Origin of the sequence: Caviibacter abscessus (assembly GCF_001517835.1) — a bacterium.
In the GTDB taxonomy this organism is placed as follows: domain Bacteria; phylum Fusobacteriota; class Fusobacteriia; order Fusobacteriales; family Leptotrichiaceae; genus Caviibacter; species Caviibacter abscessus.
Window position 1 is genome coordinate 1 of the sequence record NZ_LOQG01000036.1, and the last position, 57,671, is coordinate 57,671.

Sequence of the window (57,671 nt, forward strand, 5' to 3'; positions counted from 1 at the left end):
TAAATCTATATTTGGATCTAAATTCTTTCCGTATAAGCTTAGTTTGGCTACTGATAGATCTGCAAATATATCATAATTTGCATATACTCCGTTTCTTTCTACTAGCTCTATCCCTGCATCTACTTTCCCTTTTGTTCTTAAATTAAAGGCTTTGTTCATATCTGTAAATATATCAAAATCTGAACTTCCTAGTAAATATTTAAATTCCGTTTTATACATTATATTTACACCTGAAAATTCATTCTTATTAAATGCTACTGGTAATTGAAACTCATTTCTTATTTCAAAACTCTTATATGGTCTATATGTTACTCCTATTTTTGGTGATAGTATGTTATATATACTTCTCCATGAATTTTCTAAAGGTTTCTTTTCTTTCTTCAAAGCATCATCTGCATTGAATTTTCTCTTTGATTTTTCATCTTTCTTATCAGTTTGGCTTCTCTTCTCAAACGCCTTATCTACAAGTATTTTTTCTGTTGTTTCTCCAACATTAATAGTAGTTCCATCTAAATCTTTAGGATTTCCTTTTTCATCTCTTTTAACAACATCAAGTTTGTATTCAGTTCCACCTATTGTAAACTTCTCAGGCATTATATATCCATATTCACCATAATGTGATAACCCTAAATCTATATCCCATTTCGAGCCTGCTTTTATTCTGTAGCCTAAATATGTTTGTGTTACTAAATTAATATCTTTATATTTTAATACTGTTTCTTCCGCATTTTTATCTTTTCCATTTTTAGTATATTTTAAACTAACATCAGTATAAGTTGTATCTAAGCTTGTTTGAGCTACGAAACCTTTGTACATTCCTTGTACATTTATTCCTGCTGTGTGTTGGATTTTTGTGAAATTTAAATTTTTACTTTCAGATGTAATATTTGTTCTATCATTGATTCTAGAATGTAAGTCTATTCTATATCCATTTCCAACATAACCTGCATTTAATTTGGCTGATATATTATTTACTTGTTTTGCATCATCTAAATTTGCTAAATCCAATTTAATTTTTGCAAGTGTTTCTTCTACTTTAAATATATTTTTTTCTTTTTCACTTGCATGAAAATACATTGCTCTTGTTAGGTCTATTCCCCTCATCTCATATGGATTTTGCAATAATTCTGTTGCTTTTCCTAATACACCTGGTACACTAAATATACTTGTAAATTTAGTCCACCAATTTCCTTCTGTAAATTTTTTCGCTAAAGTTTGAAAACCATAATAATTTTCAAAATCTTGAAGTGAATAATTAAATATATCTTCTCCAATGTAATGCCAACGATTTGTTAATTCATAATCTGTTTTAGATACAGTCAATGCTTGGGGTATTTCTGAGTTTGGTTCTTCACTTGTCAAACTAAGAGATGTTGGTTTAATTGAACTATTCGGTATTTTTGGATCATTATATGTAAATCCATTAAAATATAGGTAAGTTGGATCTAATATTCCCATATTTATTCCAAATAAATCAAAGTTAGGCAATAAGCCTGGAAATAACTGTTTAAAATCATTAGGTACTTGTTTTATTAGTCCTAAATGTGAAGTTTTTCTTCCATATCCTATCCCTGCTCTATCTAGCAATTTTTTTGTTACATTTGTTGCTATTAAGTTTATTGTAGCTTTATCTTTGGCTTCATCAACTATTTTTTGGTAATCAAACCCATAATGCAAACCTAAAGAAATTAAATTTGTATTTCCATTTTCAATATCTTTTAATAATTTTGAAAGAGTTTCTGTCTTTTTATTATTATGAACTTCATCTAATAAAGTATTTACAGCTAACTTTACAGGGCTATCTCCAAATAATGAGCCTGAGTAATATCCTAATAATCTATATGTTCCCTTATATCCTGATACTTCTGCTTTTGATAAGTCTGCATGTTCATCTTTATATTTTTGCTCAGTACTTAAATCTACATCTTTTTTCTTTTCCCACTTTTTAAAATACTCTATCTTATCGTATCCTGGTGCTGCATATGATATATTTTCTATCTCTTCATTTACATCTAATTTTTCTCTATTGATTGCAAACATTGGTCCTACATTAAAATAAAATCCTTTATATGCTCCTCCAAAGCTTGGATTTATCTCTACTATTTTACCTTGACCTCTTACATTTACAAAGGCTTGAACTGGATGATCTGCTAATGGGTTAAATGTTACATTGTAATCTACTTCTTTGTTTCCTATTTTTTCTTTTTCTTCTTCTATTTTATCTATTCCATATTTTTTCTTTTCTTCTCCTATTACATAATACTTTAATGTTCCATTTAAGTACTTGTTCTCTGATGTTAACGTTAATTTTAACTTATCTATTTCATTTTTCTCAATAAAATTTTCGTAATCATTATCTTTTCCTATTATATCTAGTCCTAATCTTAAACCAAAGTAATCTTCGCTTAATTTTATTCCTAACCTTTTTCTAAACTTGTATTCTTTTGATATATATCTTATTGCTAAATCTAAGTCTCTATTTTCTGGATATTTTGGTAAATAGTAACTCCTCGCTGTTTGTTGTGCAGGTTCTCCTACACTTTGACTTGTTGGATTTTTCTTTTTGTCGTAATCTTGTACTTTTTTGGCAAATATTAGATCCATTGCCGGAAGTGCCATTCTTGATGCTTTTTCTGCCCCATCTGCCCCAAAATGTGTATCAACTCCAAAGGTTACTTCTGCTTTTACCTTATCTTCCACTTTTGTATATGTCATAGTAGATGCACTTAGTGCTGCTAATGACAGTAGTAATTTTCTATTTTTTTTCATGTTTTTTCTCTTTTCATTTTAGTTTTTTTCAATCGCGTTATTATATCATAATTAAAAAAATTTGTATAAAAATTTACCTGTCAGTAATTTTACCAATACATAAATTTGTAAAAAAAGGATTTAATATTTAAATTAGTACAACATTGTACTCTCTACTTAAATATATAAAATAAGGGCTTTTAAATAACTAGTCATAGTAGTTGAGCACATATGCAAAAATCTAAAATAAGTTAATTTATTATCAATCTAATAACTGACAAATAAAAAAAATTAATTGATAATTTAACACTACTATAATTAAAAAAGAGGTAGATAATTGCCTAACCTCTTATTTTTCATTACCATTTAAACTCAAATCCTGTTTTAATATTTACGTCTGTTCTCTTGTATTTAGCATTTTCAAAACTTACCGGTACATTTATACTTGATGTCCATGATATTCCTTTTATTATATTGTATTTTGCCGATACCTCTGGTGATAACACATTTTTTACTTTTAACACATTACTTCCAAATAATTGTAAATCATCCAATAATATGTTATCCATAATTACATACTTAAGATCTAATTTATGATTTACTCCAATACCCATAAAGAATTTATCTATAACTTTAAAGTTATATCCTAAATGAATATCACTATTAACATTTAGGCTTCTATATTGTAGATTTTCATTTACTACCCTTGTTGTTACTTTATCTACAAGTACTTTCTGACTTTTTTCTACGGCTGAGATAACAGTATCTTTACTAAATTTATCAAGCTTTCCGTGTCTTTCTTCAATTATTTTCTTTATTCTTTCCTTTTTTTGTTTTTCAGGTTCATTTTGATAAAAAAGCACTTCGTTTTTTTCTGTAAATTGATCTTTTAATTTAATATATTCTTGATTTTTTTCTTTAGATTGTATCGCATAAACTTTTTCTACTGTTGTTTCAGTATTTTTTTCAGTATATTGTGAAACATGCTTAACATTATTGTATTCTAAATCAAGATTTGTTCTTACATTAAATCCAACTTCATTGTTATAGTCTAAATTAAAATATACTCTATATTTTTTATCAAATAATGTACTTAATCCTTTTGTTTCTTTACGATTAAAATAATTATTAAGTTTTACAAAATATACTCCTTTATCTCCGTTGTGTTTAAAAAGCAAATGAAACTCATACCACTTTGGATTATAGTCTTTATCATAAGCCCACGTTATCTCTTTACCTGAGTTTGTACTACCTAACGCCTTTATATCTTCGTCTTTTGTTTTAAGAGGAATATCAGTTTTATTATTTATCTCAACTACAGCTTTTCCACTCTTTGATGAAAATCCTGCTCTTAACGTCAAGTTGTTTGTTATCTTTTCTATACTTACAAACGGTGTCAATGCATAATTTAAACTATTTTCAAACTTAAAGTCTTTTAATTTATTATCAAATGCTTTTACTTCATCTCCTGTATTTCTATAGGCCAATACTTCTCTTACTGTACTTTGTAGGTCATTTTTAAAGATTTGTTTATCTTTACTTATTTGCTTTTGTACCCCTGCTACTATACTTGTCTCTTTATTTGGACTTAATTCTATTCCATATTTTAAGTATATCTCTTTATTCTCTTTTGATATTATTACTCTTGGTTTTAGTGGTAGGTTTACTACTAATGGATTTATTGATAAATCTATATTGGGATCTAGATTTTTTCCGTATAAGCTTACTTTTGCCGCTGATAAATCTGCAAATATATCGTAATTTGCATATACTCCGTTTCTTTCTACTAATTCTACTCCTGCGTCTACTTTTCCTTTTGTTCTTAAATTAAAGGCTTTATTCATGTCTGTAAATATATCAAAGTCTGAACTTCCCAACAGATATTTAAACTCTGTCTTGTACATTATATTTACACCTGAAAACTCATTCTTATTAAACGCTACCGGTAGTTGAAATTCATTTCTTATCTCAAAACTCTTATACGGTCTATATGTTACTCCTATTTTTGGTGATAGTATGTTGTATATACTTCTCCATGAGTTTTCTAACGGTTTCTTTTCTTTCTTCAAAGCATCGTCTGCATTGAATTTTCTTTTTGAGTTTTCATTTTTTTTATCATCAATTTTATTTTTATTATTAAATGCTTTATCTACAAGTTTTTTTTCTGTTTCTTTACTTATATCTACAGAATTTCCATCTAGATCTTTTGGATTTCCTTTTCCATCTCTTTCTACAACATCAAGTGTGTACTCTTTTCCATCTACTTTAAATGTTTCAGGCATTATATACCCATATTCACCATAATGCGATAATCCTAAATCTATATCCCACTTTGATCCTGCTTTTATTCTGTAGCCTAAATATGTTTGTGTTACTAAATTAATATCTTTATACTTTAATACTGTTTCTTTTGCCTTATTATCTTTTTCATTTTTAGTATATTTTAAATTAATATCAGTATAAGTTGTATCTAAGCTTGTTTGAGCTATGAAGCCTTTATACATTCCTTGTACATTTATTCCTGCTGTGTGTTGGATTTTTGTGAAGTCTAATTTTTTGTCATCTGATGATTTAATATCTGTTCTATCATTTATTCTTGAATGTAAATCAATTCTATATCCGTTGCCAACATAACCTGCATTTAATTTTGCTGATATATTATTTGTTTGCTTTATATCTTTAACATCTTTTAAATCTGCTTTTATTGTTTTAAGTGTTTCCTCTACCTTAAATATATTCTTTTCCTTTTCACTTGCATGAAAATACATCGCTCTTGTTAAATCTATTCCTCTCATTTCATAAGGATTTTTTAACAGTTCCCTTGCTTTATATAATGTACTTGGTATACTAAATACACTTTTGATTTTAGTCCACCAATTTCCTTCTGTAAAATTTTTCGCTAAAGTTTGAAAACCATAATAATTTTCAAAATCTTGAAGTGAGTAATCAAATATATCTTCTCCAAGATAATGCCAACGATTTGTTAATTCATAATCTTTATTAGCTACAGTTAATGCTTGCGGCATTTCTGCTTTCGGTCCTTCACTTGTTAAACTAACTGATGTTGGTTTAATTAAACTATTTGGTATTTTAGGATCATTATACGTAAATCCATTAAAATACAGATAAGTTGGATCTAGGATTCTCATATTTATTCCAAATAAATCAAAATTTGGCAATAAGCCTGGAAATAGCTGTTTGAAATCATTTGGAACTTGTTTTATTAGTCCTAAATGTGAAGTTTTTCTCCCATATCCTATTCCTGCTCTATCTAGCATTTTTTGTGTTACTTTTGTTGCTATTAAGTTTATTGTAGCTTTATCTTTTGCTTCATTAATTAATTTTTGATATTGAAATCCATACTTAACACCTAAAACTAAAATATTTGTTCCATTTTCAATATCTTTTAATAATCCTGAAATATGTTTAGTTTTATCATTACTATGTATCTCATCTAAAAAAGTATTTACAGCTAACTTTACAGGGCTATCTCCAAACAGTGAGCCTGAGTAATATCCTAGTAATCTGTATGTTCCTTTGTATCCTGATACTTTTGCATTTTCTAAATCTGCATGTTCTTTTTCATAATTCTCTTTTTTACTTAAATCTACATTTTCTTTCTTTTCCCATTTTTTGAAATACTCTATTTTATCGTATCCCGGTGCTGCATATGATACATTTTCTATTTCTTCATTTATATCTAACTTCTCTCTATTCGTCGCAAACACCGGTCCTGCGTTAAAGTAAAAACCTTTGTATGCTCCTCCAAAACTTGGATTTATCTCTGCTCTTTTACCTTGACCTCTTACATTTACAAAAGCTTGTATCGGATAATCTGCTAATGGATTAAATGTTACATTGTAGTCTACTTCTTTGTTACCTATCTTATCTCTTTCTTGCTCTATTTTATCTATTCCATATTTTTTCTTTTCTTCTCCTATTACATAATACTTTAATGTTCCGCTTAAATATTTATTTTCTGATGTTAATGTTAATCTTAACTTATCTATTTCATTTTTTTCAATAAAATTTTCATAATCATTATCTTTTCCTATTACATCAAGACCTAATCTTAATCCAAAATAGTCCTCACTTAATTTTATTCCTAACCTTTTTCTAAATTTATATTCTTTTGATATATATCTTATTGCTAAGTCTAAATCTCTATTTGCTGGATATTTTGGTATATAGTAATTCCTAACCGTTTGTTTTGCAGGTTCTCCTACACTTTGATTTTTTGGTTCTTTCTTTTTATCATAGTCTTGTACTTTTTTTGCAAATATTAGATCCATTGCTGGAAGTGCCATTCTTGATGCTTTTTCTGCCCCATCTGCTCCAAAATGCGTGTCAATTCCAAATGTCACTTCTGCTTTTATCTTATCTTCTACCTTTGCATATGTCATCGTCGATGCACTTAATGCCGCTAATGACAATAATATTTTTCTATTTCTCTTCATATTTTTTTCTCTTTTCATTTTAAATTTTTTTCAATCGCATTTATTATATCACAATAAAAAAAATTTTATAAAATTATATGAAGTCAATTTTTAACTGAATCTTTACATCAAATTGTATTGATTTTATCTAACACTTAAAAAAAAGTATAAAAGATGACTAATAATATTTTAAATAATTTAATAACAAATATATAACATTAAATATAAGTATAATAAAAAAATGGGACTGTTTTAAATTAAACATCCCCATAATTTTTCTTATTTTCAAATTCAAATTTACCCATTACCATTGTTTTATTGATAGTATAGTCATCTTCAATAACTACTAAATCAGCATCATAATTTGCTTTTATTTGACCTTTTCTATCATCAATTCTAAGTAATTTTGCTGGATTTAAAGTACAAGCATTTATTGCATACTCAAATGGTACCATAGCTTTTTCAACTGTTATTCTTAAAGCATCTATAATTTTTAAAATTGAACCTGCAAGAGCTCCGCTTTTTCTTCTTGCACTTCCATCTTCAGAAACTATAACTGTTTCTCCACCTAATAAAAATTCACCTGTTCCTACTGCCTTAGCACACATTGAATCGCTTACAATCACTGAATAATTTGGACCTTTAGACATAAAGAAAATATTTATTATATCAGGTGTACTATGTATACCATCACAAATTATTTCTGCATATGTATCCCTAACCCTAAGAGCTGCTCCAACTTGACCTGGTTCTCTATGATGAAGAGGTGTCATTGCATTAAAAGTATGAGTCATTGATCTTGCACCATTAGAAAAAGCCATTACAGCTTCATCATAAGTTGCTCCACTGTGACCAACACTTACTATAACTCCATTTTTAGATAGTTCTCTAGTCATTTCATAATCTTTATCTTTTTCAACCGCAAGTGTCATTATTAATATCATATTATCACAAGATGCTTGAAATCTTTTAAATTCTTCTATATCAGGTTTTACAATACAAGGAACAGGCTGAGCTCCACAATGATTTACATCTAAAAATGGTCCTTCAAAATTTATTCCTAGTATTCTAGCTCCTTTATAGTCCATTTTTGATACTTTAAGTACATTATTTGCAGCTTTTGTTAAAACTTCTTCTGTTTGTGTTACAGTTGTAGGACAAAATGATGTTACTCCCTCACTTGGCAAATACTCACACCATTTTTTAAGACCTTCTACATGTCCATCGTTTGTATCAAACCCAACAGCACCATGAGTATGGACATCAATAAAGCCTGGAACTATTCTTTTATTTCCAAAATCATAATCAACTTTAATATTTTCATCATACTTCATAAGTCTTACAATTTTATCCCCGATAACCTCAATAATACAAGGTATAAATTGATTTGAAGTCCATACTCTTTTACTTCTAATTAACATCTTAATATCTCCTTTTATCTTTTACCTATTAATTGTATAACATAGTATGTAATTCCACTTGCTATTATTGGACCTGATGCAGATCCTTTAAAAAATACTATCCCAAGAATTATTCCTCCAGTTAAAGCAACAACTAATTCCGGTTCTTGTATCTGTAAATATATACCTTTTGTTGCAAAAACAGAAACTATTGCTCCAACAATTATAGCCGCTATTCCTTCTGTACTTTTTACTGTGTTTATAAATTCATTCATTCCTATTTTATCCATTGCTATTGGAACTAATATAGCTAAAGTAAGCATATATATTCCAAAATTAGAACCTTTATTTTTTATTAATTCCAATATATTCTTATTAGACGGTATTAATTTTAAAATAATAAGAGTTAATGAGGCATAAAGCAATAATCTATTTTTACTAAAAATTGCAAGTAATCCAATTATTGCTAGTATTGCATAGCTACTCATATTTTTATTACCTCCATTATTATCGGTAAAAATAGTGCTAATATCATATTAAATATTTTTATTTTTGTATTAAATATTGTATTTATTCCCAATAAAATTAAAAATATTCCACCAACAGTTGTTATATCACTAATTGCAATCGCCGTTAAATATGGTTTTATATTTAATGCAAATAAATAGAAAAAACCTTGATAAATTAATATAAATATAGATGTAAATGCTACTCCTATTCCATATACTGAACCAGCAATAACTGCCATTACAGAATCCAATAAACTTTTAGCATAAACAATACTTCTATCGTTATATAACGCTTCACTAAATGAACCAAGTATAGCCATTGCTCCTATACAAGTAAGCATAGTCGTAAAAACAAGACCTTTAGCAAATTTTTCTCCAGTTTTATGTGATAATAAAAGTTCTAATTTATTACTGAATTTTACTAAATTATCATCAAGTTTTAAAACAGTACCTAATAAAAATGAAATTATTATGTATATTATTGCTCTTTTATAATTATCAATATGTATTAAAGTTTTAAATCCAAATATTACAATTACAATTCCTAAAATTTTAATTAAAATTTTTTTTATTCTTTCACTTATTTTTTCTCCAAGAAATATTCCAATTAGTGCCGCAATCAAAACAGTAAAAGCATTTACTAAAACTCCCATTTTCTCCCCTATATAATTTATGTATATTTAATTATACATTAAAACATATGTAAACTCAATAAAAAAGCTACATAAATTTAAATTATGTAGCCTATATTTTTATTCAGGTTTTATCATTATCAATTCTCTTGGAGATTTTGTTAATTGTTCATATCCGTCTTCAGTTACTAATAGATCATCTTCAATTCTAACTCCGTATTTACCTTCAAGGTATAATCCAGGTTCAACAGTCATAACCATAGTTGGTTTTAAAGCTTCATTTCCAATTTGAGAGCAGTATGGAGGTTCATGAACTTCAAGTCCGAAGCTATGTCCTAAACTATGGCCAAAATATTTTGCCATTTCTCCATTAGCATCAAAATAATCTCTAACTGCTTGATCTACATCTTTGCCTATAACTCCAGGTTTTATCATTTCAATACCAAGTGATTGACCTGCATAAACTAAATCATATAATTTCTTTTGTTCTTCTGGTATTTCATCTCCAAAAAAGACTGTTCTTGTCATATCAGAAGCATACCCCTTATAATAGCAACCAAAATCCATAGTTATTAACTCATTTTTCTTGATTTTTTTATCACTTGCTACACCATGTGGCATTGATGATCTGTATCCACTTGCAACTATTGTTTCAAATGATTTATCATCAGCACCATTTATTCTTTGAATATATTCAAGATATGCTGCAATTTCTCTTTCAGTCATACCTTCTTTTATTATTTTTATTGTTTCTTTGAAAGCAATATCAGTGATTTGTGCTGCTTTTCTTAAACATTCTATTTCTTCTTTAGATTTATATTTTCTAAGTTCTAACATGGTATCTGATGCGGGAACAAATTCAATATCTCCAAATGCTTTTTTTAATGACTTATATTGTGCATAAGACATAGAAGCATCATCAAAACCTAGTCTTTTTACATTATTTTCCTTAATGTGTTCTGCTATTTTTTCTATACCGTTTTTTGATATTTTAACAAACTCAAATCCATAAGGAGCTGTTTGTTCTGTTGCTTGTTCTACATATCTAAAATCTGAATAGAAGTATTTTTTGTTTTTTAATATAAGACCTTGTCCTGTTGTACCTGTAAATCCTGAAAAATATCTTTTATTAAAATAGTCTGTTAAAATTAATCCATCTATATCTAGTTCTATTAATAAATTTTGAACTTTTTTTAACCATTCTTCCATTTTAATCCTCCTTTAATTATACATTGTAATTTAATTTTTTATTTATTTCTTTATAATTTTTAAAATATATATCTATGTAATTATAGAAATCTTTACTATGATTTGGATATCTTAAATGTGATAATTCATGGACTATTACACTATCAATTTCCATAATACTTTTTTTCATTAACTCTAAATTTAATGCAATTTCTCTTTTCTTTGGAATGCAAAAACCCCATTTACCTTTTATTAGTTTTATAATTAATCTAATATCTTCATATTCTTTCATTATGTTTTTATAATATTCAAATCTTTCATTAAATATTTTTACTGCGTTTTTATAGTACCAACTGTATACTATATCTTTAAGCATTTTCTCATCTTCATACAAAGTATAAATTTTTATAATATTCTCTTCTAACTTTATTCTATTTAAATTAGAACTAATAATTTCCATTTTATATTTTTTTCCTAAAAAAGAAATATATGAATGCGGTTTATATGTATCTAAGTTTCCCATAACCAAAATATATTTTTTTATTCTTGTTACATGTTTTTCTATAAATTCTTTTTTTGAATTTATAAACTGCTCTATATAGTATTTATCTAAATTAAGTGGTGCTGATATATAGATAGTTCCGTTAGTTTTTATTCTAAGATTTATATTTTTAACTTTTTTTCTTTCAATGATATATCCAGCTATTTCTTCTTGATGTTTTATATCCTTCATTAACTTAACTCTTTCTCAATAGTATCAATTATTACCTTAGGATAAACAGATAAGAATATTTTATATAATTTATTATTATATGTTTTTATTTTAACTAATATATTTTTACAATCATTGAAATTTTTAATAGTTAAAGTCTTTTCTTCATCATAATTTAAAATTAATTCTAACGCTACTATACCGGCTTGTTTACCATCTGTTGCTATTTTTATGTTTTTTATAACCGGTGCTATCATCTTATTTATATCAAAAACATATTTATCATTTACAATAAACATATTTTTGGAAAATATAATTTTTTGCTTTTTAGTCAATTTTAATAAAATAAATATAACAAATAGTATGAAAAATATTAAAATATAGTATTTCACTTCATAACTCCAATGCTATTTAATAAAAATATTGTTTTTAAATCGTTAGATTTTTCAAGTGCTTCATTTATTGTCATTTTTATAACCTCAATATCTTCACCTTCATCTAAAGACTGCTCTGATGCTATTGCATTTTTCTTTAATTTTGCCATATAAAAATACAGTTTTTCTGTTGTATATCCAGGACTTACATATAAAGGATTACCTATAATCTTAAATTGTTCAATACTATTTTTATCAAATCCTGTTTCTTCAAGTAATTCTCTATATGCAGCAAAAGTAGGTTCTTCTCCTTCATCTATTAAACCAGCAACAACCTCTAAAGTATAATCATCTGAACCTGCTCTATATTGTTTTACTAAATATACATGTTCTAAAGTATTATCAAAGACTGCTACACAAACAGCATCTTGCTTTTTTAAATATTCCAAATTTACATTTTTTGTAGGGTGTATTTTTATATCACCTTTTAAAAATTTAAATCCTTCATCTATAGGTTTCACATTTACTCCTTGTTAGAAAAGCTATTGCCGTGCAATAGCTTAATCAAAATGTTTTTCTTTTTTTAATGTTGGGAATAAGATTACATCTCTTATTGATTGTGAGTTTGTAAGTAACATACAAAGTCTATCAAGTCCTATTCCAAGTCCACCAGCAGGCGGCATAGCATATTCTAATGCACGTATATAGTCATAATCCATATCGCAAGCTTCGTCATCTCCTGATTTTTTCTTATTAACTTGATCTTCAAATCTTGCTTTTTGTTCTCTAGGATCATTTAATTCAGAATACGCATTTCCATATTCTCTTCCAGTAATAAATAATTCAAATCTATCTACCCAATCTTCACTTCCCTTTGTATTTTTTGAAAGAGGTGATATTTCTTTTGGATATTTAGTTATAAATGTTGGATTTACTATTGTGTGTTCTACTTTTTCTTCAAATAATAAATTTAAAATACCATATTTTGTATAGTTCTTATTGCTTTCTAACTCAACACCTAATTTTTTAGCAAATTCAACAGCGTCTTCATCAGTTTTAATTTCATCAATATTAAATCCTGTTTTTTCCATAACTATTTCTTGCATAGTTACTCTTCTCCATGGTTTAGCCATATTTATCATTTGACCATCATATTCTATTTCATATTTATTATGTATATGCATACATAAACTTGAAATTAAATCTTCCGTAATATCCATCATCACGTTATAATCTGCATATGCTTGATATAATTCCATCATTGTAAACTCAGGATTATGTTTAATTGAAATACCTTCATTTCTAAAACTTCTATTTATTTCAAAAACCTTTTCAAACCCACCAACTAATAATCTTTTTAGATATAGCTCAGGTGCTATTCTTAAATACATTTCTTGATCTAAAGCATTATGAAACGTTACAAAAGGTTTTGCAGCAGCTCCTCCTGCAACAGGATGCAACATTGGTGTTTCAACTTCAATAAAGTTTTTATTTTCTAAGTATCTTCTAATATATCTGATAATTTCAAATCTTGTTTTCATTGTGTTCATAACATTTTCATTCATTACAAGATCTACATATCTTTGTCTATATCTCATTTCAACATCTGTCAAACCATGAAATTTTTCAGGTAATGGACGTATATTTTTAGATAATACTGTATATTTATGTGCTCTTAATGTTAATTCTCCTGTTTGTGTTAAAAATAAGTGCCCTTCTATACCAATGAAATCACCAACACTTAAGTTTTTAAATATCTCGTATTCTTGTTCTCCAACTTCTGTTTTTTGTACATAAAATTGTATTTTACCAGTTTCATCTTTTAAATGAGCAAAACCATTTTTACCCATTCTTCTATATGATACTATACGACCTGCTGTAACAAATACTTTATCTGAAGCTTTTCCATAATTTAAAATATCAATAACATTATCTTTTTTATCAAAATATCTACCGTATGGCTCAATATCCATAGCTTTTAGTTCTTCAACTTTTTTTATTTTTTCCGACATTATATAACTTGTATTTTGTGTTGTTTCCACATCTTTAGGCATTATTTAATTTCTCCTTCATTATTTATATATTATTAATAAATAATACACTTTTACGGCTTTTTTGTCAATAAATTAAAAATAGTGCAATTGATATTTTAAACTATCATAATGCACTATTAACGTTATTTTTCAACTACATTACCTTCAGGTTTTTATATTTTTTCTATTACTTCCACTTTTTCTATTATTTGAGGCTTAGTTTTATTACCATTTATACTATTAGGAAATATCCCAAAATTTGTATCTGCTCTTAAAAAATCATATCCGATTTTTAAATTAGCTTCAAACTCATATGACATCGTAATAATACAACCTAATGTCATTAACCCTAAAATAATTTTTCTCATTTTACCTCCAATTTTTAAAAATACCCGTCATTCTATCACTACTAACTATCAAAAATCAAGTAAAACAAAAGCCCTAGTTTTCACTAGGGCATCTATTACCATTCATATTTAATTCCAGCTTTTAGCATTGCTACAAAATACTTAAATGTAAAGTCATCTTCTGCTTTATTAAACTTATTACCTGAACCAACTGATAATGCATTTTTTCCAAAAATAACAGGAATTTCTACTTTACCAAATAATTTTAAATTATTTTGGAAAGTGTATTCTGCTTTAACATATGGTTTTAAATCTATTTCAGCACCCATAACCCATTTATTAGCTTCTGCCATATTTTCATCTTGCACATATCTTGGTTTTGCTTTTCTAAGTTGAATTTTTGATTGAGCTTCTAAACCAACTTTAAGCTTTAAACCGTCATATGAGAAGTATTCACTTACATCAACACCAAATTTAATTATATTATAATGAAGTCCTAAACCTTGACTATCAAATAATGGTGCATATAAATGACCAACAAATGGTTTTGCTCTTAAACCATAAGCTAATTTTTTGTCGTAACTGAATTTAGATTCATTATAAATAACTGTTCTTTCTCCATTTAAATCTTTTTGAAGTTCAAACTTATTATTAAACTCATATTCTTTATATTTATATTTCGTTTTATTTTCAAGACTTAATTCATTTCTAACTATTTCTACATTTTGATATTGTGTAGGGTTAGTACTTGTTCCACTTTCAATTACAAGATATTTTTTACCATCTTTACCAGTGTAATAATAGTAATCTTCGTATTTACTCTTATCTTCATTTTGATGTCTTAAACTTGATTTATTTGGTTTTGAAAAATCAATGATAGAACTTAAATTATTTTTATCAACATCCATTTTTTGACCATTTTCTGAATATAAAGCAGATTTTACGTTATATTTTCTACCACTTGTTTGTGTAGTGTCAATGTAGCTATTAATTCTTAATTCATTTGTAAATTCTGAACCTTTTAATCCTACATTTGGTTTTTTGTATATTAATTTAAATTGTGATTCATAACTATTATCTAATTGGTCATATCTTAATTTTGCATCTTTTAATGGATTTAATAAATATGATCCATTGTGAGATACTCTTAAATCAAATTTTAATTGTTCTAACTTTTCGTGTTCATGATCTAAAATTTCCCAAAATTCATGATATCTTCTTTTTTCTTTATTGTAATCATAAGTAAATTGTAAACTATTTTTAAAGTTATGTTTTTCTGTTATTGCTTTAAACTGCAACGCATTATACATGCTTCCACTTATTACTGTATTTTCATCATACTTATATCTAATGTCTGTTCTAAGTTCTGCAAGTTGTGGTTTATATAAATCAAAAGTACTAAATTTAGGTCTAAATGTTAAAGATAAATTATCTTTTAATAAAATATTATGTTCATAATCTACTAAAATACTTTTATGATATCTTCTTTCATCTCCATTATATGATAAAGGAAAATATGTAAATTTTGCTTTTATATATTTAGTAGGATTATATCCAACACCAAGTTTAACTTGCATATCATTATCTTCTCTTACAGGTTTAGTTGTAACATAATTTTCTAAGTTTAAAATATTTGGGTCATGTTCGTGTTCATGTTCTTCATCATTTACACCATCGTGATCATGGTCTGAATCTTGGCTATCATGTTCATGTGGACTATGATAGTGATCTTTGTTAAGACCTCCTAAAATATCAAAATTAGATTCTGAATCGTTACCTTTTAGTTTTTCTGTATATTCCTTTTTTATTTCTTCTGGAGAAATTATTGGATTTGGTATTAATTTATCATGTCTATAAACTTCATCTCTTTTAGTTATATCATCTCTTTGACCTCTTATTTTAACAAAAAAATTAACTTTATTGTTAAGTGTATATACTTTAAGGTCTACGGGTCTATACATTATTCCTACATATTGTCCATTTTGAATAGTGGTTTCTAAATCAGACTTAAATTTAATCCTATAATCTTTTGAATAAGATAAGGCTGATATAAGTAATAAAAATATAAGTGTTTTTTTCATGTCGTTCTCCTGATATCAAATTATTTTTTCAAGTATAACAAAATAATTTTAGGCATTCAAGCTAACAACATCAGTTATTTTTTAGTTTGCTTGTTATTTATTTCTCTTATACACTATGTTTTACGTACTATACAGCTTCAAAAGATTTTTAGATATTTTTTAGTTAAAAAAAGCACATACTTATTGTATGTACTAATTTGTTATAACTAATTCAATATTTACTTCACTTAAAAATTCATTTTTTTCAGTATATTCTCTAGCTACTATCTTAATTTTGTTATTAATGTTTTCAAAAAAGATTGTCTCTATTTTTGTTAAAAATATGCAATTATTTAATTCTAATTTTGATGTAGTTTCTTCATTTAAAATATACTGTTTTATATATTTCATACCATTATTATTAGAATTTACCAATAATTTGTTCTCATATAACTCAAATGAATAATTATCACATTTATATACATTTCCATTAACAGAACAATTTTTAAGTATTACATTGTTTTCATCTTTTTTGTCATTATAGTATAAATAGATACTTTTAATATCAATAGTCATATTATTTCTCATCATCTTCATCTTCAAAAAAGTCATCTATGAAATCATCCATATCTTCAAAAACTTCTTCTTCATCATCTTCATAATTTTCTTCATGAATTTTTTCAGATTCAAAGTCTTGTTCATCTTCATCAATTATTACGCTAAGACCATCGTTTTCTGAATCGTATGTATCAATATCATCTTCGTCATCATCTAAACCATAATTAATATTTGGCTGATCTCTTTCAAATATATTCCTTTCATATATATCAAGGATTGTATCTTCCTCTTCTTCATCAACCATATATATTTCTTCTTCATCTTCATCACATTCAAAAACTTTTTTTATCCCATATTCGTTTTCAGCAATGATATATTCTTTATCGTCGTATTCAATAGTATTTAAACAAGTAAAATATTCTAAATTGTCATCAATTGAGTAAGTAAATTCTTCTCCAAATGAATACATAAAACCCTCCGTTATTTATGATATTTTATATTATTTATTATGCAAATACTTCTATAAATCTGCTCTACCAGCATTAATCTAAATAACTGATGTGGAAAAGTCATATTGGAAAAACTCAATAAATAGTCACATTTTTTTCTAACTTCATCATTAGCACCTCGAGAACCTCCAATGATAAAGTTAATTGTACTATAACTCATAGTAAGTTTATCAATTTTACTTGCTAATTGTTCTGAACTTAGATTATTTGATTTAATATCTAATAATATATTATATGCTCTTTTATTAGTTATTTCTTCAATTATCCTAGTTGATTCTTTTTGTATAGCAGTTACATTATCCTCTTCTTCGTTAAGTTCAATAATTTTTAAATTCACATATTTTTCAATTCTTTTTTGATATTCTTTTATTCCATCAGAAATATATTTTTCCTTTATTTTACCAATAGAAATAATATTTATTTTAAGCATTTACGTTTCCTTATCTATTATACATATTTACGTAAAAATTACAAGCAAAATTTACACTTTTCTCTTAGATAGTTTATCAAGGTATTCTTTCTTTATTTGTGATATTACAGGTCTTCCATGAGGGCAATTAAACTTGTTTATTTTATGTAATTCTTCTACCAGTGCTTGCATTTCTTCCATCTTAAGTTTTTGTCCTGCCATAATTGCTGTTCTACAAGACATTGAAACTATTATTTTTTCTCTTATATCTTTAATTTCTCCATCTTCGCTTATACTATCTATCATAGCCTTTATTATATTCTTAGGCGTATTTCTAAGTTCAAAATCCGGAACTTCTCTTAATATTATTTCTGTTTCTGATATTTGTTCTATATCAAATCCAAATTCTTTAAAAATTTCCAAATTATTAACTACAGTATTTACATCATAACTTGTAAATTCAATCACTTCTGGTATCAAAAGTTGTTTACTTGTCATTTTTTTGTTTGCATATTCTTCTTTTAACTTCTCGTATCTTATTCTTTCATGCATAGCATGTTGATCATAAAAATCAATACTATCTTCATTCTTTACCATTATATATGTATTAAAAACTTGAGCTATAATTTCAAAATTTGAAACATTATTTTCTTCATTAACATCAAATATACTTTGAATATACGTAGTTTTTTTATCTTCGTCGTTTACATAGTGTATTTCTTTTTTTATTTCTATTTCTTTATTAGTGTATGTAGTAGGAGTCCAAGTTTTTCTATCATCTTCATAAAAAAAGTCCTCTATTGCACTTTTTATTACTCTATAAACTATCTTATCATCAGAAAATTTCACTATTTTTTTTGAAGGATGTACATTTACATCAACTTCTGAAGAGTTTATGTTGTAAAAAATAATAGCAAAAGGATATTTATTTTTCATTAATTTTGTATAATATCCATCTATCACAGCTCTTTCAATTAAATTTGATTTGCAATATCTATTATTTACATATGTATATATATAGTTTTTTGAGCCCCTAAAAATTTCACTATTTCCTAAATATCCATATTTGAATTTTTTTAAATTTTTAAAAATATTTTTGCCAAAAAGTTCAAATAATGTGTTGTCTATTCCATTACCATTAGTTGATATACTTTGTTTTCCATCAATTTCAAGTTTTATTGACACGTTATAATTTGCAAGTGCAATTTTCATAACTATGTCTTTTATATTACTATTTTCGGTTTGTTCTTTTTTTAAAAATTTTTTTCTTGCAGGTGTATTGTAAAATAAATCTCTAATTTCTATTACAGTTCCTGTTTTACTTGCAACATCATCAGATTTCACAATATTTCCACCTATAACCATTATTCTATGTCCTAATTTCATATCAGAAGTTTTAGAAGTCATAGTAAACTTTGAAACAGCACAAATAGAAGCTAGTGCCTCTCCCCTAAATCCAAAAGTACTAAGATTAAAAATATCTTCTTTTGTTCTTAATTTTGAAGTTGCATGTCTTTCAATTGATAAATAAAGGTCCATAATTTCCATACCTACACCATCATCTACAATTTTCACATACTTTCCACCATCTTCTACACTTATATATATGTTATTAGCTCCAGCATCAAGTGAATTTTCAAGTAATTCTTTTATCATTGATGCAGGATTTTCAACAACTTCTCCAGCTGCAATTATATTTGAAACATTTTCATCAAGTATTTTAATTTTACCCATAAATATTTTCTCCTAAAAAAACTAGAGTATCCAGCACAAATTTTTGGTCGCCTGTTACAAAAAAACAGGTGGTAGTTATTTACAAAATACGTACAGAATCCGTTTAAGCACTTACGTCTTTCGTGATTAGCCTGAGGCATAGTTTGTAGGGACAACCCCATTAAGATTGAGTAAAGCCCAAAAATTTGAAGTACTCTTGATACTCTAGTATAAATTCATTATATCATTAATTTGTCTGTATTTCAAATGAATAATAATGGTTTACTTAAATGTTTTTTTCATTTAATATATTTAACATTAAATCTTCTTTTAATTGTTTTTCATCAATATCAGCAGGTGCTCCGGTCATTAAATCTTGTCCTTTATTTGTTTTAGGGAAAGGTATAACTTCTTTAATAGATACTTCATTTAACATTACCATAAGCCATCTATCAAACCCAAATGCTAATCCTCCATGTGGTGGAACTCCATATTTTAATGCTTCTAATAAAAATCCAAATTTTTCTTCCTGCTCTTCTTTTGAAATTAATAATCTATCAAATACAAGACTTTGTAATTTTGCATCATGTATTCTTATACTTCCTCCACCTATTTCAAATCCATTTAAAACTAAGTCATATGAATCTGTTTTAATATTTTCTAAATCATTACTTTCAAGTAAATGTCTGTCTTCTGCTTTTACATTTGTAAATGGATGATGTTGTGATTTATATCTTCCTTCTTCTTCACTATATTCAAACATAGGAAAATCTACAACCCATAAGAAATTAAATTTATTATTGTCAATTATTTCTAATTCATTTGCTAATTTTAATCTTAAAGCACCCATTGCATTTAAAACTATATTTTTTTCATCTGCGATTATAAAGCAAGTTTGACCATTTTGTATGTTTAATTTTTCATCAAGTTGCTTTATAGTAGTTTCATCAAAGAATTTTATTATTGATGAATTTAATACATCATTTTCCTTTTTAATATATGCAAGTCCTTTAGCTTTAAAGTATATTTTTACATAATCTTCAAGTTCTTTTATATTTTTTCTTGAAAAATCTTTATCAGCAACTATTGCTTTTATATATTGTGCATTATCAAATACACTAAAACCTTTTCCTTTTACTATATCTTTTATATCAATTAGCTTCATTTCAAATCTAGTATCAGGTTTATCACTACCATAGTTTTCCATTGCATAATCATATGTTATACGTGGAAACTCATAATTAGCATCTTTTCCTGTTACATCTTTAAATACTTTTTTAGCAAGTTTCTCAACTAAAGTTATGATATCTTCTTGTTCTATAAAAGACATTTCCATATCAATTTGCGTAAATTCAAGCTGCCTATCAGCTCTTAAATCCTCATCTCTAAAACATTTTGCGACTTGGTAATATTTATCAAGCCCTGCTATCATAAGAGTTTGTTTAAAAAGTTGTGGTGATTGAGGTAGTGCATAAAAATTACCTTTTTGTATTCTACTTGGTACAACAAAATCTCTTGCACCCTCCGGAGTAGCTTTAGCAAGTATAGGCGTATCTATATCTAAAAATCCCTCTTTATTCATAAATTCTCTAATTGAAAATAGCATTTCATTTCTTTTTACTATATTTTTTTTCATTCTTTCACGTCTTAAATCAATATATCTATATGTTAAACGTAAATTTTCATTTTGAATGTTTTCATCATCAACTTCAAAAGGTAACGGTTTTGAATAACTTAAAATTTCAACATTATTTGCTATTACTTCAATTTCTCCAGTTTCTATTTTACTGTTAATTGAACTTCTTTTAGCAACTGTTCCCTCTACTTTTATTACAGATTCTGGTTTAATTATCTTTACATTTTCCATTAAATCATCTTTTAAAACTATTTGAGTAATACCGTATCTATCTCTTAAATCAATAAAAGCAAAAGCTCCTAAATTTCTAATTTTAGAAACCCAACCTGACAATATTACATTTTCATTACAATTTGTTATTCTTAATTCATTTAATTTATGAGTTCTATACATATTACTTTATCTCCTCAGCTATGTTTTCTATATTTACAATTTTTTGCTCACCTGTAATATAGTTTTTAATAGATACCTGATTGTTTTTAATTTCTTCTGTACCTAATATTATTACTTTATTTGCACCAAGTTTATTTGCTTTTTTCATTTGAGAATTAAAACTTTTAATTTCATATTCATATTCAACGTAAACATCATTTTTTCTTAAAACATCTAATATTTTAAATAAGTTTTCTTTTGTTTCTTCAAAGTAAACGATATAAACTAACTCTTTTTTATTTGGAAGTAAGTTTTCGTCAAGCAATAAAGATATTCTTTCTATTCCAGCTGCAAAACCTATTGCAGGCGTTAAGGTATTTGATAATATTTGCGTTAATTTATCGTATCTTCCACCACCTAAAACCGTTGATTGTGCCCCAAGTTTTGATGATTTAATTTCAAATACAGTATCAGAATAGTAGTCTAAACCACGAACCAACTTATCATTAATTACATAATTTACATTAAATTTTTCAAGATAGTAGCATAATTTTTCAAAAAATTCTTTACTTTCACAATCAAAATAATCATGTAACTTAGGAGCATTTTCCACAATTTCACTATCTTCTTTTGAATCTAAAACTCTAAGTGGATTTTTATAACATCTTATTTTTGAATTTTCAGATAATTTATCATAATTATCTATTAAATATTTTTTTAATACTTCTAAGTATTTTGCTCTACTTTCAGTATTACCTAAACTATTTAATTCTACTACTAAATCACTTATTCCTAATTTTTCTAAAAATTCACAAGCCATACTGATTATTTGTGCATCTTGCATAGGATTTCTTGTTCCAAAACATTCAATACCAACTTGATTAAACTCTCTATATCTTCCTTTTTGCGGTGCTTCATATCTATACATAGGACCATAATAATACCACTTAATGTTAGGATTTGATTTATATAGTTTTGATTCTAAATAAGCTCTTACAACTCCTGCTGTCCCCTCAGGTCTTAACGCTATATGTCTTCCACCTTTATCTTCAAAATCGTACATTTCTTTTGAAACTACATCTGTTTCATCTCCTACACTTCTTTTGAATAAATCAAGTTCTTCAACATTAGGTGTTATTATTCTTTCATATCCATATTTACTAAATACTTTTTTTGCTGTATCAACTATGTACTCAAATTTTTCAATGTCTTTAAAGTATATATCTTTCATTCCTTTTAGTACTTGTATCATAGTATCTCCTTAACTACCGCTAAAATTTCATCTTGTATCTCTTCTACTGTTTTAAGTTTACCATCTTTTATACAGGTTATAACTTTAGCACCATAAATATCAACGACTTTTTTTGCAGTATTGTATGCTCTTAATTTTTGATTTTCATCAGATTCCAATATATCTTTTTTATCTTCTCCAGTTATTTTATTAGGTCTTTTATAAATAAGTTTATTTGAAAATTCATAAGGCATATCAAGAAAGATTATTAAATCTGGTTTAGGTAAACCGAATTTATTCCATTCTAGCTCTGTAAGCCACTCGTTATAGTATGCAAATTCTTTTTCGTTATATATTCTGTTTCCCTGATGAATTATGTTTGAAATTGTATATCTATCACTTATTACTATTCCACCTGAATTGTAAAAAGATTCCCAATCTTTTTTAAATGATGCGTATCTATCTATACTAAAAAAAATTGATGATGCAAACACACTTATATCATCATTTTTCCCAAATTCTCCTGCTAAATACATTTTAACAGGATATGAAGCATTACTCTCATAATTAGGAAATGATATTTTTTTTATATCATAATCTTTTTTTAAATTTTCATAGAGTAAATTACTTTGTGTTTGTTTACCACTACCATCTGTACCTTCAATAATTATTAATTTACCTTTCATATAGCCTCCAACTGTTAAAAAAGGTTTTTCAAACGAAAAACCGATTTTAAAATTGATTAATTCTTTTTAATATTCTGTTTTTTCCAATAACAGTTATGACTGTGTATAAGTCTGCACCTCTTGCCTTACCTGTAAGTACTGCACGAAGAGGCATAAGTGATGCTGCTGGACCTTCATTTATTTCATTTTGAATTTCTTGAAGTATTTCTTTTGCTCTATCAATAGAAATATTTTCATTTTCTTTTTCAATTTTTTCTTTAAATAACGCAATAGCTTTTTTCCCATTTTCACTATTTAAAGCTTCAAGTAATCTTGTTACAGATTTTCTTTCTTTTTTATTCATATCTTCAGTTACTATAGGCATAGAAAAAGTATCATTGAAATAAATATCGGCAGATTGTGCTAGCTCTTTTAATGTATGAGCTCCTTCTCTTAAAATTTCAACAATAAATTCTAGGTGTTCATAACTAATACTTGTCATATCATATAGTTTATCAAAATATGGTTTAGCTAATTGTGTTAATTCTTTGATATCTTTTAATCTCATGTGTTGATTATTTACCCAACCTAATTTTACTAAATCAAATACAGGTCCTCCAAGAGATACTCTATCAAAACTAAAGTTTTCTATCATTTCATCAAGAGTAAAAATTTCTTTATCTTCAGGCATGCTCCAACCCATTAATGCTAAGAAATTAAGCATTCCTTCTTTTAAGTACCCTTCTTCTTTATAGTAATTTAATGATACCGGATTTTTTCTTTTTGATATCTTTGTCTTATCTGCATTTCTTAAAAGTGGCATATGAAACCATCTTGGTTCTTTCCAACCAAATGCTTTATATAATTGAACGTGTTTAGGTGTTGAAGCTATCCACTCTTCAGCACGAATAACATCTGTAATTCCCATTAAATAGTCGTCCACTATATTTGCTAAATGATATGTAGGAAATCCATCTGATTTTAACAGCACTTGATCATCAATTTTACTATTTTCAAATACTATGTCTCCTCTTAATCTGTCTTTTACAATAGTTTGTCCATCATATGGCATTTTAAGTCTTATTATATACGGTTCATTATTATTTTTCTTTTTCTCTATTTCTTCTTTTGTTAATTTTCTACAATGTCCATCATAACCAGGAGCTTGATTCATAGCAATTTGTCTTTCTCTTAAACTTGCTAATCTTTCTTGTGTACAAAAACAGTAATATGCTTCTCCTTTATCAACTAATATTTCAGCATATTCTTTATACATATTCATTCTTTCAGATTGTCTATATGGACCAAAGTCTCCACCATTATCAGGACCTTCATCATAATAAAGTCCTAGCCATTTCATCGCATCAAATATTTGTTGTTCAGAATCAGCTGAAAACCTTGTTCTGTCTGTATCCTCTATTCTTAGTATAAATTTACCACCATTATGCTTTGCATAAGCGTAGTTAAATAATCCTATGTATGCTGTACCCACGTGTGGATCTCCTGTTGGAGAAGGGGCTATTCTAACTTTTACACTTTCAACTTCCATTTTTATCTCCTAATTATATATATTAATTGTAATTTTTAAAATTTTGTTATATTTTATCATAACTTTATACCTTTTTTCAATTAAAAATTAGGTAGAGATAGACTCTACCTAGTTTTATTTAACCGTTTCAGTTAATTTTTGTTTTAAATCTTCTATATTATCGCCATTTTCAGTATTTACATAAATATAGAACTTAATTTTTGGCTCTGTTCCCGAAGGTCTTACTATTATATGAGTATCATTTTCAAGTTTTAGGCTTATAACATTTTCTTTGGGAAGACCTGTCTCTTCCAGATAGTCAATTTTTTCAACTACTTTATATCCAAAAAGCTCTTTTTCAATATTATGTCTGTAATAATTCATAACTTCATTTATCTTTTGTTTACCTTCAATACCTTCAAGTGTTATGTTTATTACTCCTGATTTATAGTGTCCATATTTATCGTAAACTTTCTCAAGTTCTTTTACTATATTAGTTCCTTTTTTCTTATAAAATGCCGCCATTTCACAAACCAACATAGCTCCCAATACTCCATCTTTATCACGAGTAAAACTTCCGTATAACATACCGAAGCTTTCTTCAAAACCAAATAAGAAACTACCGTTTAACGCTCCTTCTTCAAATTGTTTTATTTTCTCTCCTATATATTTAAATCCTGTTAAAGTTTTTATAACTCTTATGTTTTTTATATTATCAACCATAGGTGTTGAAACTATTGTTGTAACTATTGTGCTATTTGTCTTTATATCTTTTTTATAATTTAAAATATAGTCTATCATAAGCATTCCAAGTTCATTTCCGCTTATATAATGTAGTTTACCTTTATCATTAACACATAAACCTATTCTATCAGAATCTGGGTCGTTGTTTATTAAAACATCAGTATTTTCATCCATTACTTTTATTGCCTGTTCAAAAGATTTTGGATCTTCTGGATTTGCATAATCTATAGTCGGAAAAGTACCATCTGGTTTAAACTGATTTTCTACAACTTTTACATTATATCCCATTTGAGTTAATAAAGTATATACCGTATTTCCTGCTGCACCGTGAAGTGGAGTGTAAACAACATTTAACTTATCTTTCCAATTTATGTTATTTATCGTAAGACTTTTTAAATCCTCTAAATACATTTTATCAATACTATCATCTAATATATTTACTTTTGCATTTTCATCATATTTAATTTCAGAAAAACTTTTTATAGTATCAACTTCATTAATTATTCTGCTTGCATGTGGTTCAACTATTTGAGCTCCATCTTCAAAATATACTTTATAACCGTTATATTCCTTTTTATTATGGCTTGCTGTTATTACTATTCCAACCATACATCCCAATTTTCTAATAGCATAAGAAAGTTCTGGAGTTGTTTTTATATCTTCAAAAACATATGCTTTTATACCATTTGATGAAAATACCTTAGCAGTATTCATTGCAAACTCATATGACATATTTCTTGGATCATAAGCTATAACAGCACCTTGACTTATTGCTTTTTCTTTATAATTTTTTAAAAGATAATTTGATATTCCTTGTGTTACTTTTCTTATAAGGTAAACATTCATTCTATTAGGACCTAATCCTATTTTACCTCTTATTCCTCCTGTACCAAAAGATAGTGTCGTATAAAAAGAATCTTTAATCTCATCTTCTGTCATATTTTTAAGTATTTCTTTATCTTCATTAGTAATATATTCATCATTTAGCCATCTTTCATATTCTTGCATTTTTAATAACACTCCTTTATTATTTTTTCAGCACATCTTATTCCGTCTACAGCAGCTGTCATAATTCCACCTGCATATCCTGCACCCTCTCCACAAGGAATTAATCCTTTTATGTTTGAATACAATTCATCATCTCTTAATATTCTAATCGGTGAAGAACTCCTACTTTCAACACCTGTAATTATTACATCATTTGATGCAAAACCATTTATTTTTTTATCTAATTTTATTAAACCGTCTCTTAAAGTTTCATTTATATATTCAGGAAATAAAACATTTAAATTTGTTAATTTATATCCTATACTATAACTTGGTTTAATACTTTTTAATGCTTTTGTTACTCTATTTTGAATATAATCCTCAACTAATTGAACCGGTGCCTTATAATCACTTCCACCTAATTCAAATGCTTTTTTTTCAAGATCTCTTTGAAATTTTACTCCTGCCATTAAATCATCTTCCAAGTCTTCAGGATTTACATTAACTAGAACTGCTGAATTTGCATTTTCTAAATCTCTATTATTATAACTCATTCCATTTATAGCTATATGACCTAATTCACTTGCAGCAGGAACTACAACACCTCCAGGACACATACAAAAAGTGTAAACTCCTCTTCCATTGTCAGTTCTTACATTTAATTTATATTCTGCCGGAGGAAGTCCTAAATCATCTCTTCCATACTGCATTTTATCTATCATTTTTTGTTTATGTTCTATTCTAACACCAACTGAAAATATTTTCTTAGTCATATTTATTCCGATATCTTTTAACATATAAAAGGTGTCTCTGGCACTATGACCTATCGCAAGTATACATTTATCAGTTTCTAAAATATACTCTTTTTCTTTTGTTAAAACTTGAAGAGAACTTAAATTATTATATTTATCATAGTTAATACCTATAACTTTATTTAAAAATCTGTATTCTCCACCTAAACTTACTATTGTTTCCCTTATTTTCCTTACTATTTTTATAAGTTCATCAGTTCCAATATGTGGTTTTGATAAATATGATATAGCCTCATCTGCTCCTGCAAGTATTAATTCATCTATTACTATTTTAATTCTTTCATTGTGTGAATTTGTAGTAAGTTTTCCATCTGAAAATGTTCCGGCACCACCTTCACCATACTGAACGTTTGATTCTGTGTTTAATTTACCTGTTTTAAAAAATTCATAAACATCCTCAACTCTTTCATCAACCTCTTTACCACGTTCAAGTATAATGGGTTTTAATCCTGCTCTCGCAAGTATTAATCCTGCAAAAATACCGGCAGGTCCACTACCTATTACAACAGGTCTTTTTCCTTTATATGAACTTAAATTTGGTATAATGTAGTTTAAAGGCTCAATTTTTTTTATAGTATTACCATTAATATATTGCTCTTCATTTTCTAACTCAACATCTATAGAATATACTATTTTAATATTTGATTTTTTTCTGGCATCTATTGATTTTGCTGATATTTTAAACTTTGTAATATCTGCATTTAATATCTTTTCTGCTTCTTTTTTTATATCTTCATTACTATGCTTTATACCTAATTTTATTCCTGAAATTCTAATCATTATTTTCTCCAACCAACATACCAGATGCAAATGCAAATTGTAGATTGTAACCGCCACATTCTCCATATACATCTAATATTTCACCGCAAAAATACAAATTATTTACTTTTTTTGACATAAATGTTTTATTATCAATTTCTCTTGTATCAACACCACCTGCTGTAACTTGTGCCTGTTTAAATCCCATAGTGTCATAGCATTTTATATTGTATCTTTTTATTATATTTGAAAGATTACTAAGTGTTTTATCATCTATCATATATACCATTTCATTTAATTTTTCAACTCCAGCTTGCTTTAATAAAAACTGCCCTAATTTTTTGGGTAAAACTGAAGTCAAAAAATCTGCTATTTCCAAATAATTTAATTGATTTCTTCTATTATATAACATTTCTTTTAAATTTTCTAAACTTATATTAGGCATAAAATCTACATAAAAATCAACCTCAAAACCATATTTAGGTATTAAATATGATAAATTAAATACAGTAGGTCCTGATATTCCATATGGAGTAAACAAAAGTTCTCCTATATCTTCTTTTAATAATTTATTATTTTTATACATACTAAGTCTTACATCAAGTCTTATGCCTTCAAGACCTTTTATATAGCTTTTATCAGCTTTTAATTGAACTAGTATTGGACTAAGTTTAGTTATACTATGACCAAATTTTTTAGCAATTTCATAACCACTACCGTCACTACCAAGTTCTTTATAACTAAAACCACCTGTTGCTAGCACAAGTTTTTTTGCTTTAATATCAAAAATACTAAACATACCATTTTCATTTTTTATATCCTTTATATCTACATCTAGTTTTATTGGTATATTTAAAAAATTAGCGTAATTTCTTATAGCATCAACTACTGATGCAGCTTGAAGAGAATTTGGATATATTTTTCCATTTTTACCTTCTACAGCTAAAATTCCCATTGTAGAAAAAAAATCAATAACACTTGAAACCGGATATTTATCAAAAAGATAATCAACAAAATTATTTTGATTTGAAGTATATTTTTTTGAATTAGCATTTAAATTTGTAAAATTGCATCTACCATTTCCAGTAGTAAGAACTTTTTTAAGTATCCTATCCTTATGTTCAAAAACTATAACTCTTTTGCCTTTTAGAGTAGCTTTTATCGCACAAAGCATTCCTGAAGCACCAGCTCCGATTATAGCAAAATCAAAAACCATATTTTTTTCCTTCTTCAACAGTCATTTTATATTTTTCTTTATCTGCTGCGAATATACAACCACAATAACATTGTCTATACACATCATATTGTTCACAAAGCTCTATTGATCTTTTATATCCATTATTTTTTTTGAAATCTGAAGGTAAATATTTAGTTTCATAAATATTTTGAATTGAAAAACCAATTTTATTTATCAGTTCACTGTTTTTCATAGGACTTAATGTTAATGCACTGCCAAAATAATCAAATCCAAGTTCTATAGCTTTTTTTGCAACTATATCAAGTCTATATGCAAAACATACTTCGCATCTTCTCCCGCCTTCTTTTTCAGTTTCCAAACCTCTTACTAACTTAAAAAATTCAAGAGGTTTATACTCTTCCTCTATATATCCTACATTATTATTTGTTTCTTTATTAAAATTTTCAATAAATTTTCTTTGTTCCATACTTCTTTTTCTATATTCATATTCAGGATGAATATTTGAATTTGCAAATAGTATTGTAATATTTGCATATTCACACATAAATTCCAAAGTATATGTACTACAAGGTGCACAACAACTATGAAGCAATACACTAGGTTTTTCATCATGTTGTTTCCATTTATCAATAACTTGAACTAGTAATTTATGATAATTTATTTTTTCATTTGGTCTCATTTTTTTTACTAAATCATCTGCATCAAACATTATTCATACACCCTTTCATATTAATTTTATTATACTTTGTAAAACTATCTTTTGTCAATTAATGAATTTCTATTTTATTATTTCTTCTTTTTTGGTATAATCAATTGATAAAATTAAGGAGACTTAGATATGTTAAAAGAATTTAAGGAATTTATTTCAAAAGGTAACGTAATTGATTTAGCTGTTGGGGTTATAATAGGGGGAGCATTTGGTAAAATAGTAGCATCTCTTGTAAATGATGTTATAATGCCAATAATTGGTCTTATATTAGGAAATATAAACTTTAGAGAATTAAAAGTTGTTTTAAAAGAGGCTAATGGAGATATTCCTGCATCAACACTTAATTATGGTGCATTTATACAAAATATTGTTGACTTTTTAATAATAGCTTTTGTTATATTTATTGTTATAAAACTTTATAATAAAGCAAAACCAGCTCAAAAAGTTGAAGAAGAAGTTCCAGCAGAACCAAAACTTACTATGGAACAAGAATTATTAACAGAAATAAGAGATTTATTAAAAAAATAAGGCATAAATTATTATGACTTTGATGAGAATAGAAGCTATCTATTCTCATTTTTTTATAAAAATAAGACATTACACTTTTGTAATGCCTTAATCTTTTTATTTATTTAATTGTTTTATAAATTCTTCTGCCCCTGCAACTTTTAATTGTTTAGCTGTTGTAGCCCATTTAAGTGCTGCCGCTTTATTTCCTTTAGCTGCTTCTACATATGCTAATCCTAAATTTGCATCGTTATTTTTGTCTCTTAATCCTAATTTATAGTATTTTTCAGCTCCAGTTGCATTATTATTATTCAATAAAAGTGTTCCTAACATTGTATTATTTGCTTTATGTAATTTTTTTAATCTACTTGCATAAACAGCTTCATCTTTTGTTTTACCAATTTTAGAACTTACAATAAATAATCTCATTGTTATTTCTGAATTATTTGGTGCTAATTTATCTACTTTTTGTAAATAGTTATATGATTTTGTTAATTCGTTTAATGTTAAATATCTTAAACCTATTGTATAAATTATTTCAGCTGATTTTGGTGCTAATTTTTCAGCAGAGTTTAAGCTATTATATCCTTTTGTTTTATCTTTAAGTATATCAAAATAATAATCTGATATTATTATATGTGTTCTTGCTGAAATTTCTGAAATATTTAACGCAATTACTTTATTTGCAAAGTTAAGTCCGTTAGCATTTCCACGAACTAACATATTTTCTGCTATAGCATATAAGAAAGTGGCAATAAAGTTTTTATTTGTATTTTTCATAGCAAGATTATATATTTCACTGTATTTATTTTTATTTTCAACTTTATCATATAAGTATGCTAATTGTCCTAAAGTTACAGCATCTTTACTTTCATATCTTGCATTTAACTCTTCAGCAAGTGCTACTCTTTCTTTGTCAGTACTTACCATATTTAATAATTGTCTATTTGCATATTTAGCTATATCAGTTTTTGATTCTTTATTTGCTGTTATTTTTCCTAAATACATTTTTATTTCTGCATCTGTTTTTGCAACAGTCTGTGCTAAGTGTAAGTTAATTTCTTCAAATTCTTTTTCTTCTCCTTTAACTAGTACACTCTTTTTTAGTAATTCTTGTGCTTCTTGTGTTTTTTTTGCTTCATATAATTTATTTGCTGCTTCTATATCTGCTTTTGGTCCTGCATATGTTAATATTGTAAACAATGCTGCCGATGTTAATAAAATCTTTTTCATTTTTAATTCCCCTACTTTCTCAAATCTTGTACTAACTCTGTTTTTTGTTCTGTTTTTTCGTCTACTTTTTTTATTATCTTAGCAGGCATTCCCGCTACTACAACACCTTCAGGTACATTTTCTGTAACAACTGCTCCAGCTGCAACAACAGAACCTTTACCTATTTTTACGCCTTCTAAAACTACAGCATTTGCTCCTATAACTACATTATCTTCAACAATTACCGGATCTGCTGATGGTGGTTCTATTACACCAGCAAGAACTGAACCGGCACCAATATGACAATTTTTACCTACAACAGCACGCCCTCCTAAAACTACATTCATATCAATCATAGTACCTTCGCCTATTTTTGCACCTATGTTTATAACGGCACCCATCATTATCACTGCTTTAGATCCTATTTCAACTTTATCTCTTATTATAGCTCCAGGTTCTATTCTTGCATCAATGTTTGTTATATCAAGCATTGGAACTCCTGAATTTCTTCTATCATATTTTAAATGATAATTTTTAAGATTGTTCTCGCTTATTATTTTTTTTATTTCTTCTATATCGCCATATATATGTTTCAAATCTTTACCAATTAATTTACAACCATAATTATTTATTATATTTTCATCAGTTATAAGCTCACAAGGTGTAGATTTTTTTGAATCTGCTATAAACTTAATAATTGCTTTAGATTTTTCTAATTCTGTCATTTTTATTTCCCTTCATTTTGGTGTTTATTAATTATACTATATATTAAAATAAAAGTAAATGTGCTTTAAACTCCAGTTTTTATTCATATACAAACAAACCTTGTTTTTTTTCTAGCAAAGTATGTGCCAATTTTATTGCACCTATTGCAAAAATTTTTCTTGAAAATGCAGTATGTTTTATTTCAATTATTTCATCTTCAGCTGCAAAAATAACACTATGTTCTCCAAATATATTCCCAGCTCTAACACTATGTATTCCCAATTCATTTGAGTTTCTTTTTCCGGTTCTATTTGTAACTATTTCTAAATCAGATCTTACATCTTTAATATTTTTAGCAAGCGTTTTGGCTGTCCCACTTGGAGCGTCTATTTTTCTGTTATGATGTTTTTCAATTATTTCTATATCAAAATTTTCTAAAAGTTGTGTAGCTAATTTTGCAAGTCTATTTAAAGCAAATACTCCTAAAGAAGTATTTGTTGCTTTAATTATATATATATATTTACTGTATTCTTCTATTAATTGTTCCTCTATAATACTATGTCCTGTTGTTGCTATTAATATAGGTTTATTTTTATTTTTTGCAAACTCTAATATTTTTTTTGTTGCCAAGTGATTTGAAAAATCAATTATAGCATCAAAATCTTCGTTAAAAATAACATCTTTTGTTGTATCTATCATTCCTGCAAATACATCAGGCTCTTTTATGCAATCTTTTACTATATTTGCCATAACGCCATTACCTGATATTAAAATTTTCATAGTTAAACACTCCTTTTATATTGACATTTCTTGTTTTCTATTGTATTATTTTACATATATTACACTACTTAATAGGAGGAAGACATGGTTAGTAAATCATTAGTTTTCACTGGTCCACAAGGGTTACATGCTAGACCAGCTGGTGCTTTAGTAAAAAAAGCAAAAGAATTTGAAAGTTCTATTCAAATAGTTTATGGAGGAAATAGTTTTAATGCTAAAGCTATTACTAAGTTACTATCTGCGGGTATAAAAAATGGTGCAGAATTAACAGTTACAGCTGAAGGTGCAGATGAAGAAATAGCTGTAAATTCAATTGTTGAATTTTTATTAAATGTTATAGATTAATAAATAAAAGGAGCAGATGCTCCTTTTTATATTTCAAATTTATATTTATCAAACTCTAAATATTTACATTTTAGCATCAATTCATCTTCCGGTTTGTAATTTCCATATTTATCATCACCAATTATACTAAGCCCTATGCTACTAAGTTGTACTCTTATTTGATGTTTTCTCCCGCTTATTAATTGTACTTCAAAAATTATCTTATCCTTTTGTATATCAATCACCTTAAATATGCTTTCAGCTATTTTTCCTTTATCACTTATAATTACTTTGTCCTCTCCTACATAAAGTTTATTTTTTATATGAAATACATCACCAATAGCATATTTACCGTTATTTTTAGTAATTGCTTCATATTTTTTTATAACTTTATTTTCTCTTATAAGCTGTGTTACATGTCTTAACATACTTGGCGTTTTACACCCTATAACCAAACCTTTTGTTTTTCTATCAAGTCTATTTGCAAAATTTATATTATATAATTCTGCTAATCCCTTACTATGCCCACTTCCCTTATGAATTGGCATTCCTGCTGGTTTATTTATTATTAATAAATTTTCATCTTCATATACTATATATTTATTATTATACTCTTTTTTTTCTTTTTTTATTAAATTAAATTCAAGTGAAGTTATATAAAGTTCATCGTCTATTTTTAATCTGTAATCTTGAGATACTTTTTTATCATTTACTTTTATTTTTGCAGTCCTAATAGCAGAAAATATTTCAGATAAGCTATTATTTTTACAATGTTTTCTCAAATATCTGTCAAGTCTTACATTTTCATATTCTTTATCAATTTTTATTTTCAAATTATCACCTTATTCAGAATGAATTTTTATACTTTCAACTAAAGCAATAAGCATAAAAGATGAAAGCATAGAACTACCACCATAACTTACAAAAAGTAGTGGTTTTCCTGTTACAGGTAAAAGCCCTAAAGTCATACCAACGTTTACAATAACATGAGCAAGAAATATTCCTGAAATCCCATAAACAATTAACTTACCATAATTATCTTCAACTAACCTGCTAACTCTTAATATAGAATAAATAAGGTAAAAATATATGAATAATAAAAACGAGGCCCCTAAAAATCCTGTTTCTTCCGAGATAACGGAAAATATAAAATCTGTTTGTGGTTCAGGTAAAAATTTAAGACGACTTTGACTTCCTTGTAATATTCCCATACCTGTAAATCCACCAGAACCTATTGATATCTTTGATTGAGTTACATGCCACCCTTTATTTTTTATGTCTTTTTCAGGATTTAAAAATACTTCAACTCTATTTTTTTGATAATCTGATAAAACAAATTTATATACAGGTACACTTAATACTATAACTGAAATTACTATTATTATTATAGGTTTCATATTTGCATCATTTAAAAACAATATACACATATATGAAAAACAAATTATTAATGTCGTACCTAAATCTGGTTGTTTAAGTAATATAACTAATATAGGTATTATAGGAAAAATTCCAATAAACATATCAATTATATTATTAATTCCATTTCTAAGCTTAACTATAATCCAATAAGCCATCACCATTATTACTATTATTTTAACAAATTCAGATGGTTGAAGTTGTATTCCTCCAACTGAAATCCATCTTTGAGCACCAAGTGTCTTTTTACCAAAAAACATTACGCTTAGCAAAATAAAGTACGAAAATCCATACAAATACCATATGTATTTTTTGCTTACGCTATAATCTATAAATAAAGAAAGTGCAATTATGATCGTTCCAACACCTATCCACATTACATTTTTGTATACATATGACATTGATCTTGACGCACTGTATACAAAAATTGTGCTTATAATTACAAGAATATATACAAGTATAACAATAGTTTTATCAAACTTAATTAATTTATCCTTTAATTTTTCTTTATTGTACGCCATCTGTGAGAACGTCCTTTTTTATTTTATTATAAATTATATTTTCTAATTTTATTTTTTTATTTTTTTCACTAAATTCCTTTAATTTAGAAGACATAAATTTAGGAAATAAATCATAAATTCCGTCAAAATATATTGATGTATAGTATACACAATAACTTGTATTTAAAGTTTTTTCAATTTTTTCATTGTATCCTCTAATAAAAATTAGAAAAACTATAACTATAAAAGATAATGCTATTCCTTTTATAATTCCAAATAGTCCACCTAATAAAGAATTAAGTGTTCCAAGTTTAATAACTTTTAAAAATTTATCAATTATTGAAACTATTATAGATAAAATTACATATATAATTAAAAATGAAATTATATAAACTATCACATTTGAGTATTTATAACCATATGATAAAAGAAGATTGTTTATTTTGTCATTAAATTTTGTAACTAAAAATAATGTGACAAATATTTTTGTAATTGAAAATACCTCGTAAATAAATCCTTTTTGTAGACCCTTAAACAACAGAATCAATATAAAAATTATAATTAACACATCTAAAATCATAAATTATTCTCCTTATATTTCTTATATACCCTTTTGCCTATAGAACATAATATCTCATAACTTATACTTGAAATAGCTTTTGCTATTTCATTTAATGTTATATGTTCACCAATAATTTCAACTTTATCACCAATTTTAACATTTTCATCAACTAAGACCATGAATTGATCCATACATATATTTCCTATTATTTTATAATACTTTCCATTAATATATACTTTTCCATCTTTTGAATAATCTCTTCTTATTCCATCTGCATAACCAACTGAAATTGTTGCAATATAATCATTTTTCTTAGCTTTATAAGTGTTTCCATATCCTATAAAAGAATCTTTATCAAGTTTTTTTACATAATTTACTCTTGAATAAAAGCTAAGTGCTTGCTTAAATAGACCTGTATCATCTCCACCATATATCATTATACCTACTCTATATAAGTCATAGTTTGTATATTTTTTAGCAAATTTAAAACTTCCATAACTATTTAATGCATGCTTAAATTCTATATTACTCGAAAGTGCAATATTATTAAATTTTTCAATTTGTTTTTTTGTATAATCATCATCAGATTCAGATACAGATAAATGAGTAAAAATACCCTTAGGATTTGATAATTTTATCGCTTTTCTTATATCATTATCATTAAATCCTATTCTTCCCATTCCAGTATCATATGCTAAATGTATATTACATTTTAAATTATGTTTATTTATATACTCTATATCTTCAAATGAACTTACAGTAAAATGAATACCGTATTTTGATAATGATTTATAATATTTTTTTTCAATTGGAGAAAGTATTAAAATATTTGTATTATTATTTTTTCTATATAGTTGCATTGCTTCCTTGTACGTAGCAACTCCGAACCATTTTATTCCTTTTTTTATACAAAGCTCATATATTTTAACGGCTCCATGTCCATATGCGTCTGCTTTTATAACCGCCATTAATTTTTGCTTAGGTACAAATTCAAATATCTTTTCTATATTATATTCCACATTTTTTAGATTGATTATAACTTGACTTCTACTCATTTTTCTTTTTTTCAACTATTTCAATAATTTTTTTAGTTACTTCATCAATATCCATTTTTGTAGTGTCTAAAACTATTGCATCATCTGCCACTTTAAGTGGTGAATTTTGTCTAGTTGAGTCCTGTTCATCTCTTTTCTTCATATCATATAAAATTTTTTCATAACCTATATTTTTATCTTCTAAATGTCTTCTTTTTGCTCTCTGTTCTAAAGAAGCAGTTAAAAAGATTTTTACTTTAGCATCAGGAAAAACTATTGTTCCTATATCTCTACCATCTAATATGATATCTTGCTCTCCTGCAATTTTTCTTTGTAAAGATACCATGTACTCTCTTACTTCTTTAATTTTTGAAATATCTGATGCTTTTTTTGAAACTTCATTTTCTCTAATTTCTTCAGATACATCAATACCATCAAGATAAAAAATATTTCCTTTTATTAAAATATTTAAATTTTCTAAAATACTTTTATCAAATTCTTTATTTTCTTTTATTAATTTTAAGGCTAGTAATCTATACATTGCTCCTGTATCAAGATGCTGTATATTTAATTTTTTTGCTATTATTTTCGCTATACTGCTTTTACCAGAACCTGATGGACCATCTATTGCTATAATCATTTTATCCCTCATATTCAAAAACTAAACCAACCCAATTATTTTTCTCTTTTTTATCAATTAATTTTAATCCTTTTTCTTGAGTTTGATTTAATATTTTGTATTCTTTTTCTTTTAATATTCCTGAAAATATCACTATACTTCCTTTTTTTAGTACCTTTAATATATCAACTAATAATAATTCAAGAACATCTGTTAATATATTTGATACAACTAAATTATACTTGTTTTCAATTTTATCTACAAGATTTCCTATAATAATTTCATAATCATTTTTTATACCATTTTTTTCAAAATTGTTATTTACAACATCAAAACAATTCTTATCGATATCTATTCCCGTAACACTTTTTGCACCTAGTTTTTTAGATACCAACATTAATATTCCTGAACCACAACCAATATCAAGTACGTCATCAGATGTTTTTACATATTTTTCTATTAAATCTATACATAAAGATGTTGTTTCATGAGTTCCTGTACCAAATGCCATTGAAGGATCTATATTTATTACTATCTCATCATTTTGTGCATCATAATCTATCCAACTTGGATTTATCACTATTTTACTTCCAATTTTAGTTGTAACAAATGCTTTTTTCCATTCATCTTTATATGAACTTGTATCTAAATCATTTACATATAATTCAAATACACAATTTTCAAGCTTATTATTTAATTCAACACTTATTTTATTTACAATTTTGTCAAAAAATCTATTATTTGGTAAACAAAATATTACAGACCATACCATTTTTTTCAAATTAAAATTATCAAGATAATCAAGCTTATTCATAGTAAAATCTTCTTCTAGCTCTAATTCAAATATACCAAAATCTTTTAATGTTTCAATTATCTTTTGTTTATTCTCTAAGTTATTATCACTGTAATATTCTATCTTAACTTTTTTTAGTATCATACTTCGTCATATCCTAAATTTATTCTTTTTATTTCTTTACAATATCCTGTTTTTTCATCAATAATAACTTCGATACCATTAATTCTAAGGTTTTCTTCACATGGAACATATCTAGGTGCATAACCTTCTTTAAATCTTTTTATACTTTCACGTTTGTTCATACCTAAAACACCATCATTTCCACCCGTCATACCTAAATCAGTAATATATCCTGTTTTCCCGTAAAGTATCTTTTCATCTGCTGTTTGCGTATGTGTATGTGTTCCATAAATAACTGAAGCTATTCCTGCTAAATTCCAACCCATTGCTTGTTTTTCAGATGTTGCTTCCGCATGAAAATCTACTATTAATATATCCACTTGTTCCCGTAATTTAGGAGCTAATTCATCTATTGCAAGAAATGGACAAGCTATAGGCTGCATAAAAATTTTACCTTGTATATTTATCACACCTACTTTAACATTATTTTTATTAACTATTACATATCCATGTCCAGGTAGTGCCTTATGAAAATTATGTGGTCTTATTATTTTCTTCTCTTCATCAAGGTATGAAAATACTTCTTTTCTGTCATATGTATGATTTCCTAAAGTTATTACATCTACACCTTTATTTAAAAATTGTTTTGCAATATTAGGGGTTATTCCAAATCCTGATGCTGCATTTTCACCATTTACGATTATAAAATCATAATTATGCTTTCTTTTTTCTAAAAACTTATAAAGCATATCTCTCCCTGGTTCACCAACTACATCCCCTATCATTAAAAATTTCATTTTTAATTCTCCTATTCTAATTAAGTCAAACTATATATTTAAAATTATTTTTATAACTTTTTGTCTAATTTTATTATATTAGTTTTTATAACTTTTTACAAATATTTTATAAAAAAAATTATCCCTAAAAAATTCAGGAATAATTTCTTTATATATCATTATTTTGCATATTCTACTGCTCTTGTTTCTCTAACTACAGTTACTTTTATTTGTCCTGGATATTGCATTTTTTCTTCTATTTCTTTTGCAATATCTCTTGATAATATTATTGCCTTATCATCATCAATTTTATCAGGACTTACTATAAGTCTTAATTCTCTTCCTGCTTGAATTGCATAAGAGTTTTCAATTCCTTCATGAGAATTTGCTATTTCTTCTAATTGTTCAAGTCTTTTAATATAGTTTGCAAGTGTTTCTCTTCTTGCACCAGGTCTTGATGCAGACATAGCATCAGCTGCTTGTAATATTACCGCTTCAACACTCATTTGCTCAACTTCATTATGGTGTGATTCAACTGCATTTATTACTATTTCATTTTCTTTTGAGAATTTTCTTAAAAATTCTGCTCCGTTTATAGCATGAGAACCTTCTTGCTCATGAGAAAATGCTTTTCCTATATCATGAAATAGTCCTGCTCTTTTTGCATTATCAACATTAGCTCCTATTTCTGCTGCTATTGCTCCAGCTATATGAGCAACTTCTATACAATGCTGTAATACATTTTGTCCAAATGAAGTTCTATATTTTAATCTACCTAAAACTTTTAATACTTCTTTGGGAAGTGTTGGTATACCAACTTCAAGTATTGCTCTCTCAGCAGCTTCAAACATACTTTGTTCAACTTCTGCTGCCGCTTTTTCAACTAATTCTTCTATTTTTGTTGGATGTATTCTTCCATCTTGAATAAGTTTTTCAAGTGCAATTTTTGCAACTTCTCTTCTTACTCCATCAAATGATGATAAAACAACAGCTTCAGGTGTATCGTCTATTATAAGGTCAACTCCTGTTGCAGCTTCAATAGCACGTATATTACGTCCTTCTTTCCCTATTATTCTACCTTTCATTTCTTCACTTGGAAGTTCAACAACAGTTATACTTGCATCAACAATAAAATCTGCTGCCGCTTTATTCATCGCTGTAGATAAAACTCTTTTTGATATTTTATCTTTTTCTCTATCTAAGTTATATTCAAATTCTTTTATTTTTACCGCTTTATCATGATCCAATTCATTGTCAAGTTTATTTAGTATTATATCTCTGGCTTCTTCAATTGTAAGTTCTGCTATTTTTTCCAATTCTTTTTCTTGTTTAGTTATAAGTTCGCTTAATTCTTCTTCTTTAACTTTTAGTTTTACTTTTTGTTCATCAACCTTTTGTTCTTTTTCTTCTAATTTTTGATATTTTAAATCAAGGTTTTCTTCTTTTTTAACAAGTCTTGCTTCTTTTTGAGAAATCTCACTTTTCATAAGCTTTATTTCTTCGTCTGCTTCTCTTTTAGTATTTAGTAGCTGTTCCTTAACTTTTAAGGTTTCTTCTTTTCTGTATGCTTCTACTTCTCTTTCAACTTCTTTTTTAGTTACATCAAAACGTCTTTTAATGTCCATAATTTTTAGTTCTAATTCACTTAGTTCTCCGAACTTTTCTATATATGTTTTTCTAGTATATAATAATACTATTATGAAAGCAGATAGTAAAAGTACAAAAATAATAGCTACTATAATGTAAATATTCATTTTTCCCCTTTCTATTAATGCCTTTCATACACATCATAGATTTTCCAAATATCATTGTCCTTTATCCAAACAACATCGAAATAATTACTAGTCGTGCCAAAATTTATAACTAGTAACGAGTTTATTTTATTATTTGAAAGTATATTTATTTTATTCTCAGGTATAAATAACAATATGTTTGAGAAATCCTGCTTTTTCAATTCATTAAGTATAATCCTATTTTTTAATGTGTGTACAAAAAACTTATCTATATCTTTCTTTTTATTTTGTTTAGCTAACTCTATAAACTGATTAGTAGAGATTACAAAAGAAGAATATGTATTATCATAATCAATTTTTTCAGTTGTTACATTATTAGCTGTGCAAGCCATAAATACTATTAAAAATATGCTATAAATTATTTTTTTCATAGTACCTCCAGTTTAAACAAGCATAGCACATTTAAGTTAAAATTTCAACAAATATATAATTTAGTGTATTTTGTATGTCATTCTTTATTTTGAATTTAAAATTTTATATGGTAAAATATGCATATATAATTATTTTTAGTTAGGAGAATTTTTTTCAAATGATTAAAATACAACGACAAAACAAGATATTAAAATATTTATCTATAAACGGGACTATTTCTATATCTTCATTATCAAAAGAATTTAACTGTAGTGAAGAAACTATAAGAAATGATTTAAAACAACTTGAGTTAATCAGTAAACTTAAACGTACTCATGGCGGAGCATATATAGAAGACACTCATGACAGAGGTATTCCAAATGATATAAAGGAAAATCTTATGTTAGATGAAAAAAGATACATAGCAGAGCTTGCTATAAAGTACATAAAAAATAACAATACAATTATGCTTGATTCAAGTACAACATGTATAGAACTTGTAAAAAAAATACTTGAAACTGATTTATACATCACTATAATTACAAACTCTTTACAAATATCAAATTTATGTATAAATTCTCAAAATATAAAAATAATACTTGTTGCAGGAAAATTAAATAAAAAAACAAAATCATTGACAGGACATTTAACTACACAGGTTTTAGAACTTTTCAAACCAGATATTTCATTTATAAGTTTTCCTACCATAGATAAAAAACAAGGTTTCGGTGATAACACAATTGAAGAATTGACAATAAGAAATGCAATGTTATCTAATTCAAGAAAGAATATAATACTTTTAGATAATACAAAATTTAGAGATAATTCATCAGTAATCTTTACACCCGTTAAAAATATTGACATAGTTATTACAGATAAAAAAATAAGTACTGAATGGAAAAGTTTTTTTGAAAATTTAAAAATTGAAGTTATTTTTTAATTATAAAAAAATCGTTTTTCTTTTTAAAGATTAACGATTTTTTCATATTTATAATTCTAAATTAAAGTGCAAATTTTAAAACTTCTATAACTTCACTTAAAGAAAGACCCGTATAATGTCCGATTTTCATTTTATCATTTTTGGTAGCTTTAATAGCCATTTTAGTAAATTTATCATCTTTTATGTTAAAGTTTGAAAGTTTTGTTCTCATTCCAATAGAAATGTATATTTGCTCCAATTTATCAGCAAGTAATAATGCAAGTTCTTTTTCAGAATAATTTTTATAATCATACCCAAATAATCTATTTGCTAATTGTGCAAGTTTTTCAGGAGCTTTATCTGCCATGTACCTTATATATGCCGGCAAAACTGTAGCCATACCTTCTCCATGTGTTATACCATATTCTTGTGATAATTCATGTTCTATTCTATGCGATGCCCAGTCTGAAATTCTACCACAATCCAATAAGTTATTATGAGCTATTACTGAAATAAAAAATATTTCTGATAATGCATTTCTATTTTTATTGTCTTTTAATAATCTTTCAACATTTAAAAACAAAGATTTAAGCATTCCCTCTATCATATAATCTGTTGTATCTACAAATTTAACAGATGTAAAATATCTTTCAAGTAAATGAGCTGATATATCTGTAATTCCTGCAAACATTTGAAATTTTGGAACAGATTCCAAATATAACGGGTTTAATATTGCAAATTTCGGAATTAAAAAATCATATTCTATTCCAAGCTTGTTTTCATCACTTGAAAGAATAGAGGCATTAGAAGTTTCCGAACCGCTTGAAGCAATTGTTGATATAACACCGATTGGAAGTGCTTTCGTAGGTTCTGATTTATATAAATAAAAATCCCAAACATCAATGTCACTTTTAGCTCCTACAGCTACAGCTTTTGCCGTATCAACACTTGAGCCTCCTCCTACAGCTAATATGAAGTCTATATTTTCTTTTTTACATAAATTTATTAATTCTCTTGCAAGTTCAAGTTTTGGATTGGGTACAACTTTATTTTCATAAAAATAACTAATATTTAAATTTTCACATACATTTATAATCTCATCATATATTCCTAAATCTTTTATAAAATCTCCACTACTAAGTATTAACATTTTTTTTACGTTAAATTTTAAAAGTTCTTCTTTTAAATATGATAAACTGCTTTCTCCAAATATTATTTTGGCACCATTTTGAAACTTAAAATCTTTCATAATAACATCTCCCTATAAATCTAATATCCTAGGATCACCTAATGTTTTTGCATAATAGTATATCTTGGCTGCATCTTCTACATATTCAGCAGCTAAAAATGCTTCATCTATGTCACTTCCGCAACTTATAGTTCCGTGGTTTCCTAATATACATGAATTTCTATTTTCTAAATATGGTAAAACTGTTTCTCCAAGCTCAGCAGATCCCGCAGGTTTAAAAGGAGATACTTTTATATCACCACCTAAATAAGGTTTCATTTCAACTAAAATTAAGGGTACATTTTGGTAAACAACTGAAAGTGCAGTTGCAAAAGTTGAATGAGTATGAACAATCGCATTATATTTAGAATATTTTTTATAAACTGCTATGTGCATTTTCCATTCAGAAGAAGGCTTAAGCCCATTAATATACGGTTCTCCATTTGAATTAATTTCAACTACATCACTAGGCGTCATTTTATTATATGGTATCCCGCTTGGTGTTATAAAAAAGCTGTCTTTCTTTTTTAAATTTCTTATGCTTATATTCCCACTAGTTCCTGCTACCAATCCCCTGTTATATAAATTTTTCCCAGCTTCAACTATCAATTCTTTTAAATCCATTTCTATTTTATGATAAAGTCTATAACTAATATCATATACTCCTTTCTTATATTCAGTAAAATTTTACAGTTTCATTTTTAAAATATGTATTTAAATCAAAAGAAGAAAAAATACCCTTATCAGTAACAATTCCACTGATAAGATAAGGAGGAGTAATATCAAACGAAGGATATATAGCCTTTGATTTTTCATATGAATGATTACCAAGTACCAATTTTGGATCTTTCATTTCTATTACTATATCTTTTTCATCATATTTGTCATCATCAGGTATACCTGTAACAAAATAAGGTATTTTAAAATGGTTTGCAAGTATTGCAATTTGATATGTCCCTATCTTATTTGCAATATATCCTTGTCTTGTAATGGTATCAGCCGCTGAAGTAAACAAATTAATTTTTTCATATTTCATAGCATAGGCTATCATATTGTCAGTAATTACGGTTGTATCAAAACCCATTTCAGAAAAGCACGTTGCAGTTAGTCTTGCACCTTGAAAATATGGTCTTGTTTCTGCACAGTAAACTTTTACATTAAGTTTATTCTGAAGCTTTAAAACCTTAATAAGCATACCTATTATTGTTTCTCCAAAACATTGTGTAAGTATTCTGTCTTCATCTTTTATTTGACTTGCTAAATATACCGCAACTTTTTCCATTATCATATATCTTCTTTCAAGTGATTTTATAGTTTCTTCTTTTATAGCCTTTGCTACGTCCATATTATTATAAATCGCACTTTTAGCTATTTTTAAGCAATTATTAGTTATTTTTTCCATTCTATTTGCCGTTGTAGGTCTTGCATGTGATAAGATATAACTTGCTTTTTCTAAGTATTTTATTTGTTCCTCTTTATTTTTATTCTTACATTCAAACGCCGCTAAAGCCATTCCCATTCCAACTGCCGTATATGGTCCTGCACTTTGTGTTACCATATCAAAAATAGCCCTTGCAACTTCTTCATATTTAGTACATTTTACAAAAGAAATTTTTTCAGGATAAATCCTTCTATCTAATATATTTACATAACCGTCTTCATAAAACCACGCAATATTTTCATATTTAAGCATAAACGGCAAATCTTCATCATATCTTTTCATAAAAATTCCTCCGAAATACTTTTATTTATTAATTCTAGGCTCTTTCCACCATGCATAAATAAGTACTACCAAGCAAAATATAAACATAGGAATTATAGCTCCCTGTTCTTTTAAGTAACTGTAGCTTGACATAAATCCTATTATATATATAACTATGCTTATAACAGGTATAACATACATAGCCCACTTAGGTAATTTAAATGCTGCTTTTTCATAAGCGTCAGGATTTTTTTTAAGTAAAAACATTACAGCTATTACAGGAAATATAGAAAATATTAATCCTATGTTAGTTCCTATAACTGAAATTGCTCTAATTTCCTGTCCTAAAATAATAGGTATCATTCCTGCGATATAATACATAAGTAAAAGCCAATGTGGAGTTTTAAACATTTTATTTTCTTGAGCCAGTTTTTTAGGTAACCACCCGTCATTTATAGCAGCTTTTATACCTTTTGTCGCCCAAGCAAATACTGCATTTAATGATGAAAGAAGTGCTGCCATTCCTCCACCTATCATAAATACAAGATACATCCAGTTAGGTAAAATTTTTTTAGCAACTATACCTAAATTTTTAAATGCTACTTCTTCAATAGGTAAAACTCCTGCTGCAACTATAGCAATAAATAAATATAAAACAGAAACTGAAAATGTTGATGCAAGCATTGCATACGGTATATCTCTTCCTGGATTTTTAGAATCTCCCCCGAACTCAGATAAAAATTCTGCACCTATTAGTGCATATCTTACTAAAACCGAAGCTGCTAAAAAATTTCCAATTCCTTGTGGGATAGTATTTTTTAAAGTAAAAAAAGATGTAAAATCATTTACCTGCGGTAATCCAAAACCTACAAAAGCAAGTAATGACAATACAAGTATTGAAACTACGAATCTTTGTAAAAATACACTGCTTTTTAAGCCTACAATATTAACTAAAAATACAAAAGTCATCATTATAGCAGCCACTATATGAACATTTATAAAAGGGAATAATTCTTTTGCATAATCGGCAAATCCTATTGCATATTGAGCAAGTATAAATTGACCAAATACTAAAAGTGCAACATAGAAAAAAGCTGTTTTTTTGCCTATTAAATCTCTTACATAAGTATACATTCCACCTGCGTTAGGTATAGCTGAACCCAATGCTGCTATTGATATCGTAGGAATAATTACTATAATACCTGCAACAGCAAAAGAAATTGCAACTCCTTTTCCTGTCATTCCTATCGCTATACAAAGTAAAACCATGATACCCGACCCTATAATTTGACCAACTCCCATTATTAAAAGCTCAAAAAAACTCAATTTTTTCATTTTTAACCTTCTTTCTTATATTTCAATTTTAATAAGAGCATCAAGTGCAATTATTGCACATTCTTCAACAGTTTCCTTTAAAACTTCAGGATCGGGGTCATTATCTTCTGCTGAATTTAAAACTTCCAGTGCATTTCCATCAACTGAAAGTATAGAGCCTACTTTAACATTATATAAAGAACCTGCTGTATATAACGCTGAAACTTCCATTTCTAAAGCTATTGCTCCTGCTTGTGCCTGTTTTTCAGTGTTGGTTTCCATTATACCACCGTAAAATGCACCTTGTGTTACAATTATTCCATTATGAACATTTTTATCTGTTTTCTCAGATTCCTTTATCAAAGTATTTACAACATTTAAATCTGCTATTGCAGGAAATGAATCAGGAACATAAATATTTGATACACCATCTTCCTTAGCAGCTGCTATAGGTATAACAATGTCTCCCGCTTTTATATTTTCATTTAACGAACCGCATGTTCCAAGCCTAATAATAGCACAAGCTCCACCTTTTATAAGGCTTATAAATGACAACATAGCTCCACTTGCACCTACACCGTGAGATGATATATTTATAGGAACTCCTTTGTACTCACCGTAATATGTCCAATACTCTCTCCCCTTTGCTAAACATTTTACATTTTGTAATTTTTTTGATAACATTTCTGCTCTGAACGGATCTCCACAAACTAAAACTCTTTTTTCAATATCACCTTTTCCAAGTCTTATACCAGGTAATAAGTCTTTTGACATAATATCCCTCCCATATTTTAATTTTCATTATAATTATACTTCGAAAACAAAAAAAGTCAAAGAAAAATCAAAAAAAATAAAAAATATCCAAATAAAATTCAATTTTTAACTAACGTGTATGTATTAAATAAAAAAATGTGCGATAATCTATCACACATTTCATATATTTATTTACATTTTCATATCTATAACCATACGACCTTGTATTTTACCATTTTCCATTTCATCAAAAATGTCATACACATCAGTTATTGGTCTTTTCTTAACTACTGGTACTACTAATCCTTCTGCACCGAATTGGAATGCTTCTTCAAGATCTTTTCTTGTTCCAACTAATGATCCTATAATTTCAATTCCGTCTAATACAGTCTTAACAATTGAAACGTCCATTGTTTCTGAAGGAAGTCCTACTGCAACTACTTTTCCAGCAGCTCTTACTGAATCAATTGCTTGATTAAACGCAACTTTTGAAACAGCCGTAACAACAGCTGAATGAGCTCCACCAACTTTTTCTTGTATCAATTTAGCTGGATCTTCTTTTAATCCGTTTATTACTATATCTGCTCCTACTTCTTTAGCTAATGCTAATTTATCATCATTAATATCTACTGCTATAACATGTGCATTAAATACTTTTTTAGCATATTGAACAGCTAAGTTTCCAAGTCCTCCTGCTCCGTAGCATACTATCCATTGACAAGGTTTTAATTTAGCTGCTTTTATTGCTGCATAAACTGTAACACCTGCACAAGTTATACTACTTGCTTGAGCTGGATCTAATCCTTCAGGTACTTTAACTGCATAATCAGCAGGTACTATACATTGAGTTGCCATTCCACCATCTGCTGAATATCCTGCATTAAGAACTGTTCTACATAAAGTTTCTCTTCCCGTATTACAATATTCACAAGATCCACAACCTTTGAAGAACCAAGCAATACTTACTCTATCTCCAACTTTAAGTGCTGTAACACCTTCCGCTACTTCACTTACTACTCCAACACCTTCATGCCCTAATACTCTACCTGGAACTTTCCCAAAATCTCCATGTGCTACGTGTAAATCAGTATGACAAACTCCACAAAATTCTACATCAACAAGAGCTTCTCCATATTTTAAACCTCTTATTTCCTTTTCAACAAGTTCAATACCTGTTCCTTCTTGGTTTACTATGACTGCTTTCATCATATACCTCCACAAATTATTTTTTTCTCTTAGTGATAGTATACCTCATAGGATAAATTTGTCAAGATGTATTTTAACATTTATTTTTACTTGCTTATTAAATTTTTTAAAAATTCAGTTATAGAATTTAAAAATGATTTTTTATTATTTTTTTCTAAACGCACAATTGACTCTTTTGCAATGTAATCATCAGATAATTTATAGTATTTTAATGCCTCTTTTATATTTTTCTCATTTTCGTATTTATTTGCAATAATAAGTGCAGCTGCATTTACTCCTTCATTATATGCTAAAATATATTCATTTATATCATCAGTCATTCTTGCTTTTAAGAAATAATAAAGTCCTAAATCTTTTTCTTTTAGTTCTTCTAATATTATTTGGGCATTTTTCATATCTTTTTTTACTTCCATTAAAAACATAACATAATTATAGTGACTTCTGATATTACCATTTTTATAGCTTTTATAAAGATAGGTATTAGCTTTATCATAATTTTTAAAATCTAAATAAATATTTGCAAGTGTAAAACATGCTCTATCATCTTCATCAGCTATTTCTCCAAGCATTTCAATAGCTTTTTCCAAATTTAAAAAATTATTTATTGCTTCTTGGTATTTATCTTCCATATTCCAATTATTCCTATAATTATCATGATAAAGCTAATTAAATAAGGAGCTCTAATTCCATAAAATCTTAAATCTTCAGCTCTAAATGTACTTACAAATACCCTTATAATTCCATAAGCTATTAGATATATCATTGTTAAAATACCTGATTTGTATTCTTTTTTTCTAAAGAAAAACCAAATTAATAAAAATGCTATAAAATTAAGTATCATTTCATATATCATTGCTGGATGTAATGGGTATGACGGAAATTCAATTCCTGCCGGAGTATCTTGCGGAAATACTACACCCCAAGGAACATTTGTTTTATAATTCGCTTGTTCAGCTAATGGCAACGAATTGTAATATTCCCACCATTTTGAAAACGTTCCTGTAAATATTACTTTTAGAGGGGTAAATGTTGGAACTCCATGTATTTCTCCATTTGCAAAATTACCTATTCTACCTAATGCTTGACCTAGTATTAAAGGCCCTACAGACATATCAGTTAAATCAAATAGTTTATATCCTTTAATTTTTGAAAAAATATATGCACCTATTAATCCACCTATTATTCCTCCATGGATTGCTAAACCGCCCTTCCAAACAGCAATTATATCTGCTATATTTTGTCCATAATAATCCCATCTAAAAAGAACATAATATATTCTTGCACCTATAAGTCCAGAAAATAACGCTGTTACAGCAAAATCTTCTATATCTTTTACACTTGTTATTCCTTTTTTCTTTATAACATCATCTCTTTTTGCAATATAAATAGCTAAAAGTAGTGCAATTATATACATAAGACTGTATATACGAAGTTCAAAAAAACCTATTTTAAATAAATATGATCTCATTTTATTCCCCCAACATCTTCATAATTTTGTATTACTTTGCTTGTAATTAAACTTCTATTTGTAGGATTATCACTACCTAATATAACTTCAAATAATTTATCATCATTATTTTCATAATAAATTGATATATTATATTTTGAACTATTATGATAACCGGTTTTAATTCCTTTTATTCCATTTAAATTTTCTAATAAATCGTTTGTATTCTCTAATTCCTGATTTTTAACTCTTATGTTTTTTATTTTTACTATTTCTGCTATTGGTTCATAATTTTTAATAGCATATTTTGATAGTTTAAGTATAGCTCTTGCACTTCCCATATCCATACAAGAATTTGTGTAACTAGGAGGTAAACCATGTACACTGCAATAATGCAAATCTTCTATTCCTATTTCACGTGCTTTTTCATTCATTAAACTTACAAAATCAGGTGATACATAATCCGCTAAAACTTGAGCTGCCGCATTTGTTGACTTTATTAAAATTAATTTAAGTAATTCTTCAACTGTATATACTTGCCCTGCCTTAATTTTTGCACCATAAGGTATGCTGGCTTGTTTTTTCGTTACTTTTATTTTTTCATTCAAATCTTTTATATTATCAAGTGCAACAATAGCTGTCATTATCTTTGTTAATGACGCAAGAGGTCTCATTTCATCTATATTATCTTCTACCAATATCTTTTCATCATCTGCAAGTAAATACGATTTATATATATCATTATTTTCTATTTTCAAATACGATACAGGTACACTATACTTATTTTCAATTCTGTAATATAAATTTGAAGTTAATTCTGAAAATGTGTTTAAATAAAAAAATATAATTGAAACTAATAATGTCTGTTTACTCGCCGACATCATAACTACCTTCTTTTTTAGAATTTTGTTTATTGATTTCATCTAAAATTAATTTTGCTTGTTCATTCCCATTATTTTTAGCCATTTCAAGCCATTTAATTGCATTTTCATTATCTCCCTTGCTGTTATATGAAATTCCTATTGCAAGCTCCAATTCTTTATGACCAAGCTTATGTTGCTCTAAAAGTAGTGGCAATGCTTTTTCATGTTCTCCTGAATTAAAATACATTGCTGCTAAATCATACCCAACTGATTTTTCCCCTCTTTTATATCCTTTTTCAAGCCAAGTTTTTGCTTCCTCATTTTTATTTAAATTTGCATATGCAAATGCAAGTTGTAAATCTACTTTTTTTTCTCCATTTTCATATGCTTTTTTCAAATAAGTTATTGCTTTTTCAAAATCCTTTTTTTGTAGTGCTATAACACCTAAATTTTGATTTATCTGTGCTTTAATATTTTTATACTCTTTTTTATTTGGCAATAAGTTTGCATTTTCAAGTGCTTTATCTAAATTTTTATCATTTAAATAATATATAGTAAGACCATATAAAGCTTCTTCTATATTGTATTTTTTACCAAGCTCAAGCACACTTATATATTTTTCCTTAAATTGATATTTTCCATATATTTGTGCAAGAGTTAATATTGCTTCCTTATCACCACTTTGAGATAAAAATATTACATATCCCAACTTATCAAAATTTATTCCATCTTTAGTTAATATTTCTTTTTGTGCGTCAGTAAAAGTTTGTGTATATTTTTCATAATTTTTTTCAAAAGAACCTTGAAATAAAGTATTTTCTTTATTTTCTTCTAAATCATTTTTTACAATTTCTATTGGAACTATATTTTTAGTATCTGTGTTATTAACTGTTTGCTTTTCTTCTTTTTTTCCACAAGATACAAAACCCAATAATAATAGCACAAATAATACTTTTTTCATTTTATTTTTCTCCAAATTTAATATATTTTTTTATAAGTTCATTTACAATTAACGGTATTAATGTAAATCCAATTACTATATCTAAATCCATAAATGTAAGAGACATTAAATTAAATGCTTTTGCTAAAAATGGAATTGATATTAATGAAAATTGTAATACTACACCGATAATTAAAGAATAATTTAAATATTTATTTGAAAATATCCCAACTTTAAATATTGATTCCTTGTCATTTCTCATAGTATATGCATAAAATAGCTGTGATATTGTCAATACTATAAATGACATTGTTCTAGCATAAGCTAGCTGATGTTTTCCTGCACTTATTAAATTATTTAAAGGAACACCCTGTTCAAATAATCCTATTACAAATGCAAGTAGTGTTAAAATACCTATTAACATTCCCCCAACTATTGCTCTAAACCAAGCTCCTTGTGCAAAAAAACTTTCGTTTGCATTTCTTGGCGGCTTATTCATAACGTCTATTTTTGATTTATCAACACCAAGTGCAAGTGCTGGAAAAGTATCTGTTACAAGATTTACCCATAATATTTGCGAAGCAAGAAGAGGTATAGGTAAACCTAATAAAGTTGCAAATAATATTGAAATAACTTCCCCTATATTACAAGAAAGTAAAAACATTATTGATTTTTTTATATTATTATATATATTTCTACCCTCTTCAATAGCTGTTACTATTGTTGTAAAATTATCATCTGTAAGTATCATATCACTTGCACCCTTTGCAACATCAGTACCTGTTATTCCCATTGCAACACCTATATCAGCAATTTTTAATGAAGGTGCATCATTTACTCCATCACCTGTCATTGATACTATATTTCCATTTGATTTTAAAGCTTTTACTATTCTAACTTTATGTTCAGGAGAAACTCTTGCAAATACTCTGTATTTACTTACTACTTCTTTCAATTTTTCATCAGTCATTTTTTCTAACTCAGTACCTGTCATACAAGCATTAATATCTTTTGTTATGTTCAACTCTTTAGCAATTGCAAATGCTGTATTCTTGTGATCTCCTGTTATCATAACAACATTTATTCCAGCTTGATGTGCCTTTTTTATTGAATCTTTTACCTCAAGTCTTGGTGGATCTATCATTCCTACCATACCGATTAATACTAAATCTTTTTCATATTCATCTTGAGATATATTATCATTAGTATCTTTATAGGCAACACCAATTACACGAAGTGCTTCATCAGACATAGAATTTGCAATATTTAAAATCTCATCTTTTTGATCCTGTGATAATTCTAATATTTCACTTCCTACAAGAATATGAGGACATATTTTTAGTAAATTATCTATTGCCCCTTTGGTATGTACTCTATATCCATCATTTTCTTTATTTAATGTTGACATTAATTTTCTATCAGAATCAAATGGTACTTCTCCAATTCTTAAAAACTTATCATTTAATTGTTTTTTATACATTTCATTTTTTATGCCATACGAAATAAAGGCAACTTCAGTCGGATCTCCTATAGGCATGTCATCAACTATATCTGCATCTGAACATAAAATTAACGATTTAATTAAGTCATATTCACTATCTGCTTTAAAATATGATTTAACAACTGTCATTTTATTTTGTGTAAGTGTTCCTGTTTTATCAGAACAAATAAAATTTACAGAACCCAGTGTTTCAACAGCAGGCAATTTTTTTATTATTGCATTTTTTTTAGACATTCTTGTAACACCCATTGCAAGAACTATTGCAATTATTGCAACAAGACCTTCAGGTATAGCTGCTACTGCAAGACTTATAGCAGTAACAAACATTTCAATCATTTCTCTACCTTGTAATACTCCAATAATGAAAATGAAAAAACATATTACTATTGCACCATACCCTAAAGTTTGACCTAATTTATTCATTTTCTTTTGAAGAGGCGTTTTATCTTCTTCTTCATTAAGTAATTTCGCTATATCTCCTATTTTAGTATTATTTCCTGTTGCAACTACAATACCTATTCCACGACCATATGTAACTAAAGTTGACATAAATGCCATATTAGTCATATCAGCAATACTTACATCTTTAGTTAATACATCATTTGCATTTTTTTGTGCAGGAACAGATTCTCCAGTAAAACTGCTCTCTTCTATTTGAAGATTTACGCTTTCAATAAGTCTTAAATCTGCCGGTACGTATCTACCTGCATCAAGTGCAACTATGTCTCCTACAACAACATCTTTTGAATCTATTTCTAAACTAACCCCGTTTCTTATAACCACAGCTTTAGGTGAAGTCATATTTTTCAAAGCATTTAATGCTTTTTCAGCTTTTAATTCTTGTACTACACCAACTACTGCATTAATTACTACCACAGCTAATATAATAATAGCATCAATATATTCATGTTTAACTATTACTGTAAGTGCTGCTGAAGCTAATAAAACACAAACTAAAACATCTTTTAATTGTTCAAATAAAAGGGCTAAAACACTTTTTGTTTTGCCCTCTTCCAATTTATTTTCACCATTTTCCAAAAGTCTTTCTTTAGCTTGTTCATTTGTTAAACCTTGCTTAATATCAGTTTTTAATTCACTTAAAACCTGTTCTATTGTTTCTTGGTAAAATTTCAATTTTATCTCCTTATAACTCACTGTCAAAATATTTTTTTGCTTGATTGTGATACTCAATACCTGATATTACTGTTAAAAATACTGCCGGTACTAATATCAAAGAATTTACAAATTTAAAAAATAAGAAATTCGGTAAAATTATTGCTATACTTAATGCAATATATGTTGCAACCGTCTTATATTTCCCAAGTTGTGATGCAGGTATTGCACCGGCACCTCTTGAAGCTGCTACAGCTCTTTCAGCTGTGACTATTAATTCTCTTGTTAAAATTATTAAAACGAATATTAAACTTATTAAATTATGTTTTAACAAAACAAACATGCAAGAAAATGTTAACAATTTATCCGCAATAGGATCCATTATCTTACCAAAATCTGTAACTTCACCTGTTTCTCTTGCTATCTTGCCGTCCAAATAATCTGTAGCTATTGCAATTAAAAATATACTTAAAGCAAATGTTCTTCCAAAATAATTAAATATTATAAATCTTGAACTTAATGCCATATCAAAAAACACAATAAACGGAATAACAAGTACCAATCTTAATACTGTAAGTTTATTTGGTAAATTCATTTTACTAAAATCTAACATAACTACTCTTCCTTTCCGCTTTCGCAAGTAACTTGTTCTGTTTTACCTACTTGTTTCATACTCAAGCTAAATTTACCATCTTGATCTAGGTTTATTACTTTAACAGTTACTATTTGACCTTCTTTTAATTCATCTTCTACATTTTTTACTCTTTTTTCACTTATTTCAGAAATATGTAAAAGCCCTTCTTTTCCTGGAACTATTTCTACAAAAGCCCCAAATTTAGCTAATTTAACTACCTTACCTATGTATTCTTTACCTAATTCCACTATAAGTGTATATTGATTTACTAACTCCAAGGCTCTTTGCATCATATCTGCATCTTTTCCAAATATACTTACTCTTCCATCATCTTCTATATCTATTGAAACTTGAGTTTCTTCTATTATAGATTTAATAACTTTTCCAGCAGGTCCTATTAATCCTGCTATTGTAGAAGGATCTATTCTAAGATTAATAATTTTAGGTGCATTTTCTGATAAATAAGGTCTTGGTTCAGCTATTTCTTTTTCCATTATATCAATAATTTCAAATCTTGCTTTATGTGCTTGATTTAAGGCTATTCTCATAATTTCTTCAGTTATACCTTCTATTTTTATATCCATTTGTATAGCTGTTATTCCTTGTTTTGTACCTGCAACTTTAAAGTCCATATCTCCTAAATGATCTTCAAGTCCTTGTATATCTGTTAAAACTGTATATTCATCTTTTTCTTTAATAAGTCCCATTGCTATTCCAGCAACTGTTCCCTTTATAGGAACACCAGCAGCCATAAGTGCTAGAGAACCACCACAAATTGATGCTTGTGATGATGAACCATTTGATTCAGTTATGTCTGATACTACCCTTACAGTATATGGAAAATCATCTTCACTTGGCATAACTGCTTTTAATGCTCTTTCAGCTAAGTTTCCATGTCCTAATTCTCTTCTTCCAGGAGCTTTCATAAATCCAGCTTCTCCAACAGAAAATGGAGGGAAATTATAATGTAAGAAGAATTTCTTTCTCTTTTCATCTTCCATACCATCTACAATTTGCTCATCTTCTTTAGAACCTAAAGTTACCGTAGAAAGAGATTGTGTTTCTCCTCTAGTAAATAAAGCTGAACCATGAGGCATATCCAGCACATCTACTTTTGCATTTATTGGTCTTATTTGTTCTATACTTCTTCCATCTGGTCTATATTTTTCAAATATTATTAATTCTCTCACAATTTTCTTTTCTAAATCGTGGTAATAAGTTTTAAATTCTTTTTCAAATGCTTTGATACTTTTTTGATTATTATTTAATAATTTATCAATAACATCATTTATATCTTTTTCTTTTAATTCTTTTTCTGCAAGTTCTCTTGCAACTTTTTCCAAGAATATTTCAAGAAGCTTTTCTTCCAAATCATCAATAGCATCTTGTTTTGCTTGCTTACCGGGAACTAAAATAGCATCCTTTAATTCTTTTTCATAGCTATTTAAAAATTCTTTTACTTTATCATCTATTTGAGGAACTTCAAACTCGTATTTTTGTATTGAAAGTTCTTTTATTATATCTTCTTGTTGGCCACATATTGCCTTAATATTTTCGTGTCCAAATAAAATAGCTCCAAGCATTTGTTCTTCACTAACTTCATTAGACCAAGCTTCAACCATTGTTATAGCTTCCTTTGTTCCTGCAACAGATAAATAAATTTTACTATTTTCCTGTTGTTCTTTTGTTGGATTTAAAACATATTCTCCATCAACATATCCAACAGTTACTCCTGCAACAGGTCCATTAAATGGTATATCTGATAATGATAAAGCCATTGAAGCACCTAAAGTTGCAAGATTTTCAGGCATGTTAATCCCGTCAAATGAAACAACATTTAAAACAATATGTACAGCATTTAAAAATCCTTCTGGAAATAAAGGTCTTATTGGTCTATCAACAAGTCTTGAAATAAGTATTTCTTCTGTTGAAGGTTTTGATTCTCTTTTAATAAATCCACCAGGAAATTTACCTGAAGCATAAAATTTTTCAATATAATCTACTGTTAAAGGAAAAAAATCTTGTCCTTCTTTTACATCTTTTGATCTTGTAGCTGTAACAAGTAATGTAGTCTTACCACAAGTTATCATAACAGAACCTGATGCCTGTCTTGCAACTTTGCCGGTATTAATTTTTACAATACTGTCGCCCATTCTAATTTCATAATTTTTTTCGTTTTCAAACATTATATCCTCCTAAAATTAATGAAATGTGAGCAAATAACATTACAAGCTTTTTTATAAAAAACTTCTAAAATTACTTACTACAAACATTTCATTTTTTATAT

At 27.2% G+C, this 57,671-nt stretch carries 52 protein-coding genes; 3 read left to right on the forward strand and 49 right to left on the reverse strand.

The features are described from left to right. The 24 genes from AWT63_RS04490 to AWT63_RS04605 form a co-directional block, all read right to left on the reverse strand. Positions 1-2,769, reverse strand: a 2,769-nt coding sequence (locus tag AWT63_RS04490; protein ID WP_082680453.1) for a hypothetical protein, incomplete at its 3' end; no start/stop codon positions are given. A 338-nt stretch (positions 2,770-3,107) separates the two neighbouring features. Further along, entirely contained in the window at positions 3,108-7,205 is a 4,098-nt protein-coding gene (locus AWT63_RS04495) for a hypothetical protein (protein ID WP_068268624.1), read from the reverse strand. A gap of 236 nt (positions 7,206-7,441) precedes the next feature. Further along, positions 7,442-8,605 (reverse strand): N-acetylglucosamine-6-phosphate deacetylase, encoded by a 1,164-nt coding sequence (nagA, locus tag AWT63_RS04500; RefSeq protein WP_068268625.1) that lies wholly within the window; start codon positions 8,603-8,605, stop codon positions 7,442-7,444. A gap of 14 nt (positions 8,606-8,619) precedes the next feature. Beyond that, positions 8,620-9,072, reverse strand: coding sequence for a DUF441 domain-containing protein (locus AWT63_RS04505; protein WP_068268626.1), 453 nt, complete (start codon positions 9,070-9,072; stop codon positions 8,620-8,622). After that, positions 9,069-9,746 carry a DUF554 domain-containing protein gene (locus AWT63_RS04510; protein ID WP_068268627.1) on the reverse strand — a complete coding sequence of 226 codons (678 nt, stop codon included), beginning with the start codon at positions 9,744-9,746 and terminating at the stop codon, positions 9,069-9,071. Before AWT63_RS04510 ends, AWT63_RS04505 begins: the two co-directional genes overlap by 4 nt. Positions 9,747-9,845: 99 nt before the next feature. After that, on the reverse strand, positions 9,846-10,934 hold the full coding sequence (locus tag AWT63_RS04515; RefSeq protein WP_068268628.1) for a M24 family metallopeptidase: 1,089 nt from the start codon (positions 10,932-10,934) through the stop codon (positions 9,846-9,848). A 16-nt stretch (positions 10,935-10,950) separates the two neighbouring features. Further along, on the reverse strand, positions 10,951-11,646 hold the full coding sequence (locus AWT63_RS04520; protein WP_068268629.1) for a M48 family metallopeptidase: 696 nt from the start codon (positions 11,644-11,646) through the stop codon (positions 10,951-10,953). After that, positions 11,646-12,017 carry a hypothetical protein gene (locus AWT63_RS04525; RefSeq protein ID WP_068268630.1) on the reverse strand — a complete coding sequence of 124 codons (372 nt, stop codon included), beginning with the start codon at positions 12,015-12,017 and terminating at the stop codon, positions 11,646-11,648. The genes AWT63_RS04520 and AWT63_RS04525 overlap by 1 nt, the downstream gene beginning before the upstream one ends. Beyond that, entirely contained in the window at positions 12,014-12,520 is a 507-nt protein-coding gene (locus tag AWT63_RS04530; protein ID WP_231723220.1) for an NUDIX hydrolase, read from the reverse strand. Before AWT63_RS04530 ends, AWT63_RS04525 begins: the two co-directional genes overlap by 4 nt. 39 nt (positions 12,521-12,559) lie before the next feature. Next, the gene (lysS, locus tag AWT63_RS04535) at positions 12,560-14,053 is read right to left on the reverse strand and encodes a lysine--tRNA ligase (protein WP_068268631.1); all 1,494 of its coding nucleotides are present in this window, start codon (positions 14,051-14,053) and stop codon (positions 12,560-12,562) included. 152 nt (positions 14,054-14,205) lie between these two features. Next, the gene (locus AWT63_RS04540; protein ID WP_068268632.1) at positions 14,206-14,400 is read right to left on the reverse strand and encodes a hypothetical protein; all 195 of its coding nucleotides are present in this window, start codon (positions 14,398-14,400) and stop codon (positions 14,206-14,208) included. A 95-nt stretch (positions 14,401-14,495) separates the two neighbouring features. Further along, the gene (locus tag AWT63_RS04545) at positions 14,496-16,460 is read right to left on the reverse strand and encodes a hypothetical protein (protein ID WP_068268633.1); all 1,965 of its coding nucleotides are present in this window, start codon (positions 16,458-16,460) and stop codon (positions 14,496-14,498) included. Between the two features lie 192 nt (positions 16,461-16,652). After that, positions 16,653-17,027 (reverse strand): hypothetical protein, encoded by a 375-nt coding sequence (locus AWT63_RS04550; RefSeq protein WP_068268634.1) that lies wholly within the window; start codon positions 17,025-17,027, stop codon positions 16,653-16,655. Then, entirely contained in the window at positions 17,017-17,466 is a 450-nt protein-coding gene (locus AWT63_RS04555) for a hypothetical protein (protein ID WP_068268635.1), read from the reverse strand. Before AWT63_RS04555 ends, AWT63_RS04550 begins: the two co-directional genes overlap by 11 nt. A gap of 11 nt (positions 17,467-17,477) precedes the next feature. Then, entirely contained in the window at positions 17,478-17,936 is a 459-nt protein-coding gene (locus AWT63_RS04560) for a 23S rRNA (pseudouridine(1915)-N(3))-methyltransferase RlmH (RefSeq protein WP_068268636.1), read from the reverse strand. A 51-nt stretch (positions 17,937-17,987) separates the two neighbouring features. Next, a complete protein-coding gene (mutL, locus tag AWT63_RS04565) occupies positions 17,988-19,649 on the reverse strand; it encodes a DNA mismatch repair endonuclease MutL (protein WP_068268637.1) in 1,662 nt (553 codons plus the stop codon). 265 nt (positions 19,650-19,914) lie between these two features. Next, positions 19,915-21,657, reverse strand: coding sequence for an aspartate--tRNA ligase (gene aspS / locus AWT63_RS04570; RefSeq protein WP_068268638.1), 1,743 nt, complete (start codon positions 21,655-21,657; stop codon positions 19,915-19,917). Position 21,658: 1 nt separating this feature from the next. After that, positions 21,659-22,888 carry a histidine--tRNA ligase gene (hisS, locus tag AWT63_RS04575; RefSeq protein WP_068268639.1) on the reverse strand — a complete coding sequence of 410 codons (1,230 nt, stop codon included), beginning with the start codon at positions 22,886-22,888 and terminating at the stop codon, positions 21,659-21,661. Continuing rightward, positions 22,885-23,553: a dTMP kinase gene (locus AWT63_RS04580; RefSeq protein ID WP_068268640.1), complete on the reverse strand. Its 669-nt coding sequence runs from the start codon at positions 23,551-23,553 to the stop codon at positions 22,885-22,887. The genes hisS and AWT63_RS04580 overlap by 4 nt, the downstream gene beginning before the upstream one ends. Positions 23,554-23,599: 46 nt before the next feature. Beyond that, positions 23,600-25,081: a glutamate--tRNA ligase gene (gene gltX / locus AWT63_RS04585; RefSeq protein ID WP_068268641.1), complete on the reverse strand. Its 1,482-nt coding sequence runs from the start codon at positions 25,079-25,081 to the stop codon at positions 23,600-23,602. A gap of 114 nt (positions 25,082-25,195) precedes the next feature. Further along, positions 25,196-26,812, reverse strand: a complete 1,617-nt coding sequence (locus AWT63_RS04590; protein WP_068268642.1) for a phospho-sugar mutase — start codon at positions 26,810-26,812, stop codon at positions 25,196-25,198. Between the two features lie 2 nt (positions 26,813-26,814). Beyond that, complete coding sequence (locus AWT63_RS04595; protein ID WP_068268643.1) at positions 26,815-28,383, reverse strand: NAD(P)/FAD-dependent oxidoreductase; 1,569 nt, start codon at positions 28,381-28,383, stop codon at positions 26,815-26,817. Then, a complete protein-coding gene (locus AWT63_RS04600; RefSeq protein ID WP_068268644.1) occupies positions 28,376-29,578 on the reverse strand; it encodes a BaiN/RdsA family NAD(P)/FAD-dependent oxidoreductase in 1,203 nt (400 codons plus the stop codon). Before AWT63_RS04600 ends, AWT63_RS04595 begins: the two co-directional genes overlap by 8 nt. Then, positions 29,568-30,269 (reverse strand): epoxyqueuosine reductase QueH, encoded by a 702-nt coding sequence (locus AWT63_RS04605; protein ID WP_068268645.1) that lies wholly within the window; start codon positions 30,267-30,269, stop codon positions 29,568-29,570. The genes AWT63_RS04600 and AWT63_RS04605 overlap by 11 nt, the downstream gene beginning before the upstream one ends. Positions 30,270-30,398: 129 nt before the next feature. Here AWT63_RS04605 and mscL point away from each other — a divergent pair, with 129 nt between their 5' ends. Beyond that, a complete protein-coding gene (gene mscL / locus AWT63_RS04610; RefSeq protein WP_068268646.1) occupies positions 30,399-30,797 on the forward strand; it encodes a large-conductance mechanosensitive channel protein MscL in 399 nt (132 codons plus the stop codon). Between the two features lie 96 nt (positions 30,798-30,893). Here the strand turns inward: mscL and AWT63_RS04615 are convergent, their stop codons facing one another. The 3 genes from AWT63_RS04615 to dapB all read right to left on the reverse strand — a co-directional run bounded on the left by AWT63_RS04615 (position 30,894) and on the right by dapB (position 33,473). Continuing rightward, positions 30,894-32,009 (reverse strand): hypothetical protein, encoded by a 1,116-nt coding sequence (locus AWT63_RS04615; protein ID WP_068268647.1) that lies wholly within the window; start codon positions 32,007-32,009, stop codon positions 30,894-30,896. Positions 32,010-32,020: 11 nt separating this feature from the next. Further along, a complete protein-coding gene (gene dapD, locus AWT63_RS04620; protein WP_068268648.1) occupies positions 32,021-32,713 on the reverse strand; it encodes a 2,3,4,5-tetrahydropyridine-2,6-dicarboxylate N-acetyltransferase in 693 nt (230 codons plus the stop codon). 79 nt (positions 32,714-32,792) lie between these two features. Next, entirely contained in the window at positions 32,793-33,473 is a 681-nt protein-coding gene (gene dapB / locus AWT63_RS04625) for a 4-hydroxy-tetrahydrodipicolinate reductase (RefSeq protein ID WP_068268649.1), read from the reverse strand. Between the two features lie 84 nt (positions 33,474-33,557). Here dapB and AWT63_RS04630 point away from each other — a divergent pair, with 84 nt between their 5' ends. Next, positions 33,558-33,818: an HPr family phosphocarrier protein gene (locus AWT63_RS04630; RefSeq protein ID WP_068268650.1), complete on the forward strand. Its 261-nt coding sequence runs from the start codon at positions 33,558-33,560 to the stop codon at positions 33,816-33,818. 26 nt (positions 33,819-33,844) lie between these two features. Here AWT63_RS04630 and AWT63_RS04635 read toward each other — a convergent pair whose 3' ends face one another. The 9 genes from AWT63_RS04635 to AWT63_RS04675 all read right to left on the reverse strand — a co-directional run bounded on the left by AWT63_RS04635 (position 33,845) and on the right by AWT63_RS04675 (position 41,784). Further along, positions 33,845-34,630: an RluA family pseudouridine synthase gene (locus AWT63_RS04635; protein ID WP_068268651.1), complete on the reverse strand. Its 786-nt coding sequence runs from the start codon at positions 34,628-34,630 to the stop codon at positions 33,845-33,847. Positions 34,631-34,639: 9 nt separating this feature from the next. Then, positions 34,640-35,734 (reverse strand): rod shape-determining protein RodA, encoded by a 1,095-nt coding sequence (gene rodA / locus AWT63_RS04640; RefSeq protein WP_068268652.1) that lies wholly within the window; start codon positions 35,732-35,734, stop codon positions 34,640-34,642. Next, positions 35,721-36,293 (reverse strand): CvpA family protein, encoded by a 573-nt coding sequence (locus AWT63_RS04645; protein WP_068268653.1) that lies wholly within the window; start codon positions 36,291-36,293, stop codon positions 35,721-35,723. The genes rodA and AWT63_RS04645 overlap by 14 nt, the downstream gene beginning before the upstream one ends. Continuing rightward, entirely contained in the window at positions 36,290-37,345 is a 1,056-nt protein-coding gene (gene alr, locus AWT63_RS04650; RefSeq protein WP_068268654.1) for an alanine racemase, read from the reverse strand. Before alr ends, AWT63_RS04645 begins: the two co-directional genes overlap by 4 nt. After that, positions 37,323-37,949 (reverse strand): (d)CMP kinase, encoded by a 627-nt coding sequence (gene cmk, locus AWT63_RS04655; RefSeq protein WP_068268655.1) that lies wholly within the window; start codon positions 37,947-37,949, stop codon positions 37,323-37,325. Before cmk ends, alr begins: the two co-directional genes overlap by 23 nt. Position 37,950: 1 nt before the next feature. Beyond that, complete coding sequence (prmA, locus tag AWT63_RS04660) at positions 37,951-38,865, reverse strand: 50S ribosomal protein L11 methyltransferase (RefSeq protein ID WP_068268656.1); 915 nt, start codon at positions 38,863-38,865, stop codon at positions 37,951-37,953. Further along, the gene (locus tag AWT63_RS04665; RefSeq protein WP_068268657.1) at positions 38,862-39,641 is read right to left on the reverse strand and encodes a TIGR00282 family metallophosphoesterase; all 780 of its coding nucleotides are present in this window, start codon (positions 39,639-39,641) and stop codon (positions 38,862-38,864) included. Before AWT63_RS04665 ends, prmA begins: the two co-directional genes overlap by 4 nt. A gap of 158 nt (positions 39,642-39,799) precedes the next feature. Then, positions 39,800-41,374, reverse strand: coding sequence for a ribonuclease Y (gene rny, locus AWT63_RS04670; protein WP_068268658.1), 1,575 nt, complete (start codon positions 41,372-41,374; stop codon positions 39,800-39,802). 14 nt (positions 41,375-41,388) lie between these two features. Beyond that, positions 41,389-41,784: a hypothetical protein gene (locus AWT63_RS04675; RefSeq protein ID WP_068268659.1), complete on the reverse strand. Its 396-nt coding sequence runs from the start codon at positions 41,782-41,784 to the stop codon at positions 41,389-41,391. A gap of 158 nt (positions 41,785-41,942) precedes the next feature. Between AWT63_RS04675 and AWT63_RS04680 the strand changes: the two genes are divergently transcribed. Beyond that, the gene (locus AWT63_RS04680) at positions 41,943-42,704 is read left to right on the forward strand and encodes a DeoR/GlpR family DNA-binding transcription regulator (RefSeq protein WP_068268660.1); all 762 of its coding nucleotides are present in this window, start codon (positions 41,943-41,945) and stop codon (positions 42,702-42,704) included. A gap of 61 nt (positions 42,705-42,765) precedes the next feature. Here AWT63_RS04680 and AWT63_RS04685 read toward each other — a convergent pair whose 3' ends face one another. From AWT63_RS04685 to pnp, 13 genes are all read right to left on the reverse strand, one after another. Next, positions 42,766-43,932 carry an iron-containing alcohol dehydrogenase gene (locus tag AWT63_RS04685; protein WP_068268661.1) on the reverse strand — a complete coding sequence of 389 codons (1,167 nt, stop codon included), beginning with the start codon at positions 43,930-43,932 and terminating at the stop codon, positions 42,766-42,768. A gap of 12 nt (positions 43,933-43,944) precedes the next feature. Further along, positions 43,945-44,535 carry a class II aldolase/adducin family protein gene (locus AWT63_RS04690; protein WP_068268662.1) on the reverse strand — a complete coding sequence of 197 codons (591 nt, stop codon included), beginning with the start codon at positions 44,533-44,535 and terminating at the stop codon, positions 43,945-43,947. A 52-nt stretch (positions 44,536-44,587) separates the two neighbouring features. Further along, a complete protein-coding gene (locus AWT63_RS04695) occupies positions 44,588-45,634 on the reverse strand; it encodes an S-methyl-5-thioribose-1-phosphate isomerase (RefSeq protein ID WP_068268663.1) in 1,047 nt (348 codons plus the stop codon). A 21-nt stretch (positions 45,635-45,655) separates the two neighbouring features. Continuing rightward, entirely contained in the window at positions 45,656-46,948 is a 1,293-nt protein-coding gene (locus AWT63_RS04700) for an APC family permease (RefSeq protein ID WP_068268664.1), read from the reverse strand. A gap of 15 nt (positions 46,949-46,963) precedes the next feature. Beyond that, positions 46,964-47,701, reverse strand: coding sequence for a nucleoside phosphorylase (locus AWT63_RS04705; protein ID WP_068268665.1), 738 nt, complete (start codon positions 47,699-47,701; stop codon positions 46,964-46,966). A gap of 171 nt (positions 47,702-47,872) precedes the next feature. Further along, positions 47,873-48,886: an alcohol dehydrogenase AdhP gene (adhP, locus tag AWT63_RS04710; RefSeq protein ID WP_068268666.1), complete on the reverse strand. Its 1,014-nt coding sequence runs from the start codon at positions 48,884-48,886 to the stop codon at positions 47,873-47,875. 86 nt (positions 48,887-48,972) lie between these two features. Beyond that, the gene (locus AWT63_RS04715) at positions 48,973-49,515 is read right to left on the reverse strand and encodes an SEL1-like repeat protein (RefSeq protein ID WP_068268667.1); all 543 of its coding nucleotides are present in this window, start codon (positions 49,513-49,515) and stop codon (positions 48,973-48,975) included. Next, entirely contained in the window at positions 49,488-50,354 is an 867-nt protein-coding gene (gene lgt / locus AWT63_RS04720) for a prolipoprotein diacylglyceryl transferase (protein ID WP_068268668.1), read from the reverse strand. Before lgt ends, AWT63_RS04715 begins: the two co-directional genes overlap by 28 nt. Further along, positions 50,351-51,214: a D-alanyl-D-alanine carboxypeptidase family protein gene (locus AWT63_RS04725; RefSeq protein WP_068268669.1), complete on the reverse strand. Its 864-nt coding sequence runs from the start codon at positions 51,212-51,214 to the stop codon at positions 50,351-50,353. Before AWT63_RS04725 ends, lgt begins: the two co-directional genes overlap by 4 nt. Next, entirely contained in the window at positions 51,201-52,157 is a 957-nt protein-coding gene (locus tag AWT63_RS04730; RefSeq protein WP_068268670.1) for a tetratricopeptide repeat protein, read from the reverse strand. Before AWT63_RS04730 ends, AWT63_RS04725 begins: the two co-directional genes overlap by 14 nt. A gap of 1 nt (position 52,158) precedes the next feature. Beyond that, positions 52,159-54,771 (reverse strand): calcium-translocating P-type ATPase, PMCA-type, encoded by a 2,613-nt coding sequence (locus tag AWT63_RS04735; RefSeq protein WP_068268671.1) that lies wholly within the window; start codon positions 54,769-54,771, stop codon positions 52,159-52,161. A 10-nt stretch (positions 54,772-54,781) separates the two neighbouring features. After that, positions 54,782-55,363, reverse strand: coding sequence for a CDP-diacylglycerol--glycerol-3-phosphate 3-phosphatidyltransferase (pgsA, locus tag AWT63_RS04740; RefSeq protein ID WP_068268672.1), 582 nt, complete (start codon positions 55,361-55,363; stop codon positions 54,782-54,784). A 2-nt stretch (positions 55,364-55,365) separates the two neighbouring features. Continuing rightward, the gene (gene pnp, locus AWT63_RS04745; protein WP_068268673.1) at positions 55,366-57,570 is read right to left on the reverse strand and encodes a polyribonucleotide nucleotidyltransferase; all 2,205 of its coding nucleotides are present in this window, start codon (positions 57,568-57,570) and stop codon (positions 55,366-55,368) included. Positions 57,571-57,671: the final 101 nt, after the last annotated feature.

Excerpts from the sequence above, each read along its gene's own strand:
- AWT63_RS04495 (WP_068268624.1), bottom strand. The coding sequence starts at position 7,205 with ATGAAGAGAAATAGAAAAATATTATTGTCATTAGCGGCATTAAGTGCA.
- nagA (WP_068268625.1), bottom strand. The coding sequence starts at position 8,605 with ATGTTAATTAGAAGTAAAAGAGTATGGACTTCAAATCAATTTATACCT.
- AWT63_RS04505 (WP_068268626.1), bottom strand. The coding sequence starts at position 9,072 with ATGAGTAGCTATGCAATACTAGCAATAATTGGATTACTTGCAATTTTT.
- AWT63_RS04510 (WP_068268627.1), bottom strand. The coding sequence starts at position 9,746 with ATGGGAGTTTTAGTAAATGCTTTTACTGTTTTGATTGCGGCACTAATT.
- AWT63_RS04515 (WP_068268628.1), bottom strand. The coding sequence starts at position 10,934 with ATGGAAGAATGGTTAAAAAAAGTTCAAAATTTATTAATAGAACTAGAT.
- AWT63_RS04520 (WP_068268629.1), bottom strand. The coding sequence starts at position 11,646 with ATGAAGGATATAAAACATCAAGAAGAAATAGCTGGATATATCATTGAA.
- lysS (WP_068268631.1), bottom strand. The coding sequence starts at position 14,053 with ATGCCTAAAGATGTGGAAACAACACAAAATACAAGTTATATAATGTCG.
- AWT63_RS04540 (WP_068268632.1), bottom strand. The coding sequence starts at position 14,400 with ATGAGAAAAATTATTTTAGGGTTAATGACATTAGGTTGTATTATTACG.
- AWT63_RS04545 (WP_068268633.1), bottom strand. The coding sequence starts at position 16,460 with ATGAAAAAAACACTTATATTTTTATTACTTATATCAGCCTTATCTTAT.
- AWT63_RS04550 (WP_068268634.1), bottom strand. The coding sequence starts at position 17,027 with ATGAGAAATAATATGACTATTGATATTAAAAGTATCTATTTATACTAT.
- AWT63_RS04555 (WP_068268635.1), bottom strand. The coding sequence starts at position 17,466 with ATGTATTCATTTGGAGAAGAATTTACTTACTCAATTGATGACAATTTA.
- AWT63_RS04560 (WP_068268636.1), bottom strand. The coding sequence starts at position 17,936 with ATGCTTAAAATAAATATTATTTCTATTGGTAAAATAAAGGAAAAATAT.
- mutL (WP_068268637.1), bottom strand. The coding sequence starts at position 19,649 with ATGGGTAAAATTAAAATACTTGATGAAAATGTTTCAAATATAATTGCA.
- aspS (WP_068268638.1), bottom strand. The coding sequence starts at position 21,657 with ATGTATAGAACTCATAAATTAAATGAATTAAGAATAACAAATTGTAAT.
- hisS (WP_068268639.1), bottom strand. The coding sequence starts at position 22,888 with ATGATACAAGTACTAAAAGGAATGAAAGATATATACTTTAAAGACATT.
- AWT63_RS04580 (WP_068268640.1), bottom strand. The coding sequence starts at position 23,553 with ATGAAAGGTAAATTAATAATTATTGAAGGTACAGATGGTAGTGGTAAA.
- gltX (WP_068268641.1), bottom strand. The coding sequence starts at position 25,081 with ATGGAAGTTGAAAGTGTAAAAGTTAGAATAGCCCCTTCTCCAACAGGA.
- AWT63_RS04590 (WP_068268642.1), bottom strand. The coding sequence starts at position 26,812 with ATGCAAGAATATGAAAGATGGCTAAATGATGAATATATTACTAATGAA.
- AWT63_RS04595 (WP_068268643.1), bottom strand. The coding sequence starts at position 28,383 with ATGATTAGAATTTCAGGAATAAAATTAGGTATAAAGCATAGTAATGAA.
- AWT63_RS04600 (WP_068268644.1), bottom strand. The coding sequence starts at position 29,578 with ATGGTTTTTGATTTTGCTATAATCGGAGCTGGTGCTTCAGGAATGCTT.
- AWT63_RS04605 (WP_068268645.1), bottom strand. The coding sequence starts at position 30,269 with ATGTTTGATGCAGATGATTTAGTAAAAAAAATGAGACCAAATGAAAAA.
- mscL (WP_068268646.1), top strand. The coding sequence starts at position 30,399 with ATGTTAAAAGAATTTAAGGAATTTATTTCAAAAGGTAACGTAATTGAT.
- AWT63_RS04615 (WP_068268647.1), bottom strand. The coding sequence starts at position 32,009 with ATGAAAAAGATTTTATTAACATCGGCAGCATTGTTTACAATATTAACA.
- dapD (WP_068268648.1), bottom strand. The coding sequence starts at position 32,713 with ATGACAGAATTAGAAAAATCTAAAGCAATTATTAAGTTTATAGCAGAT.
- dapB (WP_068268649.1), bottom strand. The coding sequence starts at position 33,473 with ATGAAAATTTTAATATCAGGTAATGGCGTTATGGCAAATATAGTAAAA.
- AWT63_RS04630 (WP_068268650.1), top strand. The coding sequence starts at position 33,558 with ATGGTTAGTAAATCATTAGTTTTCACTGGTCCACAAGGGTTACATGCT.
- rodA (WP_068268652.1), bottom strand. The coding sequence starts at position 35,734 with ATGGCGTACAATAAAGAAAAATTAAAGGATAAATTAATTAAGTTTGAT.
- AWT63_RS04645 (WP_068268653.1), bottom strand. The coding sequence starts at position 36,293 with ATGATTTTAGATGTGTTAATTATAATTTTTATATTGATTCTGTTGTTT.
- cmk (WP_068268655.1), bottom strand. The coding sequence starts at position 37,949 with ATGATTATAGCAATAGATGGTCCATCAGGTTCTGGTAAAAGCAGTATA.
- prmA (WP_068268656.1), bottom strand. The coding sequence starts at position 38,865 with ATGATACTAAAAAAAGTTAAGATAGAATATTACAGTGATAATAACTTA.
- AWT63_RS04665 (WP_068268657.1), bottom strand. The coding sequence starts at position 39,641 with ATGAAATTTTTAATGATAGGGGATGTAGTTGGTGAACCAGGGAGAGAT.
- rny (WP_068268658.1), bottom strand. The coding sequence starts at position 41,374 with ATGAATATTTACATTATAGTAGCTATTATTTTTGTACTTTTACTATCT.
- AWT63_RS04675 (WP_068268659.1), bottom strand. The coding sequence starts at position 41,784 with ATGAAAAAAATAATTTATAGCATATTTTTAATAGTATTTATGGCTTGC.
- AWT63_RS04680 (WP_068268660.1), top strand. The coding sequence starts at position 41,943 with ATGATTAAAATACAACGACAAAACAAGATATTAAAATATTTATCTATA.
- AWT63_RS04685 (WP_068268661.1), bottom strand. The coding sequence starts at position 43,932 with ATGAAAGATTTTAAGTTTCAAAATGGTGCCAAAATAATATTTGGAGAA.
- AWT63_RS04690 (WP_068268662.1), bottom strand. The coding sequence starts at position 44,535 with ATGGATTTAAAAGAATTGATAGTTGAAGCTGGGAAAAATTTATATAAC.
- AWT63_RS04695 (WP_068268663.1), bottom strand. The coding sequence starts at position 45,634 with ATGAAAAGATATGATGAAGATTTGCCGTTTATGCTTAAATATGAAAAT.
- AWT63_RS04700 (WP_068268664.1), bottom strand. The coding sequence starts at position 46,948 with ATGAAAAAATTGAGTTTTTTTGAGCTTTTAATAATGGGAGTTGGTCAA.
- AWT63_RS04705 (WP_068268665.1), bottom strand. The coding sequence starts at position 47,701 with ATGTCAAAAGACTTATTACCTGGTATAAGACTTGGAAAAGGTGATATT.
- adhP (WP_068268666.1), bottom strand. The coding sequence starts at position 48,886 with ATGAAAGCAGTCATAGTAAACCAAGAAGGAACAGGTATTGAACTTGTT.
- AWT63_RS04715 (WP_068268667.1), bottom strand. The coding sequence starts at position 49,515 with ATGGAAGATAAATACCAAGAAGCAATAAATAATTTTTTAAATTTGGAA.
- lgt (WP_068268668.1), bottom strand. The coding sequence starts at position 50,354 with ATGAGATCATATTTATTTAAAATAGGTTTTTTTGAACTTCGTATATAC.
- AWT63_RS04725 (WP_068268669.1), bottom strand. The coding sequence starts at position 51,214 with ATGTCGGCGAGTAAACAGACATTATTAGTTTCAATTATATTTTTTTAT.
- AWT63_RS04730 (WP_068268670.1), bottom strand. The coding sequence starts at position 52,157 with ATGAAAAAAGTATTATTTGTGCTATTATTATTGGGTTTTGTATCTTGT.
- pgsA (WP_068268672.1), bottom strand. The coding sequence starts at position 55,363 with ATGTTAGATTTTAGTAAAATGAATTTACCAAATAAACTTACAGTATTA.
- pnp (WP_068268673.1), bottom strand. The coding sequence starts at position 57,570 with ATGTTTGAAAACGAAAAAAATTATGAAATTAGAATGGGCGACAGTATT.